The 56,863-nt window shown below is 64.2% G+C and carries 51 protein-coding genes and 1 riboswitch (2 of these 52 only partly in view); of the genes, 38 read left to right on the top strand and 13 right to left on the bottom strand.

Annotation, left to right across the window (positions count from 1 at the left end):
- The 9 genes from putP to LK03_RS03360 all read left to right on the top strand — a co-directional run.
- A protein-coding gene (gene putP, locus LK03_RS03400; RefSeq protein WP_038411070.1) for a sodium/proline symporter PutP crosses the window boundary here: on the top strand, window positions 1-897 show its 3' portion. It extends 582 nt beyond the left edge of the window; only the last 897 of its 1,479 coding nucleotides appear in the window; the start codon falls outside the window, past its left edge; it ends in the stop codon at window positions 895-897.
- A 111-nt stretch (window positions 898-1,008) separates the two neighbouring features.
- On the top strand, window positions 1,009-1,845 hold the full coding sequence (locus LK03_RS03395) for a 23S rRNA (adenine(2030)-N(6))-methyltransferase RlmJ (RefSeq protein WP_038411069.1): 837 nt from the start codon (window positions 1,009-1,011) through the stop codon (window positions 1,843-1,845).
- Window positions 1,846-1,985: 140 nt separating this feature from the next.
- A complete protein-coding gene (locus LK03_RS03390) occupies window positions 1,986-3,743 on the top strand; it encodes a carbamoyltransferase family protein (protein WP_038411068.1) in 1,758 nt (585 codons plus the stop codon).
- Window positions 3,727-4,857: a glycosyltransferase gene (locus LK03_RS03385; protein ID WP_038411067.1), complete on the top strand. Its 1,131-nt coding sequence runs from the start codon at window positions 3,727-3,729 to the stop codon at window positions 4,855-4,857. The genes LK03_RS03390 and LK03_RS03385 overlap by 17 nt, the downstream gene beginning before the upstream one ends.
- The gene (locus tag LK03_RS03380; RefSeq protein ID WP_038411066.1) at window positions 4,857-5,753 is read left to right on the top strand and encodes a GNAT family N-acetyltransferase; all 897 of its coding nucleotides are present in this window, start codon (window positions 4,857-4,859) and stop codon (window positions 5,751-5,753) included. The genes LK03_RS03385 and LK03_RS03380 overlap by 1 nt, the downstream gene beginning before the upstream one ends.
- Window positions 5,750-7,153, top strand: coding sequence for a PIG-L deacetylase family protein (locus LK03_RS03375; RefSeq protein ID WP_038414592.1), 1,404 nt, complete (start codon window positions 5,750-5,752; stop codon window positions 7,151-7,153). The genes LK03_RS03380 and LK03_RS03375 overlap by 4 nt, the downstream gene beginning before the upstream one ends.
- A 48-nt stretch (window positions 7,154-7,201) precedes the next feature.
- A complete protein-coding gene (locus tag LK03_RS03370; RefSeq protein WP_038411065.1) occupies window positions 7,202-8,158 on the top strand; it encodes a glycosyltransferase in 957 nt (318 codons plus the stop codon).
- Window positions 8,159-8,225: 67 nt separating this feature from the next.
- A complete protein-coding gene (locus tag LK03_RS03365; RefSeq protein ID WP_038411064.1) occupies window positions 8,226-8,999 on the top strand; it encodes a glycosyltransferase family 2 protein in 774 nt (257 codons plus the stop codon).
- Window positions 9,000-9,047: 48 nt separating this feature from the next.
- Window positions 9,048-10,136, top strand: a complete 1,089-nt coding sequence (locus LK03_RS03360; RefSeq protein ID WP_038411063.1) for a glycosyltransferase — start codon at window positions 9,048-9,050, stop codon at window positions 10,134-10,136.
- Window positions 10,137-10,143: 7 nt separating this feature from the next.
- Here LK03_RS03360 and LK03_RS03355 read toward each other — a convergent pair whose 3' ends face one another.
- Window positions 10,144-10,749 (bottom strand): toluene tolerance protein, encoded by a 606-nt coding sequence (locus LK03_RS03355; protein WP_038411062.1) that lies wholly within the window; start codon window positions 10,747-10,749, stop codon window positions 10,144-10,146.
- 99 nt (window positions 10,750-10,848) lie between these two features.
- On the opposite strand from LK03_RS03355, the gene LK03_RS03350 reads away from it, so the two are divergent.
- The 3 genes from LK03_RS03350 to hldE all read left to right on the top strand — a co-directional run bounded on the left by LK03_RS03350 (window position 10,849) and on the right by hldE (window position 15,399).
- A complete protein-coding gene (locus tag LK03_RS03350) occupies window positions 10,849-12,024 on the top strand; it encodes an O-antigen ligase family protein (RefSeq protein ID WP_038411061.1) in 1,176 nt (391 codons plus the stop codon).
- A gap of 15 nt (window positions 12,025-12,039) precedes the next feature.
- Complete coding sequence (msbA, locus tag LK03_RS03345) at window positions 12,040-13,848, top strand: lipid A export permease/ATP-binding protein MsbA (RefSeq protein WP_038414591.1); 1,809 nt, start codon at window positions 12,040-12,042, stop codon at window positions 13,846-13,848.
- Between the two features lie 129 nt (window positions 13,849-13,977).
- Complete coding sequence (gene hldE / locus LK03_RS03340) at window positions 13,978-15,399, top strand: bifunctional D-glycero-beta-D-manno-heptose-7-phosphate kinase/D-glycero-beta-D-manno-heptose 1-phosphate adenylyltransferase HldE (RefSeq protein WP_038411060.1); 1,422 nt, start codon at window positions 13,978-13,980, stop codon at window positions 15,397-15,399.
- A 5-nt stretch (window positions 15,400-15,404) separates the two neighbouring features.
- Here hldE and LK03_RS03335 read toward each other — a convergent pair whose 3' ends face one another.
- From LK03_RS03335 to LK03_RS03320, 4 genes are all read right to left on the bottom strand, one after another.
- Window positions 15,405-16,367 carry a hypothetical protein gene (locus LK03_RS03335; RefSeq protein WP_038411059.1) on the bottom strand — a complete coding sequence of 321 codons (963 nt, stop codon included), beginning with the start codon at window positions 16,365-16,367 and terminating at the stop codon, window positions 15,405-15,407.
- A gap of 36 nt (window positions 16,368-16,403) precedes the next feature.
- The gene (locus LK03_RS03330) at window positions 16,404-17,216 is read right to left on the bottom strand and encodes an aldo/keto reductase (protein ID WP_038411058.1); all 813 of its coding nucleotides are present in this window, start codon (window positions 17,214-17,216) and stop codon (window positions 16,404-16,406) included.
- Window positions 17,213-18,388 (bottom strand): NAD(P)/FAD-dependent oxidoreductase, encoded by a 1,176-nt coding sequence (locus tag LK03_RS03325; RefSeq protein WP_038411057.1) that lies wholly within the window; start codon window positions 18,386-18,388, stop codon window positions 17,213-17,215. Before LK03_RS03325 ends, LK03_RS03330 begins: the two co-directional genes overlap by 4 nt.
- An 85-nt stretch (window positions 18,389-18,473) precedes the next feature.
- Window positions 18,474-18,806 (bottom strand): DMT family transporter, encoded by a 333-nt coding sequence (locus tag LK03_RS03320; RefSeq protein ID WP_038411056.1) that lies wholly within the window; start codon window positions 18,804-18,806, stop codon window positions 18,474-18,476.
- A gap of 142 nt (window positions 18,807-18,948) precedes the next feature.
- On the opposite strand from LK03_RS03320, the gene waaA reads away from it, so the two are divergent.
- Window positions 18,949-20,220, top strand: coding sequence for a lipid IV(A) 3-deoxy-D-manno-octulosonic acid transferase (gene waaA, locus LK03_RS03315; RefSeq protein WP_038411055.1), 1,272 nt, complete (start codon window positions 18,949-18,951; stop codon window positions 20,218-20,220).
- Window positions 20,221-20,277: 57 nt separating this feature from the next.
- On the opposite strand, the gene LK03_RS03310 is transcribed toward waaA, so the two are convergent.
- Window positions 20,278-21,714, bottom strand: a complete 1,437-nt coding sequence (locus tag LK03_RS03310) for a TolC family outer membrane protein (protein ID WP_038411054.1) — start codon at window positions 21,712-21,714, stop codon at window positions 20,278-20,280.
- Between the two features lie 148 nt (window positions 21,715-21,862).
- A riboswitch (TPP riboswitch) is annotated at window positions 21,863-21,969 on the top strand.
- 149 nt (window positions 21,970-22,118) lie between these two features.
- Between LK03_RS03310 and thiC the strand changes: the two genes are divergently transcribed.
- Entirely contained in the window at window positions 22,119-24,005 is a 1,887-nt protein-coding gene (gene thiC / locus LK03_RS03305; protein WP_038411053.1) for a phosphomethylpyrimidine synthase ThiC, read from the top strand.
- A gap of 134 nt (window positions 24,006-24,139) precedes the next feature.
- Here the strand turns inward: thiC and LK03_RS03300 are convergent, their stop codons facing one another.
- Window positions 24,140-24,886 (bottom strand): RsiV family protein, encoded by a 747-nt coding sequence (locus LK03_RS03300; protein ID WP_038411052.1) that lies wholly within the window; start codon window positions 24,884-24,886, stop codon window positions 24,140-24,142.
- Between the two features lie 170 nt (window positions 24,887-25,056).
- Between LK03_RS03300 and LK03_RS03295 the strand changes: the two genes are divergently transcribed.
- From LK03_RS03295 to LK03_RS03255, 9 genes are all read left to right on the top strand, one after another.
- Window positions 25,057-25,674, top strand: a complete 618-nt coding sequence (locus tag LK03_RS03295) for an NUDIX domain-containing protein (protein WP_038411051.1) — start codon at window positions 25,057-25,059, stop codon at window positions 25,672-25,674.
- Window positions 25,665-26,117 carry a DUF1249 domain-containing protein gene (locus tag LK03_RS03290; RefSeq protein WP_038411050.1) on the top strand — a complete coding sequence of 151 codons (453 nt, stop codon included), beginning with the start codon at window positions 25,665-25,667 and terminating at the stop codon, window positions 26,115-26,117. Before LK03_RS03295 ends, LK03_RS03290 begins: the two co-directional genes overlap by 10 nt.
- A gap of 84 nt (window positions 26,118-26,201) precedes the next feature.
- Window positions 26,202-27,014 carry a 3',5'-cyclic-AMP phosphodiesterase gene (cpdA, locus tag LK03_RS03285; RefSeq protein ID WP_038411049.1) on the top strand — a complete coding sequence of 271 codons (813 nt, stop codon included), beginning with the start codon at window positions 26,202-26,204 and terminating at the stop codon, window positions 27,012-27,014.
- A gap of 129 nt (window positions 27,015-27,143) precedes the next feature.
- Entirely contained in the window at window positions 27,144-27,752 is a 609-nt protein-coding gene (locus LK03_RS03280; RefSeq protein ID WP_038411048.1) for a YqiA/YcfP family alpha/beta fold hydrolase, read from the top strand.
- Between the two features lie 33 nt (window positions 27,753-27,785).
- The gene (gene parE / locus LK03_RS03275) at window positions 27,786-29,690 is read left to right on the top strand and encodes a DNA topoisomerase IV subunit B (protein ID WP_038411047.1); all 1,905 of its coding nucleotides are present in this window, start codon (window positions 27,786-27,788) and stop codon (window positions 29,688-29,690) included.
- The gene (locus tag LK03_RS03270) at window positions 29,687-30,673 is read left to right on the top strand and encodes an esterase-like activity of phytase family protein (protein WP_038411046.1); all 987 of its coding nucleotides are present in this window, start codon (window positions 29,687-29,689) and stop codon (window positions 30,671-30,673) included. The genes parE and LK03_RS03270 overlap by 4 nt, the downstream gene beginning before the upstream one ends.
- Window positions 30,670-31,188 carry a retropepsin-like aspartic protease family protein gene (locus LK03_RS03265; protein ID WP_038411045.1) on the top strand — a complete coding sequence of 173 codons (519 nt, stop codon included), beginning with the start codon at window positions 30,670-30,672 and terminating at the stop codon, window positions 31,186-31,188. Before LK03_RS03270 ends, LK03_RS03265 begins: the two co-directional genes overlap by 4 nt.
- 10 nt (window positions 31,189-31,198) lie before the next feature.
- Window positions 31,199-33,454 carry a DNA topoisomerase IV subunit A gene (gene parC / locus LK03_RS03260; protein ID WP_038411044.1) on the top strand — a complete coding sequence of 752 codons (2,256 nt, stop codon included), beginning with the start codon at window positions 31,199-31,201 and terminating at the stop codon, window positions 33,452-33,454.
- Window positions 33,455-33,623: 169 nt separating this feature from the next.
- The gene (locus LK03_RS03255; protein ID WP_038411043.1) at window positions 33,624-34,337 is read left to right on the top strand and encodes a PqiC family protein; all 714 of its coding nucleotides are present in this window, start codon (window positions 33,624-33,626) and stop codon (window positions 34,335-34,337) included.
- Between the two features lie 57 nt (window positions 34,338-34,394).
- Here the strand turns inward: LK03_RS03255 and LK03_RS03250 are convergent, their stop codons facing one another.
- On the bottom strand, window positions 34,395-35,879 hold the full coding sequence (locus LK03_RS03250) for a histidine kinase (RefSeq protein ID WP_038411042.1): 1,485 nt from the start codon (window positions 35,877-35,879) through the stop codon (window positions 34,395-34,397).
- 135 nt (window positions 35,880-36,014) lie between these two features.
- Between LK03_RS03250 and serB the strand changes: the two genes are divergently transcribed.
- Window positions 36,015-37,229 (top strand): phosphoserine phosphatase SerB, encoded by a 1,215-nt coding sequence (gene serB, locus LK03_RS03245; protein ID WP_038411041.1) that lies wholly within the window; start codon window positions 36,015-36,017, stop codon window positions 37,227-37,229.
- Window positions 37,230-37,274: 45 nt separating this feature from the next.
- Here serB and asd read toward each other — a convergent pair whose 3' ends face one another.
- The 3 genes from asd to LK03_RS03230 are packed head-to-tail and all read right to left on the bottom strand — an operon-like array spanning window position 37,275 to window position 40,565.
- A complete protein-coding gene (gene asd / locus LK03_RS03240; RefSeq protein ID WP_038411040.1) occupies window positions 37,275-38,168 on the bottom strand; it encodes an archaetidylserine decarboxylase in 894 nt (297 codons plus the stop codon).
- A 9-nt stretch (window positions 38,169-38,177) separates the two neighbouring features.
- Window positions 38,178-38,987: a rhodanese-like domain-containing protein gene (locus LK03_RS03235; protein WP_038411039.1), complete on the bottom strand. Its 810-nt coding sequence runs from the start codon at window positions 38,985-38,987 to the stop codon at window positions 38,178-38,180.
- Window positions 38,988-39,029: 42 nt separating this feature from the next.
- On the bottom strand, window positions 39,030-40,565 hold the full coding sequence (locus LK03_RS03230; RefSeq protein WP_038411038.1) for an HDOD domain-containing protein: 1,536 nt from the start codon (window positions 40,563-40,565) through the stop codon (window positions 39,030-39,032).
- Between the two features lie 130 nt (window positions 40,566-40,695).
- Between LK03_RS03230 and motA the strand changes: the two genes are divergently transcribed.
- Window positions 40,696-41,547 (top strand): flagellar motor stator protein MotA, encoded by an 852-nt coding sequence (motA, locus tag LK03_RS03225; protein WP_028695008.1) that lies wholly within the window; start codon window positions 40,696-40,698, stop codon window positions 41,545-41,547.
- A gap of 3 nt (window positions 41,548-41,550) precedes the next feature.
- Complete coding sequence (gene motB / locus LK03_RS03220) at window positions 41,551-42,603, top strand: flagellar motor protein MotB (protein ID WP_038411037.1); 1,053 nt, start codon at window positions 41,551-41,553, stop codon at window positions 42,601-42,603.
- Between the two features lie 78 nt (window positions 42,604-42,681).
- Here motB and rsgA read toward each other — a convergent pair whose 3' ends face one another.
- Window positions 42,682-43,713 carry a small ribosomal subunit biogenesis GTPase RsgA gene (gene rsgA, locus LK03_RS03215; RefSeq protein WP_038411036.1) on the bottom strand — a complete coding sequence of 344 codons (1,032 nt, stop codon included), beginning with the start codon at window positions 43,711-43,713 and terminating at the stop codon, window positions 42,682-42,684.
- A 140-nt stretch (window positions 43,714-43,853) separates the two neighbouring features.
- Here rsgA and orn point away from each other — a divergent pair, with 140 nt between their 5' ends.
- Together orn and LK03_RS03205 are read left to right on the top strand one after the other, a co-directional pair.
- The gene (gene orn, locus LK03_RS03210; RefSeq protein ID WP_038411035.1) at window positions 43,854-44,396 is read left to right on the top strand and encodes an oligoribonuclease; all 543 of its coding nucleotides are present in this window, start codon (window positions 43,854-43,856) and stop codon (window positions 44,394-44,396) included.
- A gap of 90 nt (window positions 44,397-44,486) precedes the next feature.
- Window positions 44,487-45,098 carry a trimeric intracellular cation channel family protein gene (locus LK03_RS03205; RefSeq protein ID WP_038411034.1) on the top strand — a complete coding sequence of 204 codons (612 nt, stop codon included), beginning with the start codon at window positions 44,487-44,489 and terminating at the stop codon, window positions 45,096-45,098.
- 23 nt (window positions 45,099-45,121) lie between these two features.
- Here LK03_RS03205 and queG read toward each other — a convergent pair whose 3' ends face one another.
- Complete coding sequence (gene queG / locus LK03_RS03200; RefSeq protein ID WP_038411033.1) at window positions 45,122-46,216, bottom strand: tRNA epoxyqueuosine(34) reductase QueG; 1,095 nt, start codon at window positions 46,214-46,216, stop codon at window positions 45,122-45,124.
- 65 nt (window positions 46,217-46,281) lie between these two features.
- On the opposite strand from queG, the gene LK03_RS03195 reads away from it, so the two are divergent.
- From LK03_RS03195 to LK03_RS03150, 10 genes are all read left to right on the top strand, one after another.
- Window positions 46,282-47,142 carry an NAD(P)H-hydrate dehydratase gene (locus LK03_RS03195; RefSeq protein ID WP_038411032.1) on the top strand — a complete coding sequence of 287 codons (861 nt, stop codon included), beginning with the start codon at window positions 46,282-46,284 and terminating at the stop codon, window positions 47,140-47,142.
- The gene (gene tsaE, locus LK03_RS03190; protein ID WP_038411031.1) at window positions 47,130-47,612 is read left to right on the top strand and encodes a tRNA (adenosine(37)-N6)-threonylcarbamoyltransferase complex ATPase subunit type 1 TsaE; all 483 of its coding nucleotides are present in this window, start codon (window positions 47,130-47,132) and stop codon (window positions 47,610-47,612) included. The genes LK03_RS03195 and tsaE overlap by 13 nt, the downstream gene beginning before the upstream one ends.
- A 2-nt stretch (window positions 47,613-47,614) precedes the next feature.
- Window positions 47,615-49,057 carry an N-acetylmuramoyl-L-alanine amidase gene (locus LK03_RS03185; protein ID WP_038411030.1) on the top strand — a complete coding sequence of 481 codons (1,443 nt, stop codon included), beginning with the start codon at window positions 47,615-47,617 and terminating at the stop codon, window positions 49,055-49,057.
- Window positions 49,054-50,949 (top strand): DNA mismatch repair endonuclease MutL, encoded by a 1,896-nt coding sequence (mutL, locus tag LK03_RS03180; protein WP_038411029.1) that lies wholly within the window; start codon window positions 49,054-49,056, stop codon window positions 50,947-50,949. Before LK03_RS03185 ends, mutL begins: the two co-directional genes overlap by 4 nt.
- 1 nt (window position 50,950) lies before the next feature.
- Window positions 50,951-51,922 carry a tRNA (adenosine(37)-N6)-dimethylallyltransferase MiaA gene (miaA, locus tag LK03_RS03175; protein WP_038411028.1) on the top strand — a complete coding sequence of 324 codons (972 nt, stop codon included), beginning with the start codon at window positions 50,951-50,953 and terminating at the stop codon, window positions 51,920-51,922.
- Window positions 51,923-52,016: 94 nt separating this feature from the next.
- A complete protein-coding gene (gene hfq / locus LK03_RS03170; RefSeq protein ID WP_028695019.1) occupies window positions 52,017-52,277 on the top strand; it encodes an RNA chaperone Hfq in 261 nt (86 codons plus the stop codon).
- A 12-nt stretch (window positions 52,278-52,289) separates the two neighbouring features.
- Window positions 52,290-53,591 (top strand): ribosome rescue GTPase HflX, encoded by a 1,302-nt coding sequence (gene hflX / locus LK03_RS03165; protein WP_038411027.1) that lies wholly within the window; start codon window positions 52,290-52,292, stop codon window positions 53,589-53,591.
- Between the two features lie 96 nt (window positions 53,592-53,687).
- Window positions 53,688-54,872 (top strand): FtsH protease activity modulator HflK, encoded by a 1,185-nt coding sequence (hflK, locus tag LK03_RS03160; protein ID WP_038411026.1) that lies wholly within the window; start codon window positions 53,688-53,690, stop codon window positions 54,870-54,872.
- Complete coding sequence (hflC, locus tag LK03_RS03155; RefSeq protein ID WP_028695022.1) at window positions 54,872-55,741, top strand: protease modulator HflC; 870 nt, start codon at window positions 54,872-54,874, stop codon at window positions 55,739-55,741. The genes hflK and hflC overlap by 1 nt, the downstream gene beginning before the upstream one ends.
- Window positions 55,742-56,018: 277 nt before the next feature.
- On the top strand, window positions 56,019-56,863 hold the 5' portion of the coding sequence (locus tag LK03_RS03150; RefSeq protein WP_038411025.1) for an ATP phosphoribosyltransferase regulatory subunit. Its footprint extends 343 nt past the window's final position; the window shows 845 of its 1,188 coding nt (coding positions 1-845); it begins with the start codon at window positions 56,019-56,021; the stop codon falls past the right edge of the window.

Here is a 56,863-nt window from a genome sequence, read left to right as displayed (position 1 = left end):
GCGCTGATCCTCACGCCGATCTTCGTGGTGCTCGCCACTGGTGGTGTCGATACCGCATTCCTCGCTATCGAAGCGCAAAACCCTGCCAACTTCGACCTGTTCAAGGGCGCTACCTTCATCGGCATCATCTCGCTGATGGGCTGGGGTCTAGGCTACTTCGGCCAGCCGCACATCCTGGCACGCTTCATGGCCGCCGACTCGGTCAAGTCGATCGCCAGTGCCCGCCGCATCTCCATGACCTGGATGATCCTCTGCCTGGTCGGCACCTGCGCCGTGGGCTTCTTCGGCATCGCTTACTTCTCGGCCAACCCGGACGTCGCCGGCCCGGTCAACGAGAACCACGAGCGAGTGTTCATCGAACTGGCGAAGATCCTCTTCAACCCCTGGGTTGCCGGTGTGCTGCTGTCGGCCATTCTCGCCGCGGTGATGAGCACCCTGAGCTGTCAGTTGCTGGTGTGCTCCAGTGCGCTGACCGAAGACTTCTACAAAGCCTTCCTGCGCAAGAACGCCTCGCAGCGTGAGCTGGTGTGGGTCGGTCGCCTGATGGTGCTGGCCGTCGCCCTGGTTGCCATCGCCCTGGCTGCCAACCCGGACAACCGCGTTCTGGGCCTGGTCGCCTACGCCTGGGCTGGCTTCGGTGCTGCGTTCGGTCCGGTGGTGCTGCTGTCGGTGGTGTGGAAGGGCATGACCCGCAACGGTGCCCTGGCCGGCATCGTGGTCGGTGCGTTGACCGTCATTCTGTGGAAGCAGATCGATGTCTGGGGTCTGTACGAAATCATCCCTGGCTTCCTGCTGGGCACCCTGGCCATCGTGCTGGTGAGCAAGCTGGGCAGCCCGTCGCGCAGCATGGTTCAGCGTTTCGAAACGGCTGATGCCGCTTACCACGCCGACAAGTAACCGAGGTGCCTGGTCGCTGGGCCCGCCAACGCGGGTTCATCGGCCAGGCGCGTCTCGCACCTGACTGCAACGATCCGACAAGGTAAACTTCCCGCCCGCGCAGGAGTTGCCATGAATTATCGTCACGCCTTTCACGCCGGCAACCACGCCGACGTCCTCAAGCACATCGTGCTCACCCGCCTCATCGCCCTGATGTCGCGAAAAGAGCAACCATTTGCCTACCTCGACACCCACGCTGGCCTGGGTCTGTATGACTTGCACGGCGATCAGGCGAGCCGCACAGGTGAATACCTCGAAGGCATCGCCCGTCTGTGGGGGCGCGATGACCTGCCGGCGATCACCGCCGACTACCTGCGCGTGGTCAAGCGTCTGAACGCCGATGGCGAGCTGCGCTACTACCCGGGTTCCCCGGAGCTGGCCCGTCGCCTGATGCGTCAGCAGGATCGCGCCCAGTTCAACGAAAAGCACCCCGAAGATGGCCAGTTGCTCAAGGACAACATGAAGAAGGACCCGCGTGTGGCGGTCCATCTCGGTGAAGGCTGGCATGTGCCACGGGCGTTGCTGCCAGTGGCCGAGAAGCGCGCGATCATGCTCGTCGATCCGCCGTTCGAGCAGGCCGACGAGCTCAAGCGCTGCACCCTGGCCATGAAAGAGGCGATCGGCCGCATGCGCCAGACCGTGGTCGCGATCTGGTACCCGATCAAGGATCAGCGCGCACTGACGCGCTTCTACCAGGACCTCACCAGCACCGGTGCACCGAAGCTACTGCGCGCCGAATTGTACGTGCATCACCAGGACAGCCCGCAGGGCCTCAATGGCTCGGGCCTGGCCATCGCCAACCCGCCGTGGGGGCTGGAAGACGAGCTGCGCGAACTGTTGCCCTGGCTGGCCAAGGAGCTGGCGCAGACAGCCGGCAGCTACCGCCTCGACTGGCTCATCGCCGAGTGACACCGGGCCATCGCTGCGCCCCGGGCGGCTCGGCGGTGGTACATACGTACGTACTCACCTTGCGTTATAATCCCGCGCTTTAGCCGCCGTGCGCCCACCAGGCCTACGGCGCATCTTTACCGAATCAAGAGGCGAATCCCTTGGCATTGACGATTCTTGGCCTGTCCGGCGCCCTTAGCCATGACCCTTCCGCGGCTTTGTACATCGACGGCAAACTGATTGCCGCCGCCGAAGAAGAGCGCTTCGTGCGTGACAAACATGCGAAGAACCGCATGCCCTACGAGTCGGCGAAGTTCTGCCTGGAACAGGCCGGTATCACACCTTCCGACGTCGATGTGGTGGCCATTCCCTTCGCCCCCATCAGCCTGTTCGGCAAGGCGCGCTGGCACTACGCCAAGCGCTACTGGTACGCCCCTGATCGCGCGCTCGATGCCATCCTCATGGGCAACCGCCGCTACAAGCGCTACCGCAAGAAGATCGTCTGGTGCCTGGAGCAACTGGGCTTCGATGCGAAGAAGATCAAGATCGAACCGGTCGAGCACCACCTGGCCCACGCTTCCAGCGCCTACCATTGCTCGGGGTTCAAGGAAAAGACCGCGATCCTCGGCATCGACGGCAAGGGCGAGTACGCCACCACCTTCTTCGGCTATGGCGAGAACGGCAAGATCCACAAGATCAAAGAGTTCTTCGATCCCGATTCGCTGGGCGGGCTGTACGGCGCGATCACCGAGTTCCTCGGTTTCGAGATGCTCGACGGCGAATTCAAGGTCATGGGCATGGCGCCCTACGGCGATGCCAGCAAGTACGATTTCTCGCGCCTGGCCAGCTTTGAAAGCGGCGAGCTGGTGATCAACACCGAATACGCCAACGTTATTGGCTTGCGTCGCCATAAAGAGCAGGGCAAGGGCTTCTATTTCTCGCCCAAGCTGATCGAGTGGCTGGGCCCGAAACGCGAAGGCGACATCGCCGACGAGCCCTACATCCATTACGCTGCGAGCATGCAGGCGCTGTTCGAGAAGCTGGCGCTGCAGATGATCGACCATTACCTGGGCGATACCCTGCGCGAAACCGGCAAGCTGGCCTTCGCCGGCGGCTGCGCGCTGAACGTCAAGCTCAACCAGAAGATCATCGCCCGCTCCGACGTCAAGGAACTGTTCGTCCAGCCGGCGTCCGGTGATGCCGGTACTGCGGTGGGCGCTGCAGCCTACGTGTCCCATGCTCGCGGCGTGCCGGTCGAGAAGATGGAGCACGTCTACCTTGGCCCTGCGTACTCCAACGAAGACGTCATCGCCGCCTGTGCGCGCCATCCCAATCAGCCGGCCTGGCGCAAACTCGACGACATGCCGCGGCAGATCGCCCAGATCATGGTCGACGGCAACCCGGTGGCCTGGTTCCAGGGCCGTATGGAGTTCGGTCCGCGTGCGCTGGGCGGGCGTTCGATCATTGGTTGCCCGAGCGTGGCCGGGGTGGCTGATCGCATCAACCACCAGATCAAGTTCCGCGAGCGCTGGAGGCCTTTCTGCCCGTCGATGCTCGACACCGTGGCCCCGCAGATGATCAAGATCGATCACCCGGCGCCGTTCATGACCTTCACCTTCGAAGTGGCCGACGAGTGGAAGATCCGCGTGCCGGAAGTCGTTCACGAAGACGGCACTTCGCGTGCGCAGGTGCTCAAACGCGAATACAACCCGCGCTACTACGACATGATGAAGGCGCTGGAAGACCTCACCGGCAACGGCGTATCTCTGAACACCTCGCTCAACCGTCGCGGCGAGCCGATGATCTGCTCGCCGACCGACGCGCTGAACATGTTCTTCGGTTCCGACCTGCAGTACCTGATCATGGAAGACATCCTCGTGGTCAAGGACGGCGCTGCCGCGTATGACCAGCCACGCTGAGCGTCACGTCCTGCAGTTTTGCCACGGCTATGACGGGCCGTTCCTCGATTGCGCACGTCAGTACGCGAGTCTGTTCCAGGGGCGCGGCTACCGGGTCACCACGGTATTTCTCACCGGCCGTGCCGACCCGGCCGTGGCAGCCGGCTGCGCTTCGGACGAAGTGCTGTTTCTCGAGTTCAGCTCCAAGGCCGTGCGCGGCCTGAAGCTGGGCGCCATTGCGGCGCTGCGCAAGATCGCTGCGCAGCGCCGCTTCAGCTTCTGCATCGCCCACCGCTTCAAGCCGATCTACATCACCTTGCTGGCCACCCGCCTGCCGGTGATTGGCGTGCACCACGCCTTCGGTGACTACCAGCGCAAGGGCCGTCAGTTGTTCGCCAACCTGATGCGCAAGCGCCTGAGCCTGCTCGGTGTCTCCGATGCGGTGCGTGACGACATGCGCCGCTGCCTGCCGAGCTGGCCGGGCGAACGCATCCAGACGCTGTACAACCGCGTCGACGTCGAGGCGTTGCAGGGAGCATTGCTGCCGCAGGCTGCTGCCCGTCAGGCGTTGGGCCTCGATGCTCAGGCGTGGATTGTCGGCAACGTCGGCCGTCTGCATCCCGATAAGGACCAGGCCAATCTGCTGCGCGGCTTCGCCCAGGCATTGCCTGAACTGCCGACGGGTTCGCGCCTGGCAATTCTCGGCAAGGGCCGGTTGGAAGAACGACTCAAAGCCCTGGCCGCTGAGCTGGGTATCAGCGAGCGGGTGGATTTCCTCGGTCAGGTTGCAGATGCCCGGCGTTACTTCAAGGCCTTCGACGCCTTTGCCCTGAGCTCCGATCACGAGCCGTTCGGTATGGTTCTGCTGGAGGCGATGGTCGCCGGCGTGCCGGTGCTGGCCACCGCCTGTGGCGGCGCGCGCGAGGTGGTCGAAGGCGTGGGCATGCTGTTCCCGCTGGGTTATGCCGACCTGCTCGGCCAGGGTTTGGTGCAGGTGTCGAGGCTCGATGCCGCGCAGCGCCAGGCCTGTGCAGAGGCCATGCTGCAACGCCTGCATCAGCGCTTCTCTGATGCCGCAGTTGCGCAGGCCTTCTGGCAGTTGCCGCAGGTGCAGGCGCTGGAGGGGCAGCGCTGATGCTCAAGTACATACAAGCGTGGCGCGAGCGCGGCTGGACCTGCATCGACGCTGCCACCTATGCCGATGCCTGGCAGCGCTACGGCGGCAGCGTCGCCACCCACCCGCAGGTGGTGGCGCAACTGGCCGAGCTGGCGCAGATTCCGGTGCGCTACCTGGGCTGGTATCAGCATGGCGAGCTGAAGGCGGCGATTCCCACCTGGGGGCGTCACCTCGCGCTGTCCAAGGACGTGCTCAAGCGCCACGGCAAAAAAGGTCTGTTCGACCTGGGCAATGCCGAAATCATCCTGCCGGCGGCTGCCGATGCCGCCGCGCCGTTGCGTCATGCCGCACGCTATCTCTCGGAACTCAGTCACGGCCGTTTCATCGGCCTCAAGGCGCAGCCAGAGCAACTGGCCCTGGCGCGCGCCCACGAAGACCTATCCAAGAAATTCCGCTACAACCAGCGCCGGGAGCTGCGCTTGCTGGAAGAGGCGGGCGGTGAAGTGCGGGCGATTCAGGATTACAGCTCGGCGGACATCGCCGCCATCTACTGCGACCTGTTCCAGCGCCGCTGGGGTTTTGCCGCGACCGGTGCTGCGCACATGGGCGAGGTCATCGAGCGGCTGCGCCAATTGCTGATCGGTTCGGTACTGCTGCTCGAAGGCAAGCCAATCGCCATTCAGCTGGTGTACCGGGTCGAGGCGCCAGAGTGGATCAGCGTCGAGTACGTCAACGGCGGCGTCGACCCTGAAACCAAGGCCTTCAGCCCCGGCAGCGTGCTCAGTTTCCTCAACACCCAATCTGCCTGGGAAGACGCCAAGGCACAGGGCAAGACGCTGCGCTTCTCGTTTGGCCGCGCCGACCGCGAATACAAGGAGCGCTGGTGCACGCCAGTGCCGGTGCTGCAGGCATGAGCCGCAAGCAGGCGTTGCTCAGGCGGCACCGGCGCAACAAGCGCATCGGCGTGCTGGTGATGGTGCTGCTATTGCTGGTACTCGGCATTTTCACTTGGTGGTGGCTGCCGTTGTTGTTGCTGCCATTGGTATGGGCTGGGCATGAAGCGTGGTTCGCCGATCACCTGTTCTATACGCCCGATCAGGATTACGTCTATCAATTCGGTGAGCAGACCCATCGCCAGGCCCTCACCGTGCACGACGGTGTGCTGAGCGGCTGTAGTGACTGCGGTGAAGATGACACGCTGATTCTTCAGGTTCAGGTAAAGGCCAATTGGTTTGGGCGCTTTCTCGACCCTTGTGTGGAGCTGTGGAGCGATGCCCGGCTTGATCGACAAACGTTCGAGCGAGGCGTCGATGGCGTGCGCTTCCTCAACCTCAGCGGTCTCGCCGCGCCACTGCGTGAAGGCCGGCTGCGCCTCAGGGGCCGTCACTGCCGGGTGCTGGGCGAACCACAGCTGTGGCTGACCCCGGCGGTGGAACTGCGTCAGCGGCGGGTAATGGTCATTGCGCCCCATGCCGACGATGCCGAGCTGGCGGCCTTTGGCCTTTATCGTCAGGCAGAAGAGGCCTGGGTTGTCACGCTCACGGCCGGTGAAATCGAGGCCGAGCATTACCAGCAGATGGGTCTGGGTCAGGCCGAGGCGGCGCAGCTCAAGGGCCGTTTGCGCGCCTGGGACAGCATCGCCGTGCCGCGCTGGGCCGGGGTCGACGAGGCGCGTTGCGTGCAGCTGGGTTATTTCTGCCTGCAACTGCCCGCCATGCATGCCGACCCGACCCGCGCCGTGGGCTCGCGCGAAGCCGAGACGGACGACACCCGCCTGTTCCGCAGTTTCAATGGGTTCAGCCTGCCCGGCGATGTCGATGGCGTGCCCAGCTGGCAGAACCTGGTGGCCGACCTGCGTGTACTACTCGAAAAGGCCAGGCCGCAGGTGTTGGTCATGCCGCACCCGCAGCTCGACCCACACCCCGATCACCATTACGGCCAGTTGGCCGTGCTCGAAGCGCTGCAGGGACTCGCCTGGCAGCCGCAGACCTTGCTCTGCTATGCCAATCACCTGCACGACAACGACCGCTGGCCGATGGGCGACAGCGGTGATGGCGTTGCTCTGCCGCCGCAGTTGCACGCCGAACAGGCCTGGACGCCGTGCAGTCTGCAGCTCGACCTTGCAACCCAGCGCGACAAGGCCATGGCCTTGGGCATGATGCATGATCTGCAGCCGCCCGCGCCGTTCAAGCGGCGTCTGCGACGTGTGCTGCAACGCTGGCTGGCGGGTCGCCGTGGGTCGCCGTACGGCGAGAATGAATTCTTCCGCAAGGCGGTACGGCGGCATGAACTGTTTTGGCGTCGCGACCTGTGAGCGTGACGAATGTCTGATCGAGCGAATGCCGAACGGCCAAGGAATTCTATGAAAGTCCTGTTTCTGGTGCAGAAAGAGCAGCGGGCGATTCTCGACCGTCTCTATGACGGTGTCGCTGCCCATTGCGACTGCGACCTGCGCTGGTTGAGCAGCGATGAGCAACGCAACCTGCGTCGCTACTTCCGCCAGGAAGTAGACGCCAGCCGTTACGACCGCATCGTGTTGTTCCTGCGTTTCAAGCAGGAAATCCGTCAGGCCGGCTTCATCCGCACCCTGCCCAACCTGGTGATCCTCGAACACGATGCCTACCAGAACTACATCTCCTGCAAATACACCGGCAAATTCTCGGCGCATTATCGACAAATGCCATGGGCGCGGGTGATCAGTTCTGGCTTCATGGTCAGCCAGCGCCTGCGCGAAGAGGGCTTCGATGCGGTGTTCGTGCCCAAGGGTTACGACCAGCAGTTGCTGACTGACCAGGGGCAGGCACGGGACATCGAGCTGGCCTTCGTCGGCAGCACCCGCAGCGTCGCCTACAGCGGGCGCAAGGCGTTGCTCGACGAACTGGCCCAGGTCGAGCCAGTGGTGGTGACCAAGACCAATTCTGGTGCCGATTACTGCAATACCCTGAACCGCATTCGTTTCTTCGTCAGTGCCGATGTCGGCATGGGCGAATACATGATCAAGAACTTCGAGGCCATGGCCTGTGGTTGCGTGTTGCTGGCCTTCGATCAGGGCAGCGCAGAGAACCAGGCGCTGGGGCTCGAGGATATGCGCAACGTGGTGCTGTACGACAGTATCCCGGTGTTGCAGGAAAAGCTTCGCACGTTGCGTGCAGACCCGGCGCTTGCGGCCAGCATTGCCGAACAAGGCCAGCGGCTGGCGCTCGAGCATTTCAGTTTTGCCCAGGTCGGGCGTAGCATCGTCGACCACATGACACCCCCGCTGCGGCCGCGCCCGCCGCTCGGCGCCTGGCAACGGCTGCGCCTGAAGCTGGGGTTTTGAAACATTCCGTTTCCTGGCACAGGGATGGAGCCGAAACAGATGACCGCCGTACAACGGAGGAAGCCCAGTGCGCTTCTCGGACAACAGTGATATCACCCTGGTGGTGACCAGTTGCGGTCGCTTCGACCTGCTCAAAGACACCCTGGCGAGTTTCGACCGCTTCAATACCGCGCCCATTCGCGAGGTCTTCATCACCGAAGACTCCGGCGACGATGCCGTCCATCAGGCCGTGCCGGCGCACTGGAAAGGCCATTGCACGGTGTTCGTCAACCGACCCAAGCTGGGACAGTTGCCGTCCATCGACCTCGCTTACGGGCAGGTCAAGACGCCTTACATCTTTCATTGCGAGGATGACTGGCAATTCTATCGGCAAGGTTTTGTCGAAGATTCCCACAACATTCTTGAGGTCAAGAGGGATATCCTTCAGGTTTGGTTGCGCAGCCACGCGCATGACCTGGCGATTCACAGCCCCTACATTCATTTGGGCGATCGTCAGGTCATCAACGGCGTGCCTTGCTACCCGCTAATCTCCGACAAGCCCGAATGGCAAAGCTTTTCGCTCAATCCAGGGCTGCGTCGCCTCAGCGATTATCAGCGTTGTGCACCCTTTGCTGCATATGCGGGTGAAAAGGCGCTGTCCAGGCGCTACGCTGAATTGAACCTGACCGGTGTGACCCTCGAGGGGGACGCTGTACTGCATACCGGTTTCGGCAACCATGTAACCCTCCCGGAGGAAGTGCAGCGCAAGAGCCGCCGCCGTCAGCGCGACAGGCTAAAGCTTGTCGCGGTACTGCTGACGGGGCTCTTGATCGGTACGGGAATCGGATTACTTGTTCAATGAAAGCGCGGGACTGGCGGCCAGTCTGCTCATCAGGGGCCTATACACCCCATGAACATCGTCAACGTGATGTGGGCGGGCGGCTCCCCGTATACCTCGGTGCACAAGGTGCACCGGCAGATTCTTTCCCACGCCGAGCCTCAGGCCAGCGTGAGCAACTGGCTGCTGCTGGGGGCCGGAACCTGCTGCAGCGTCGGCACCATACGCGAGTGGCACATGCCCCCGCGGGCGCTCAAGGGGCGCCATCTATGGCAACTGATGCTGCCGGTGCTCCGCGCTCGGGTGCGCAGGGCGCTCCAGGCATCGGCGGCCGACGTGCTGCTGCTCGACGGCCTGGGCGTGGCACGTCTGGTCCTGCCGGTGCTGCGCGACCTGCACCAGGTGCACGCTTCGGTGCTTTTCCACGGTTCCACTCGGCTGCGTGACAGCGATATCCGCCTGTTGCGTTCGCTGCCCACAGAGCGACTGAATATCGTCGCCGTCTCCAACACCCTCGCCTTTACCCTCGAACAGACCCTCGGCCGTCCCGTGCACACCCTGCGCGTCGCGCTGGAGCCGCAAGGGTTCGTCGATCGACTGCTGTCCCGCGAGCAGGCGCGCCAGGAACTGGCGTTACAGGATGATCAGCGACCGGTCTTCGGTGCCGTGGGGCGGCTGGTGGAAAGCAAAGGCTTCGAAATGCTGATCGAGGCTTTCGGCAAAGTCCATGGGCGGGAAAAACGCGCTCGGCTGGTCATTCTCGGCGAGGGCAGTCATCGCGCTCGGCTCGAGACGCGGATCAAGGCACTGAACCTGACCGAGACGGTCGAGCTATGCGGCTACCGAGACGACCTCTCACGACTGTACCGGGCTTTCGACTGGCTGCTGGTGCCGTCGCGTTCGGAGGGGCTCGGGCTGGTGTTGCAAGAGGCGGTGATGGCCGGCGTGCCGGTGATCAGCAGTGACCTGCCAGTGTTTCGCGAGCAGCTCAAGGAGGCGGGGTGCTATTTGCCGGTGGGCAACGGCGAGGCCTGGGCCAAGGCCATCGAGGGCTGCGCGCTGCGCTCGGCGGCGGCGGTGGCGGCCGAGCAGTATCGAGTGCTCGCCCCTGAGCAGGCCTGGCGTGCCTTTCAGCAGCGTGCTCAGGGCCTGTTGCGTTGAACGATCTTCAGGCGTCTGCGAAGGCCGCCTGAAACGCTTGCAGGGGAAATTGCGCCGCCAGATTTTCTCGGGCGATGTAGCGTTCCATGTGTTGCAGATTGCGTCGCACCATTCGCGAGGGCAGTGGGGCGCGCAGGAAACGCATGTCGGCGACGTCGATCAGGCCCAGTTGGCCTTTAGGTGTTTCAACCACGTTGCCCAGATGCAACGAGCGGAAGTAGATGCCGGCCTGGTGCAGGCGGTTGATCAGCTCGACCAGGCGCGGCAGGTAGTCGGCCCAGTCGAAGCTCGATTCGCGCGACAGATCGAGCAGCGTCTCGCCTGGCAGGGGGCGGTACAGCACCGCGGTCTTGCCGGGTGCTTCGAGCTTGTGATGACTGATCACTTCCAGCGTTGGAATGCCCATTTGCGCCAAACGTCCGGCATTGTCGACGAAGCGCTGCGAGTACGGACGCAGCAGCGCAGATGAAATAAGCCGCTTGCGACGAAAAACCTTGAGGATGTTGCCACCCTCGAGCAGGTAGACTTTGGCGCCGTAACTGTCGGCCTCAAGAATCCTGGCGCCTTGGGTGAGCGCGTCGAAGTCGACCTGGGCGAGTCGTGAGCAGTGCATGAATGAGCCTTGTCTTCTGGCAAGCAAGTGACCGGCAATAATGCCGAAATTAATCCACGAGCACCATGTTGCCGTGGTCAGTTTCATTCCGGGGGATCGATGTCGTATAGCAAGCGCTGGGCTCAGGCCTGGTTGGGTCTGGGCTTTGTCTGGTTCCTCGCCGGCATTGCCCTGGCTCCGAGCAACAAGCTGTTTCAGCAGGGCATGATCCTCTTTCTCTGGCTGCCGACCTTGCTGCTGGCCTGGTCGGCACGTGGTCTCTACGCCGAAGGCTGGCGACAGCAACCGTTGCTGTGGGGCAGTATCCTGCTGCTGCTGGGCTGGGGCGCGCTGAGCCTGTTGTGGTCAACCTCGCCAGAGGGCGCGCGCGACGGCAAGCGCCTGCTCTACATTCTGGTGTTCCTCATGGCGTTCCCGCTGTTGGCCCAGGCCGGTCTTGCGCGCATCCGTCAGTTGTTGCTGGTGGCGGGGATGTTGCTGGGGCTGGGCGCGCTGCTGTCTCTGGTGCAGTTCTACGCGATCATGGGTCATCCATGGTTCGAGCGTCTGTACGGTATCGGCGAAATTTCCCACCCGATTCTTGGCGCGTATGTCATCGCAGCGGCCTTGCTGTGGCTGTTGTACAGCCCTCCGCGCCAGGCCGCGAGCACCCTGGCCTGGGCGCTGGTCCTGGCGTTTCTCGGGCTGTTCGTCATCGCCACGCAAAGTCGCGGCGCCGCACTGGGGCTGGTGCTGACAGTGATAGCGGCGCCGCTGTGGCAACGCAGCCGTGCCAGTTGCGTGCTGGCCGTGGGCGCGCTGTTCGCCTCGGGGCTGGCCTTCGCGCTTGTTTATGAACTGATCGTCAGTCGCGGCGCTTCCTACCGCCCGGAGATCTTCGCTGCGGCCACCGAACTGATCAGCCAGCATCCGCTGACCGGTCTCGGTCTGGGCGCACCGTACGACCTGCAGGCGCAGGGTTTGCGCTTCGACCACTCACACAACATGTTCACCCACATCGCCATCGAGCTGGGCCTGCCCGGGGCATTGCTGTGGTGCGCGGTGTGGCTCGCGACGTTGCTGCACATTCTGCGGGCGCGACACACGGCGTTCGGCAAGATGCTCCTGGGCCTGTGGCTGTTCGCCACCTTCGCCATGCAGTTCGATGCCGCCAGCCTCACCGATACGCCCCGTGCCGAGTGGTTCATCAGTTGGCTGCCGGTCGCCATGGCGCTGCTGCTGCCGTGGACGACTGCCGAAAACGATGGCTGTGGTAAAATTTCCCGTTCCACCTGAACAGCGAGCTTGATGATGGCCGAAACACCGCTCCCGGCGGAGCACGACTCCAGCCTGAAGATCTACTTCCGGCTGCTGAGCTACGTAAAGCCCTATATCGGGATTTTCCTGCTGAGTATCGTCGGCTTCGTGATCTTTGCCTCGACCCAGCCCATGCTGGCAGGCATCCTCAAGTACTTCGTGGATGGCTTGAGCAATCCTGAAGTCGTCCTTTTCCCCAATGTGCCCTACCTGCGTGACCTGCAACTGCTGCAGGCCGTACCGCTGCTGATCATCCTCATCGCCGCCTGGCAGGGACTCGGCTCTTTCCTCGGTAACTACTATCTGGCCAAAGTGTCACTGGGTCTGGTGCACGACCTGCGCGTGGAGTTGTTCAACAAGCTGCTGGTGCTGCCTAACCGCTACTTCGACAACCACAACTCCGGGCACCTGATCTCACGCATCACCTTCAACGTGACCATGGTCACCGGCGCCGCCACCGATGCCATCAAAGTGGTGATCCGCGAGGGCCTGACGGTGGTGTTCCTGTTCATCTACCTGATGTGGATGAACTGGCAACTGACCTTGGTGATGCTGGCGATTCTGCCGATCATCGCGGTAATGGTCAGCACGGCCAGCAAGAAATTTCGCAAGCAGAGCAAGAAAATCCAGGTGGCGATGGGCGATGTCACCCACGTGGCCTCCGAAACCATCCAGGGCTACCGCGTGGTGCGCAGCTTCGGGGGCGAGGTCTACGAGCAGCGCCGCTTCGAATCGGCCAGCCAGAGCAACACCGATAAACAGCTGCGCATGACCAAGACCGGCGCGCTGTATACGCCCATGCTGCAACTGGTGATCTACACCGCCATGGCGGTGCTGATGTTCCTGGTGCTCTATCTGCGTGGCGATTCCTCAGCCGGTGACCTGGTGGCCTATATCACTGCGGCCGGCCTGCTGCCCAAGCCGATCCGGCAGTTGTCGGAAGTCAGCTCGACCATCCAGAAGGGCCTGGCTGGCGCCGAGAGCATCTTCGAGCAGCTCGACGAGAAGCCTGAAGTCGACACCGGCACGGTCGAGAAGGAACGTGTGCTGGGTCGTCTGGAAGTGCGCAATCTCAGCTTCACCTACCCCGGCACTCAACGTCAGGTGCTCAGTGACATCAGCTTCACTGCCGAGCCTGGGCAGATGATCGCCCTGGTGGGGCGCTCCGGCAGTGGCAAGTCGACCCTGGCCGCGCTGATTCCGCGCTTCTACCACCACAGCCACGGGCAGATCCTGCTCGATGGCGTGGAGATCGAAGAGTACCGCCTGCGCAACCTGCGCCAGCATGTCTCGCAGGTCACCCAGCACGTCACCCTGTTCAACGACACCGTGGCCAACAATATCGCCTATGGCGACCTTGCCGGGGCACCGCGCGAAGACGTCGAAGTGGCTGCGGCCGATGCCTATGCCAAGGAATTCGTCGACCAGTTGCCGCAAGGCTTCGACACTGAAGTCGGCGAGAACGGCGTGTTGTTGTCCGGCGGTCAGCGCCAGCGTCTGGCGATTGCCCGGGCACTGCTGAAGAACGCGCCGTTGCTGATTCTCGACGAGGCCACCTCGGCGCTCGACACCGAATCTGAGCGGCACATCCAGGCGGCGCTGGACCACGTGATGCAAGGGCGCACCACGCTGGTCATCGCCCACCGTCTTTCGACCATCGAGAAGGCCGATCAGATTCTGGTCATGGACCAGGGCCGTCTGGTCGAGCGGGGCACCCATGCCGAACTGCTCGCGGCCAATGGTCACTATGCGCGTCTGCATGCCATGGGCCTGGACGAGTCGGCCCACGCCGACATCACCTGAGCCTCATCGGTCGGGGCCCCAGCGGCCCCGATTGTCACCAGGAAATGCCCACACTTGATGCGGCGTTAAAGCCGCTTCAGGCCCTGTGCTAATATCCTGCCCCGTTCATTTTTCACATATGGGTTGTCCATGAAGTTGTCCATGCCGCGTTTCGATCAAGCCCCGGTTCTGGTGGTCGGCGATGTCATGCTCGACCGCTACTGGCATGGCGGTACTTCGCGCATTTCCCCCGAGGCGCCGGTGCCGGTGGTGAAGGTCGATCAGATCGAAGACCGTCCCGGCGGCGCGGCCAACGTGGCCCTCAACATCGCAGCCCTGGGTGCACCGGCATCGCTGGTTGGCGTCACCGGTCAGGACGAAGCTGCCGACAGCCTGGCCAATAGCTTGCAAGCGGCCGGCGTGCGTTCGGTGTTCCAGCGCATTGCCCACCAGCCCACCATCGTCAAGCTGCGGGTCATGAGCCGACACCAGCAGTTGCTGCGCATTGATTTCGAGCAACCGTTCCAGACCGATCCACTGTCCCTTGGCGAAGAAGTCGACGCGTTGCTCGAGGGCATCAAGGTGCTGGTGCTGTCGGACTACGGCAAAGGCGCGCTGAAGAACCACCAGCACTTGATCCAGGTGGCGCGGGCCAAAGGCGTTCCGGTGCTCGCCGACCCCAAGGGCAGCGACTTCAGCATCTACCGTGGCGCCAGCCTGATCACCCCCAACCTCAGCGAGTTCGAAGGCATCGTCGGCCGCTGCGCCGATGAAGCCGAGCTGGTCGGCAAAGGCCTGCAACTGCTGCGTGACCTCGACCTCGGTGCACTGCTGGTGACCCGCGGCGAACATGGCATGACCCTGTTGCGCCTCGATCATCCCCCGCTGCACCTGCCGGCGCGGGCCCGGGAAGTCTTCGATGTCACCGGTGCCGGCGATACCGTCATTTCCACGCTGGCGGCTGCCATCGCCGCCGGCGAAGAGCTGCCTCAAGCCGTGGCACTGGCCAACCTCGCGGCCGGCATCGTGGTCGGCAAGCTCGGCACGGCGGCCATCAGCGCCCCAGAGCTGCGTCGCGCCATTCAGCGCGAAGAAGGTTCCGAGCGCGGCGTGCTCGGTCTTGAGCAACTGCTGGTCGCCATCGATGACGCCCGCGCCCACAACGAGACCATCGTCTTCACCAACGGCTGCTTCGACATCCTCCATGCCGGCCATGTCACCTACCTGGAGCAGGCCCGTGCCCAGGGCGATCGACTGATCGTCGCGGTCAATGACGATGCCTCGGTCAGCCGTCTGAAGGGTCCGGGTCGCCCGATCAACAGCGTCGACCGGCGCATGGCGGTGCTGGCCGGGCTGGGTGCGGTGGACTGGGTCATCAGTTTCTCCGAAGGTACGCCGGAAAATCTGCTGCGTCAGGTCAAGCCCGATGTGCTGGTCAAGGGCGGCGACTATGGCATCGAGCAAGTGGTGGGCGCCGATATCGTCAGTGCCTATGGCGGTACGGTGAAAGTGCTGGGCCTGGTCGAGAACAGCTCGACCACCGCCATCGTCGAGAAGATTCGCAAGCGCTGACGCCCCTAGGGGCGCAGCTTGGTCCGCGCCCGCTTGATCAACGCCTTGGCCTTGCCGGTCAGGCGTTGCAGCGGTGAGCGGGGCTTGTTCTCCACCAGTCCTTGCTGGCGCAGCCAGTCCTTCCAGCGAATCCGTTCCTGGCTCACCACCCAGCCGTCCTGCGCCGCGAAGCTTTCGGCCAGGTACAGGCCGCGGGTGCTGGCCGGAATCAGCCGATCCTTGTTCAGCGTGTACAGCTCGGCCAGCGGCTTGCCGTCGACCACCGGCATCAGGTACAGGTCGGGGCGCTTGCGGTTGAGCCGCGTGACCAGTTGATCACCCTCCAGGCGCTCATCGACGTGGAACAGGCTCAGCGACTTGGCCTCGCGCGGTACTTGCAGGCGCAGGTCGTAGATCAGCTGCAACGAGGCGGTGGGCAGGTGCACGTAGGCCCGCGGACGCTCCAGCAGGGTGAGGTTGGCGCTTTGCACGGGCAAGGCCGCACCCGAGGCCGGGGTGAGCAGGAAGGGCGCTGACTCTCGATATTGCAAGGCCGCTGCATAGGGTGTCGGCAGCCAGGTGTCGTTGAAGCGTCCGCCGAGCCAGCCCTCGGGGGTTTCCAGCAGGCATTCCTCGGCGACTTCCTGAATTGCCGTGTGCAGCGGCAGGTTCAGTTCGTGGGCCGGTACGTAGCCTGAAATCAGCTTGAGCACGACATCGCCGCGGTCCTGGCGACGCTGGCGTACCAGCACCCAGTACTCGCGGTTCTGCCACTGTAAGGTCAGTCGCACCGACACCCCGAGATTGGCCAGCTCCACGCTGAAGCGCTGGGTGTCGGGCAATTCGATGGGCTTGCGCCGTTGCAGGGTCTGGCTGAAATTCAGCGGCATGCCCAGGCTCTTGTAGGCCAGCCCCTCGGGACTGGCCTCGACCTGCAAGGGCAGGGTCTTGAAGTTGCTCGGGTTCTTGCGGATCAGCGTTCGCGCCACGTGCGCCTCCTTGCCTGGTGCGCCCGGGTGGGCAGGTCAGTGCGGGCCCAGGATACGGGCCACGGTGGCCACGTTGTGGGCCAGGTGCAGCGGGTTGATGGTACCGACGATTGCACTGCTGACGCCGGGGTGACTGAACAGCAGCTCGAAACTGGCACGCACCGGGTCCACACCCGGTGCCAGGCAGACATGCCCGCTGGCCAAGGCTTTCTTCACCAGAATCGCCTTGCCGTGGGTCGCGGCATAGTCGATGACCGGGCGCTCATCCTGTTCCTTCAGGTTATAAGTGACCATCGCGCAATCGCCCTGTTCCAACGCCTTGAGGCCGCCGGCGGCAGTTTTTCCGGAAAGCCCGAAGGCGAGAATCTTGCCCTCCTGCTTGAGCGCCGCGAGAGTCTGGTAAACCTCGCTGTGTTCCAGGATATCCAGGTCGTTGCCGTCGGAGTGCACCAGTACCAGTTCCAGCCGATCGGTGTGCAGGCGTTGCAGGCTGCGCTCCACCGAGCGCCGGGTGTGCGCGGCGCTGAAGTCGAAGCGCGACTGGCCGGCCTCGAACTCCTCGCCGACCTTGCTGACGATCACCCAGGCGTCGCGCTGGCCACGCAACAGCGGGCCGAGGCGTTCTTCGCTGCGGCCATACGCCGGCGCGGTGTCGATCAGGTTGATACCCAAGTCGCGCGCCTGCGCCAGCAGCAGCCGCGCCTCGTCATCGCCAGGAATGGTGAAGCCGGTGGGGTATTTCACCCCTTGGTCGCGGCCCAGCTTGACCGTGCCCAGCCCCAGCGGCGAGACCATCAGCCCGGTGTTGCCCAGGGCGCGATGATGGGTGTGCAGTGTTGGCAGGCTCATGGCAGCAGTTGCTCCCAGGCAGGCACGCCCAGGGCGGGGCGTGGCAGGTCGCTGAGGTCGGCCTGGGCGCCTGGACGGATGCCGTCGCGTTGCAGCGTGGCCAGTACGCGGTCGCTGAAGTCCGGGGCCAGGGCCAGTTTGGTCGGCCATCCCACCAGCAAGTGGTCTTGCTCGGCGAGGAAGGCGTTGTCGGGGCGCACCAACCCCGATTGCGCAGGCTCGGCGCGCTCGACGCGCAGGGTCGCCCAGCGCAATGGCGTTTGATCAACCCACGGCAGCAACTGGGCGATTTCCTTGCGCGCCGCCGCGATCTGCGCCTCTGGCGTACGGGCCACGCCGTCGGCCTCAGCGAGGTCGCCGCCCAGGTACCAGACCCACTGGCCATCCGCGCCGGGATGGCTGGTCACCGTCACCCGTGGCTTGGGCCCACCGCCCAGGCAATGGGCGTACAACGGCTTGAGGTTCGGGCCCTTGACCATGACCATGTGCAACGGCCGGCGCTGCATGGCCGGCTGGCTCAGGCCAAGGGCCTGGAGCAAGGCTTCGCTGCCGCCACCGGCGCTGAGGACGATGCGCTGCGCGCGGATCTGACGGCCATCGACCTCGAGCCCAACCAGGGTATCGCCGTCGCGCAGCGGGGTGATGCGCTCGCCGGCGAGCAGGCTGTCACCGGCCAGCTCTGCCAGGTTGGCGAGCAGGCTGGGCACGTCGACCACTAACTCGGCCAGGCGATAGACCTTGCCCTTGAAGGCACGGTCTTGCAGGGCCGGGGGCAGTTGCTCGCCCTTGACCTGATCGACCCGGCCGCGCACCGCCTTGCTGGCGAAGAAGCTGGTGAGGTTGCCGGCCAGGGTGCCGGGCGACCACAAGTAGTGGGCCTCGGACAGCAGGCGGGTGTGGTCGAGGTTCAGCTCGCCGTCGCCGGCCAGCGCTTCGCGCCAGCGCCGCGGCATGTCGGAGATGGCTTCCGAGGCGCCGGTCAGCGCGCCGTGCAGCGCGTACTTGGTGCCGCCGTGGATGATGCCCTGGGACTTGATGGTCTGCTCGCCGCCCAGACTGGCCCGCTCCACCAGCACGGTCGAGTAGCCCAGCCGACGCAGCCTGGCGTTCAACCAGAGACCGGCGACTCCGGCGCCGACGATGAGAATGTCGGTGGCAATGGCGGTTGGCATGCAAAGACCTCGGATTCAAGACAAGGCGGGCAGTATACAGGTCTGCCTGGCCGGGCCGAGTGTGCCGTCGCGCGGCGCGGACCGCTCAATGGCCTGTGGTCTTGGAGAACACCTGAATCACCACCACGCCGCCGACGATCATCGCCATGCCGATCATTGCTGGCAGGTCGAGCTTCTGCCCATAGATCACCAGCGCCGCGACGCTGATCAACACGATGCCCAACCCCGACCACACGGCATAGGCGATACCCACCGGCACCGTGCGCACCACCAGGGTGAGCATCCAGAAGGCAATACCGTAGCCGACCACCATCAACAGCAGCGGCAGCGGGGTGCTCAGGCCTTTGACGGCCTTCATCGAAGCGGTGGCGATGACTTCGGCGCAGATGGCGATGGCCAGGTAGGTGTAGGCGTTCAAGTGGGGTAGTCCTCTGTTAAGTGCGAGCATTCTTAGGCTTGCGCGGCGCAGCGTCCAGCCATGCGCTGGAGGTTTCCTGTGCGAACCTGTCGTTACGTTTGGCGGATGTCCACGGGCACGGTTCCTTGTAGACTCTGCTGCCATGAACAGAACCCTCTATACCCTGTTGTTTCACCTGGGCCTGCCGCTGGTCGCGCTGCGCCTGTTCCTGCGTGCGCGCAAGGCACCGGCGTACGGCCAGCGCATCGGCGAACGTTTCGCCTGGACGCTGCCCGAACTGCGCCCGGGCGGACTCTGGGTACACGCCGTGTCGGTCGGCGAAAGCATCGCCGCAGCGCCCATGGTACGTGCGCTGCTCGCGGCGTATCCGCAGTTGCCGGTGACCATCACCTGCATGACCCCGACCGGCTCCGAGCGCATTCGCGCGCTGTTCGCCGACGAGCCGCGGGTGCAGCACTGCTACCTGCCGTACGACCTGCCCTGGGCGGCGCGACGTTTCCTCGACCGCGTGCAGCCTCGGCTCGGGGTCATCATGGAAACCGAGCTGTGGCCGAACATCATCGATCAATGCGCACGCCGCAGCATTCCCGTGGTGCTGGCCAATGCGCGGTTGTCCGAGCGCTCGGCGCAAGGTTATGGGCGTTTCGCCGGGTTGACCCGGCCGATGCTGGCGCAGATGAGCCTGATCGCCGTGCAGACCGAAACCGAAGCCGAGCGCTTCCGTCAGCTCGGCGCGCGTGCCGAGGCGGTGCAGGTCACCGGTTCGATCAAGTTCGACCTCAAGCTCGACCCGCAACTGCAACCCCGCGCCCAGGCCCTGCGCGAGCAGTGGGCAGCGCACAATCGCCCGGTGTGGATCGCAGCGAGCACCCATGAGGGCGAAGATGCCCAAGTGCTGGCGGCGCACCGTCAACTGCTGGCTGTGCACAGCGATGCTTTGCTGATTCTGGTGCCGCGCCACCCCGAGCGATTCACCACCGTGTACGAGCAGTGCCGCGAGCAGTTCAACAGCGTGCGCCGCTCCACGGGTGAGGCGGTCGAGGCCAAAACTCAGGTGCTGGTTGGCGACACCATGGGCGAGTTGCTGTTCCTCTACGCCTTGGCCGACATCGCCTTCGTCGGCGGCAGCCTGGTGCCCCGTGGCGGGCACAATCCGCTGGAGCCTGCCGCCCTGGCCTTGCCGGTGCTGATGGGCCCGCACGTGTTCAACTTCCTGGAAATCAGCAGCCTGCTGCGCGAAGCCGGTGGCCTGCTGCAGGTCGACAACGCCGAGAGCCTGGGCAACGAGGTGCGGCGTCTGATCGAGCTGGCCCAGGACGCCAGGCGCATGGGCGAGGCGGGCAGGCAAGTGATGCAAGCCAACCAGGGCGCGCTCAAGCGCTTGCTCGACGGCATCGATGCGCTGATGCGCTGAGCCATTGGCAAGGCCACAGCCCGTCTGTCGTGTTCACGGCAGGCGGGCTGTTCGCATTCAGGGGCGGCGCTCGAAGTTCTTCGCGGCAGCAGCGGCCAGGTCCGGCGGCAGGAAGTCCTTGTCCGGGTTGTAGTCGGCTTTGAGGTAGCGACCCAGGTCCTGCAGGTCTTGCGGGCTGAGGGTGCCGGCGGCCTGCTTGAGGCGCAGGTTGTCGAGGATGTAGTCGTAGCGGCTGTTGTTGTAGTCGCGCACCGAGTTGTACAGCTGGCGTTCGGCATCGAGCACATCGACGATGTTGCGCGTACCGACCTGGTAGCCGATTTCCGTGGCCTGCAGGGCGCTCTGGCTGGAGATGATCGACTGCTTGCGCGCTTGTACCTGCTCGACATCGGTGTTCACCGCGCGGTGCAGGTTGCGGGTGTTTTCCACCACCTGACGGCGCAGGCTCTCGCGCTGCTGTTCGCTTTGGCTGAGGCGCTGATAGGCCTCGCGCACCTGCGAGCTGGTCAGCCCACCGCTGTACAGCGGGATGTTCAGTTGCAGGCCGATGGTGGTCTGCTCGACGTCGCCGCCGTAGCGCACGCCGGGCTGCGGCGCCGGGTTGCTGAAGCCGAGGCTGTCGTTGTCGCCCTTCTGATAACGCGCCACGGCATCGAGTGTCGGAGCGTGACCGGCCTTGCGCTGGCGCAGGGTTTCCTGGGCGGCATCGACGGCATGGTTGGTCGCCAGCAGGTTGAGGTTCTGCCGCGCGGCAGTATCGACCCAAGCCCTGGCATCGTTGGGGCTTGGCACCTGCACCGGCAGGCTGTGCACGACCCCTTGCAGCGCGCCGTATTCACGGTTGGTCAGTGTTACCAGGGCCTGGAAGGCGTCGTCCACCTGGCGCTGGGCGATGATCCGGTTGGCCCGTGCGGTGTCGTAGCCGGCCTGGGATTGCAGCACGTCGGTCTTGTCGGAAAGGCCGACGTCGAAGCGTTCGTTGGACTGATCGAGCTGGCGCTTGAACGCCGACTCTTCGGCCTTGGTCGAGGCCAGGTTGTCTTGGGCGCGGAGCACCGCGAAGTAGCTTTCCGCGCTTTGCAGGATCAGATTCTGCTCGGTGGCCGAAAGCTCCAGCGCCGCCTGCTCGTTGACCGCCTCGGCAGCCTGCAACTGGAACCAGCGGTCGGCGCGGAACAGCGGCTGCGACAAGGTCGCGCTCCACGAATTGCCGCTGCGCGTTGAGGTGATCGCTGGCTCGTCGAGCCTGGTGCGGGTGTTCATCGATTCGGCACCGGCGGAAAGGTTGGGCAGCAGGCCGGCACGGGCCTGGGGCACGATCTCGCGGCGAGCGCCGTAGTCGGCACGGGCCGCGGCCAGATCAGCATTGTTGCCCACCGCTTCCTGATAGACGCTGACCAGGTCGGTTTTCACCGTTGGCAGCGTCTCCACTGCGGCAACTGCGGCATGGGACGCACAGGACACGGCGAGTGCCAGCGATAGTTTGCGCAGCATGGAGTCGATCCTTGAATTTCTAAACTGTTGAGTATTGAAAGTATTGAGTGTACGGCTGGACGCGCTCGGCAACAATTCCCCCTGAAGCCTTTCGTCACACCGATACCGGCAGGCTTGGCTTTGCCGAGCGCTTGAGTCTAGACTGCACGCGTTCTTGTCGGGGTGCCTTGAATCGAAGGCTGAGATCGGATAGTTCCGGATCCCGTTGAACCTGATCAGGTTAGCGCCTGCGTAGGGAACAAGATTGCTCGCTTTCCCGGCGAGATCTTGTGTCAGATCCGGGATCGTCGCAGCTCAACTGCACCACACCCCGCATCCGACACCGTACTCGTCCATGAGTGCGTCCGCGTCTTTCAGGTTCTTCCCCGACATTCCGCCCGCAGGAAACCGTCTGGAGAGCCGTGATGAGCAAACAAGAAAAATCCATTCACCTGAGTGAGTCGGCCAAGGTCGATCAGCAATCGGTGCAGCCCTTCACCCGTTCGCGCAAGATCTATGTCGAAGGCTCGCGCCCGGACATCCGCGTGCCAATGCGCGAGATCAGCCTGGATGACACCCCCACCGACTTCGGCGGCGAGGCCAACGCACCGGTGCTGGTCTACGACACCTCCGGCCCCTACACCGACCCCAACGTGATCATTGACGTGCGCAGGGGGCTGGGCGATGTGCGCTCGGCCTGGATCGACGCCCGTGGCGATACCGAGCGTCTGGCCGGGTTGAGTTCGAATTTCGGCCAGGAACGCCTCAATGACCCCGAGCTGACCCGCCTGCGCTTCAGCCACGTGCGCAACCCGCGCCGGGCCAAGGCCGGCGCCAACGTCTCGCAGATGCACTATGCGCGGCAGGGCATCATCACTGCGGAAATGGAATACGTGGCGATCCGCGAGAACCTCAAGCTGCAAGAAGCCCGCGCCGCCGGGCTGCTCGACCAGCAACACGCCGGGCACAGTTTCGGTGCCAGCATCCCCAAGGAAATCACCGCCGAGTTCGTTCGCGAGGAAGTCGCCCGAGGCCGCGCGATCATTCCCGCCAACATCAACCACACCGAGCTCGAGCCGATGATCATCGGCCGTAACTTCCTGGTGAAGATCAACGGCAACATCGGCAACAGCGCGCTGGGCTCGTCCATCGAAGAAGAGGTCGCCAAGCTGACATGGGGCATCCGCTGGGGCTCGGACACGGTCATGGACCTGTCCACCGGCAAGCACATCCATGAGACCCGCGAGTGGATCATCCGCAACTCGCCGGTGCCGATCGGCACGGTGCCGATCTACCAGGCGTTGGAAAAGGTGGGCGGGGTGGCCGAAGACCTGACCTGGGAGCTGTTCCGCGACACCCTGATCGAGCAGGCCGAGCAGGGTGTCGACTACTTCACCATCCACGCCGGCGTGTTGCTGCGCTATGTGCCGCTGACCGCCAAGCGCGTCACCGGTATCGTCAGCCGCGGCGGCTCGATCATGGCCAAGTGGTGCCTGGCGCATCACCAAGAGAACTTCCTCTACACCCACTTCGAGGAAATCTGCGAAATCATGAAGGCCTACGACGTCAGCTTCTCGCTCGGCGATGGCCTGCGTCCGGGCTCGATCGCCGACGCCAACGACGCCGCGCAGTTCGGTGAGCTGGAAACCCTTGGCGAGCTGACCAAGATCGCCTGGAAGCACGACGTGCAGTGCATGATCGAAGGCCCCGGCCACGTGCCGATGCAGTTGATCAAAGAGAACATGGACAAGCAGCTCGAATGCTGCGACGAAGCGCCGTTCTACACCCTCGGCCCGCTGACCACCGACATCGCGCCGGGTTACGACCACATCACCTCCGGCATCGGTGCGGCGATGATCGGCTGGTTCGGCTGTGCCATGCTCTGCTACGTCACGCCCAAGGAGCACCTGGGGTTGCCGAACAAGGATGACGTCAAGACCGGCATCATCACCTACAAGATCGCTGCCCATGCCGCCGACCTCGCCAAGGGCCACCCGGGTGCGCAGATTCGTGACAACGCGCTGTCCAAGGCGCGCTTCGAATTCCGTTGGGAAGACCAGTTCAACCTTGGCCTCGACCCGGACACCGCGCGCGCTTTCCACGACGAGACCTTGCCCAAGGAATCGGCCAAGGTGGCGCACTTCTGCTCGATGTGCGGGCCGAAGTTCTGCTCGATGAAGATCACCCAGGAAGTGCGCGAGTACGCCGCCAACCTGCGCATCGATGCGGTCGAGGTGTCGGTGGAAGAGGGCATGCGTGAGCAGGCGGAGCGCTTCCGTCAGGAAGGGAGCCAGCTGTATCACAAGGTGTAAGGGGGCTCGGCGGCTTTGATCTTGGGGCCCTTCGCGGGTAAACCCGCTCCTACAGATCGTGTAGGAGCAGGCGGTCCGCCGCTGCGGTTTAGCCGTGAAGGGCCGTAAAGCCAAATAACTCGATTCCCCGGCCCTTACCCCCGCCCTGGGAACAGCTCAGGCTTGAGAATGCCGTTCAGGCGCGGGTAGGGGATCTTCAGTTCGACATGGCCCATGGAGTAAGGGGCGATGGCGTAGACCTCATATTTGACGATCATCGCGCCGTAGGTCAGGGCGATGTGCGGCGATTTGCGGAAGGGCCAGGTCTTGATGAACTCTGCGTCCTTGTCCATTTCCACGCTCATCAGCCAGGCGCGGTGGGATTCGGCGACGGTCTTCCAGAAGGTGTCTTCCTGGCCGGGCAGAAGCATGTCCTGCAAAGTCAGCACCTTGTCCTGCTGGCGTGAATAGTTGATCAGGTCACGCCCCGGCATGCCGTGGGCGCCGCCGGTGTCCAGATAACTCGACAACTCGACGATCACCAGTCCGTCATGCTGCTCGCGTACCTTGGCTTGCAGGTAGCTGCTGTTGCGCTTCTGCGCCGTGGCCAGGTACTGCTGTTCGTAGGCCTTGAGCGAGCTGGGCGGGGTGCTGCGTTCGTTGTCTTCGGTCAGTTGCAGCAGGCGACGCTCGACGATGCCGTCGAGTTTCGGCAGTGCCGGGAACGACACGGTGTCGATGTTCACCAACGGGCAGTCGCTTTCCGTGCAGCCGGGCTTGATGTGTTCCCAGGCGTCGCGCTTGACCTCCAGCGGTGTGCGGTAGTTGGGCGCGAACACGCTCTGGCAGGCTCCCAGGGCCAGGGCCAGTACGGCAACGGAGGTCAGTTTGACAAGTGTCATGTTGATCCTTGCAAGACAAGATGATCGGTCTTCGACCGTCGGCGAGAGGTTCGGTTCGCCGCTAAACTAACAGAGTCGCTACGGCCTGTGGTGGCTAGTTGAAAGGGATGAAACGCGGCGTTTCGCAGAGTAGGATGGCGCGATGTAGTCGTTGCTGTAGAGGAATTTCCATGGCCAACCCTTCGCATTCCGAGCCCCGGCTCGTCGAGACCGTCAAGCGTGAGCACTGCTTCAAGGGCTTCTACCGGCTCGACCGCGTGCACCTGCGCCACGAGCTGTTCGACGGCGGCATGAGCCGGGAAATCAGCCGCGAGCTGTTCGTGCGCCACGATGCCGTGTGCGTGCTGCCGTACGACCCACAGCGCGATGAAGTGGTGCTGATCGAGCAGTTTCGCGTCGGTGCCATGGACAAGGCGAGCAACCCCTGGCTGATCGAGCTGGTCGCCGGGCTGATCGACAAGGACGAACAACCCGAACAGGTCGCCCACCGTGAGGCCGAGGAAGAGGCTGGGCTGAGCTTCTCGGCACTGTGGCCGATGACCCGCTATTTCCCTTCGCCGGGCGGCAGTGACGAGTTCGTGCACCTGTTCCTCGGCCGTTGCAGCAGCGAAGGCGCCGGCGGCGTGCATGGCCTGGAAGAAGAAAGCGAAGACATCCGCGTGCAGGTCTGGTCGTTCGAAGACGCCCTGCAGGCGGTGCGCGACGGACGCATCTGCAATGCTGCCAGCATCATCGCCTTGCAATGGCTGGCGCTGAACCGCGCCGAAGTGCGGGGGATGTGGTCGTGAGCCCGGCTCGCGAACGCTACCGGGTCGACCTGGTCGGCCTGCAGGCTGCCTGCGAGGCCAACTATGCGCGGCTCATGCGCCTGTTGCCGGAGATGCGCAGCAGCCAAAGCGAGCGGCGTATCGGCATGACCCAGGGCGACCAGGCTCTGGGTGTGCTGGCCCTGGAGGTGCTGCAGGCCTGCCCGTACACCACCACCTTGCGCGTGCGCCAGGAGCACAGCCTGCTGTGGCTGCCGGTGCCGCAGATGGAGGTGCAGGTGTACCACGATGCACGCATGGCCGAGGTGGTCAGCGCCGAGCATGCGCGGCGTCTGCGCAGCATCTATCCCTACCCCAACGAAGCCATGCACCAGCCCGATGAAAAGGCCCAGCTCAACCTGTTTCTCGGCGAATGGCTCAGTCACTGCCTGGCCTGGGGCCATGAACTGGCGGCGGTTCGCTGAAATGTGAACCCGGTCGGCTTCTGCCGGTTGCGTCCAGCCCGGCGCTGACGATAATTGCGCCACACCCGCTCAAGGAGACGGCCGTTGTCAACGCCAGCCCCCTTCCGCTCTGCCTCCCCTGTCCATGTCGTGCAACTGACCGACCCGCACCTGTTCGCCGATCCGGCCGGCGGCCTGCTGGGCGTCAATACCCGTGACACCCTGCGCCACGTGGTGCAGCAGGTGCGCCGCGAGCAGGCGCAGATCGACCTGCTGCTGTGTACCGGCGATCTGTCCCAGGACGGCAGTGCGGCGTCTTATGCCGCGTTTGCCGAGCTGACCGACGGCCTGGCTCCCCTGAGTCGCTGGTTGCCGGGCAATCACGATGTGCCGCAGGTCATGGCCGCGGTCGGCCAGGACACGCTGATCCAGGCGGTCACCGATATCGGCGCATGGCGTGTGCTGATGCTCAACTCGGCCGTGGTAGGCGCCACCCATGGGCTGCTGGCCGAGGATCAGCTGACGCTGCTCGACCAGGCCCTGGGCGACGCTGGAGAGCGCCACTGCCTGGTCTGCCTGCATCACCAGCCGGTCGACATCGGTTGCGCGTGGATCGCGCCCATCGGCCTGCGCAACGCCGAGCAGCTGTTCGCAGTGCTGGCTCGCCACGCCCAAGTGCGCGCGCTGCTGTGGGGGCACATCCACCAACCCTGGGATGAACAGCGCAATGGCCTGCGCCTGCTGGCAACGCCCTCGACCTGCATCCAGTTCGCCGCCGGCAGCCAGGACTTCCAGGTCAGCGAAGAGTCCCCCGGCTACCGCTGGCTGCGCCTGCACGATGACGGCTCGATCGACACCGCCGTGGAGCGCGCTGAAGACTTCGTGGTGACCCTGGACTTCGACAGCCCGGGCTACTGAGCCGCTTCGCAGGCGCCGGGCAACACTTTGCGAAACCTGCGACTGCGCCAAACCCCGGCGAACGCGATACACTGCGCGTTTCCCCGCGCCCGGCTGACCGGGCGCCGCGTTGCAGATGCCGAGGCTACGATGTCGGGTTCGATCCTTTATATACACGGGCTCAACAGCTCGCCGCTGTCGCTCAAGGCCAGCCAACTGACCAAGGTCATGCAGCAGCTCGGGCTGTCCGAGCAACTGCGCGTACCGGCGCTGCATCACCATCCGCGCCAGGCCATCGCCCAGTTGCAGGCAACCATCGCCGAGCTCGACTCCCCCTTGCTGGTCGGCAGTTCGCTGGGCGGTTATTACGCCACCTGGCTGGCCGAGCAGCATGGCCTAAAGGCGCTGCTGATCAACCCTGCTGTGGCCCCGCACCGGCTGTTCGACGGCTACCTGGGCACCCAGCGCAACTACTACAGCGAGGAAACCTGGGAGCTGACCCACGATCACATCGCGGCCCTGGCCGAGCTGGAAGTGCCGTCGCCGCAAGACCGTAACCGCTTCCAGGTATGGTTGCAGACCGGCGATGAGACCCTCGACTACCGCCACGCCGAGCGCTACTACCAGCACTGCGACCTGCGTATCGAGCAAGGTGGCGACCACGGTTTCCAGCACTTCGCCGCGCATATCCCTGCGCTGCTCGGCTACGCCGGTGTCGATCCCGAGCGGGTCGCCGCTGTCGACCTTGCCACCCTTTGATCCCTGCATTCACCAGACTGACGACGAGACCCCATGGCCAATCCCAGCGCTAGCGCCTATAACGCAGACGCCATCGAAGTCCTCTCCGGCCTTGACCCGGTGCGCAAGCGCCCAGGCATGTACACCGACACCAGCCGGCCCAACCACCTGGCCCAGGAAGTCATCGACAACAGTGTCGACGAAGCCCTGGCTGGGCACGCACGCAGCATCCAGGTGGTGCTGCACGCCGATCACTCCCTGGAAGTCAGCGACGACGGTCGTGGCATGCCGGTGGATATCCACCCCGAAGAAGGCGTTTCCGGGGTCGAGCTGATCCTTACCAAGCTGCACGCCGGCGGCAAGTTCTCGAACAAGAACTACCAGTTCTCGGGCGGTCTGCACGGGGTTGGCATCTCGGTGGTCAACGCCCTGTCGAACCAGGTGCGGGTGCGCGTCAAGCGTGACGGCAACGAGTACCAGATGACCTTCACCGATGGTTTCAAGGCCACCGAGCTTGAGGTGGTCGGCAGCGTCGGCAAGCGCAACACCGGCACCAGCGTGTATTTCAGCCCCGATCCGAAGTACTTCGATTCCGCCAAGTTTTCCATCAGCCGCCTCAAGCACGTGCTCAAGGCCAAGGCGGTGCTGTGCCCGGGGCTGTCGATCAGCTTCGAAGACAAAGGCACCGGCGAGAAGGTCGAGTGGCATTACGAAGATGGCCTGCGCTCCTACCTGGTGGACTCGGTCAGCGAGTTCCCACGCTTGCCCGATGAACCGTTCTGCGGCTCGCTGGCCGGTAACAAGGAAGCGGTGGACTGGGCCCTGCTGTGGCTGCCCGAAGGCGGTGACAGCATCCAGGAAAGCTACGTCAACCTGATCCCCACCGCCCAGGGCGGCACCCACGTCAATGGCCTGCGCCAGGGCCTGCTCGATGCCATGCGCGAGTTCTGCGAGTTCCGCAACCTGCTGCCGCGCGGGGTCAAGCTGGCGCCGGAAGATGTCTGGGAGCGCATCGCCTTCGTGCTGTCGATGAAGATGCAGGACGCGCAGTTCTCCGGGCAGACCAAAGAGCGGCTGTCGTCGCGCGAGGCGGCCGCATTCGTCTCCGGGGTGGTCAAGGATGCCTTCAGCCTGTGGCTCAATGCGCACCCGGAACTGGGCCTGCAGTTGGCCGAACTGGCCATCAGCAACGCCGGCCGGCGGCTGAAGGCGAGCAAGAAGGTCGAGCGCAAACGCATCACCCAGGGCCCGGCACTGCCTGGCAAGCTGGCCGACTGCGCCGGGCAGGACCCAATGCGCGCCGAGCTGTTCCTGGTCGAGGGTGACTCGGCCGGTGGCTCGGCCAAGCAGGCGCGCGACAAGGAATTCCAGGCGATCCTGCCGCTGCGCGGCAAGATCCTCAACACCTGGGAAGTCGATGGCGGCGAGGTACTGGCCAGCCAGGAAGTGCACAACATCGCCGTGGCCATCGGCGTCGATCCAGGCGCCAGCGATCTGGCCCAGCTGCGCTACGGCAAGATCTGCATTCTCGCCGACGCCGACTCCGACGGCCTGCACATCGCCACCTTGCTCTGCGCGTTGTTCGTCCAGCATTTCCGTGCCTTGGTGCAGGCCGGGCATGTCTACGTGGCGATGCCGCCGTTGTACCGCATCGACCTGGGCAAGGAAATCTACTACGCCCTGGACGATGCCGAGCGCGACGGCATTCTCGACCGCCTGGTGGCCGAGAAGAAACGTGGCAAGCCACAGGTCACGCGCTTCAAGGGTCTGGGCGAAATGAACCCCCCGCAGTTGCGCGAAACCACCATGGACCCGAACACCCGGCGTCTGGTGCAACTGACCCTGGATGATGTCGAGACCACCTGCGAGCTGATGGACAAACTGCTGGCGAAAAAGCGCGCCGGCGACCGCAAGAGCTGGCTGGAGACCAAAGGTAACCTCGCTGAGGTCATGGTTTGAAGCGTCAGGTGCTGGCCGCGCTGCTTGGGCTGCTGTCGGCATCGGCGATGGCCAGCGACTGGCCTGAACTGCACATGCTCAGCGAGCACCCGATCGACGGCATGCGCGGCGGCAACCTGTCGGGCCTGGCGTACTGCCGCGGTGCGCTGTGGGGTGTGTCGGACCGCGACGACGACCGTATCTACCGCTTCGACCAGCAGGCGTCGGTGTGGCGCGCCGAGGCGGTACAGTTCACCCCGCCTCCGGTGCCGGAAAGCGGTCTGCCGTTCGGCCTGAAGGTGCGCAACTGGGCAGTGTCCTGGTTGCGTGGCGGCGAACTGGACTACGAAGGCGTCACCTGCGACGAGGCCGGTAACCTGTACCTGGTCAGCGAAGCCCACGCCGCGGTGCTGCAATTGCCGCCTGAGGGTGAGCCGCACTGGCTGAAGATCGATCAGGCGATGGTCCGTCAGGCACGCGCCAGCGGCATGCTGCTGCACTTCAACGCGCTGTTCGAAGGCGTGGCGATCAACCCCGCCGGCGACCGGCTGTGGCTGGCCGCCGAGCGTGAGCGGCGCGGTCTGGTGCTGGTTCAACGTCAGCAGTCGGTGTGGAACTGCGGGCACAGTTGCGTGCTGCTCAGCGAAGCCGGGGTCGAGATGCAGCCGGCGCAGATGCGCCGTCCACGGGAGCGGACACGGGATTTTTCCGACCTTGCCTACTATCAGGGCAAACTCTTCACCCTCGAGCGCAATGCCTATCGCATCTGCCGGCGCGACAGCGCCACCGGCGTGGTGGAACGCTGCTGGTCGTTCGCCGCCGATGCGCTGACCGAGCCACGCCGCTATGACCAGCCGTTCGGCCTGGCCGAGGCACTGGTGATCGACAAGAGCGGCGCCTGGATCGGCCTGGACAACAACGACGCTGACCGTGCCGATGGCGAACGCCGGCCGATCGTCTGGCGTTTCGCGGCCCCGGCCGGTGGCTGGAGTGCCAGGCCATGAGCCAGCCTGCTGGCAAACGTGCAGGCAAGGTGCTGATGATCATCGCCTGGGCCGCCGCGCTGTTTCTCGCCACGCGCTTTTTCGGTGAGTGGGAGGCGCGCCAGGACAACCCCAACAGCGAAGTGCACTCCGAGCACGGTGCCGGGTTCATCGAAGTGCGCCTGCTCGGCAATAGCCATGGGCATTTCGTCGCCGATGGCCTGATCAATGGCCAAGCGGCGCACTTCATGCTCGACACCGGCGCCACCGATGTGGCGATTCCCGAAAGCCTGGCCCGGCAGTGGGGCCTGGAACGCGGTGCGCAGGTAATGCTCAGCACCGCCAATGGCCGCACCGAAGGCTATCGCACCCGTCTCGATGAACTGCAACTGGGCGATATCCGCCTGCGCAATGTGCGCGCCGTGGTGGTGCCGGGACTCGATGACGAGCAGGTGCTGCTGGGCATGAGTGCCCTGAGACAACTTGAATTTACCCAACGTGGTGGCACCTTGCTGCTGCGCCAGAACCTGAAATGACGAGGCTCGCATGAGCGACTTAAAAGACAGTCTCGACGGCGTCGAGCGCCGCTCCCTGGCTGACTTCACCGAACAGGCCTACCTCAACTATTCCATGTACGTGATCATGGACCGCGCCTTGCCGCACATTGGCGATGGCCTCAAGCCAGTGCAGCGACGCATCGTTTACGCCATGAGCGAGCTGGGCCTGGATGCCGATTCCAAGCACAAGAAGTCGGCGCGTACCGTCGGCGACGTGCTGGGCAAGTTCCACCCCCACGGCGACTCGGCCTGTTACGAAGCCATGGTGCTGATGGCCCAGCCGTTCAGCTACCGCTATACCCTGGTCGACGGCCAGGGCAACTGGGGTGCGCCGGACGATCCCAAATCGTTCGCTGCCATGCGTTACACCGAGGCACGCCTGTCGCGATACTCCGAAGTGCTGCTCAGCGAAGTCGGCCAGGGTACCGTCGACTGGGTACCGAACTTCGACGGCACCTTGCAGGAACCGGCGGTGCTGCCGGCGCGCCTGCCGAACATCCTGCTCAACGGCACCACCGGCATCGCGGTCGGCATGGCCACCGATGTACCGCCGCACAACCTGCGTGAAGTCGCCAGCGCCTGTGTTCGGCTGCTCGACGAGCCCAAGGCCAGCGTCGAGCAGTTGTGCGAGCACATCCAAGGGCCGGACTATCCCACCGAAGCCGAGATCGTCACCCCACGCGCCGACATCCTCAAGATGTACGAAACCGGCAAGGGCTCGATTCGCATGCGTGCGGTGTACCGCGTCGAGGATGGCGACATCGTCGTCACCGCCTTGCCGCACCAGGTTTCCGGGGCCAAGGTGCTGGAGCAGATCGCCGCGCAGATGCAGGCCAAGAAACTGCCGATGGTCGCTGACCTGCGCGATGAGTCCGACCACGAAAACCCCTGCCGCATCGTCATCATCCCGCGCTCGAACCGCGTCGATGCCGCCGAACTGATGCAGCACCTGTTCGCCACCACCGATCTGGAGAGCAGCTACCGGGTCAACGTCAACATCATCGGCCTCGATGGTCGGCCGCAGTTGAAGAACCTGCGCACGCTGCTGGTCGAGTGGCTGCAGTACCGCACCGACACCGTGCGCAGACGCTTGCAGTTCCGCCTGGACAAGGTCGAAAAGCGTCTGCACTTGCTCGAAGGTCTGCTCACGGCGTTCCTGAATCTGGATGAAGTCATTCACATCATTCGCACCGAGGAGCACCCCAAGCAGGCGCTGATCGCGCGCTTCGACTTGAGTGAGATCCAGGCCGACTACATTCTCGAAACCCGTCTGCGCCAGCTGGCGCGTCTGGAAGAGATGAAAATTCGCGGCGAGCAGGACGAGCTGCTCAAGGAGCAGGCCAAACTGCAAGCCTTGCTCGGCAGCGAAGCCAAGCTGCGCAAGTTGGTGCGCAGCGAACTGCTCAAGGATGCCGAGACCTACGGCGATGCGCGGCGCTCGCCGATCGTCGAGCGTGCCGAAGCCAAGGCGCTGTCGGAAAACGAACTGATGCCGGCCGAGCCGGTGACCGTGGTGTTGTCCGAGAAGGGCTGGATTCGTTGTGCCAAGGGCCATGACATCGATGCCACGGGCCTGTCGTACAAGGCCGGTGACGGTTTCAAGGCCGCGGCGGCGGGGCGTTCGAATCAGTTCGCGGTGCTCATTGACTCCACCGGGCGCAGCTACTCCCTGGCGGCCCACAGCCTGCCCTCGGCGCGCGGCCAGGGCGAACCGCTGACCGGCCGCCTGACGCCGCCGCCAGGGGCAAGTTTCGACTGCGTGCTGCTGCCCGACGACGAAGCACTGTACGTCGTGGCCTCCGATGCCGGCTATGGTTTCGTGGTCAAGGGTGAAGACCTGCAAGCCAAGAACAAGGCTGGCAAGGGCTTGATCAGCCTGCCCAATGGCTCGAAAGTCATGGCGCCACGCCCTGTGGTCGACCGTGCCAACGACTGGCTGGCTGCGGTGACCACCGAAGGCCGCCTGCTGGTGTTCCGTATCGCTGACCTGCCGCAGTTGGGCAAGGGCAAGGGCAACAAGATCATCGGCGTGCCCGGTGAGCGGGTCGCCAGCCGCGAAGAGTACGTCACCGACATTGCCGTGCTTGGTGCTGGCTCGACCCTGGTGTTGCACGCGGGCAAGCGTACCTTGTCGCTCAAGGCGGATGATTTGGAGCACTACAAGGGCGAGCGCGGACGCCGTGGCAGCAAATTGCCACGTGGCTTCCAGCGGGTCGATGCACTGAAGGTGGATGTGCCGGGGTAATTTCCCGGTGCTATGTGGCTATTTCCTGATTGACGCCGCTTTAAAAGCTGGAGTCGGGCGCCCATTTCGCGGATGATAGTGCCCCCGCGGCGCCAGCCTGGCTGTACGCCCGAGCGACTTTACCGAGTATCACTGCGGCCTGCCTGGTGCAGCCGCCTGGATGGGATGAATGAGATTTCCACGCCTTCCATTGACGTTGTTGATGACTGGCTTGTTGGCCCTGAGCGGATGCAGCACGCACCAGCCGGTCGCCCTGTATCAGCTGGACAGTGGTCAGCCTGGCCAGCCGTCACAGGCTGCGGGCATGGCGGTGGTGGTGGGCCCGGTGTCGGTGGCCGATTACCTGCAACGTGAAACCTTTCTTCAGCGTCAGCCCGATGGCAGCCTGAGCGCCGCCACCGATGGCCGTTGGGCCGGTAGCCTGTCGTCCGACATCGATCAGTTGCTGGTGCGCCAGCTGGCCTGGCGCCTGGACAGCCAGCGCGTGGTGCTGGCCCCGGCCGGGGCCGGCTTCAGCCCAGACGTCCAGGTGCTGCTGTCGATCACCCGTCTGGATTCGGGCACCAAGCAACCCGCCATTCTCGATGCGCAGTGGCGGGTGCTGGATCGTCGTGGTCAGGTGCGTGACAACCGCATCGTCCACCTCGAGCAACCCCACGAAGGCAGCGAAAGCGCTCAGGTGCAGGCCCAGGGTCAACTGTTGCAGAAACTCGCCGAACAGCTCAGCACCGCCATCAAGCCCCTCGCCAACCAGCCCGCACTGGCCCAGGAACCCGCGACGAAGAAGTCCTCGACGCCGGTTCAGGTCAGAAAGGAGCGTGAGAAATCACGAATCCCCATGGCGGCACCGATCCGCACCGACATGGAAGTCTATCGCTTCTGAGTCAACGCCCATGAAAAAGCCCGCAGCGATGCGGGCTTTTTCATGGCTGGCGTTTGCTCAACTGCGGCGTTCGTGCATGCGTGCCAATTGACGTTCGAGCATCGACGGGTAGGGCTCGAGCAGGCGTTCGACGCAGCAGGCACCTTCGGGGCTTGCAATCGGGCGAATGCGCGCGCGCTGGCGGATCAGGTCGTCGTCACCGATTACGCGTTCGACCAGCAGCAGGTTGCGGCTGTGCTGCGACAGGGCCAATGCGTCCTGGGCCTTTTCGGCCATCAGCAGATCGACCTGATCCAGGCCATACAGGTCGTCATCCACGGTCAGGCCCAGTTGCAGTTGCAGGGTAATACCGCTGTCGGCCACCTCGATCTGCAAGGCATGGCCCAGGGCGCGCAGCAATTCGCCGCAGCAGATGGCGTTGGTCAGGTAATCGTCGCCGCACTGGCGGCTGTGGAACAGCAGCAGGGCGCTGCCGTCATTGAGCGAATGCAGCTCGCCTTCATACAGCGACACGGCCTGGTTCAGGCATTCGCGGTAGCGGTCGAGCAACTCGCTGAGGCGGGTGCGCGGCAGGCGGCGCAGTTGCTCCTGGGAGCCCAGTTGCACGGCAAGTACCGCACTGAATTGCGGCTCGCCGGACTCTTCGACTTCCACTGGCTGCGGTTCGTCGTCAAGCAGGCCGGCGAAGGCGGCGTCATCGTCTTCCTCGCCTGTTGCTGCGGCTTTGCTGCGCTGGCTGGCTTCAGGAATCGCGGCGCGCTCGCGCAGGGTCAGCGGAGCCTCGCCTGCTTCGGCGAAGTCTTCGTCGTCGTAGTCGGCCTCTGGCTCGGGTTCCGGTTCTGGCGGTGGCGGCGGGGCCAGGCGGGCATGCAGTTGGCGCGCCAGGTCGCCGATTTCATCCTGGCGGTCGGTGCCGGGGGTGAGGTGATGCGGGTCACGCAGCCACACCCGCAGTTGCAGCAAAGGGGTGGTGATGTAGCGGCCCAGGCGCAGGCTCAGCGTGAGTGCCAGGGCCAGCAGGATGGCGGCCATGATGCCCATGCTTTGCAGGCTGATGAGCATCGGTTGCTGGAATTGGCCCATGTCCAGGCTGATGCGCAGTTGCCCTGCGGTTACATCCTGGAAGGTGATCTTGCTCTGGTAAAGGCCTTCGGCCTCGCCCAGCAAAGTGTTCTTCGGCCGCTGACCGGCTTCGGCGAGGATGCGGTTATCGACGCTGTAGATCGCGGCATGGGCCACCAGCGGGTTCTTCACCAGATTGCCCAGCAGCACATTGAGGCTGAGGATGTCGTTGGCGACCAGCAGCTCGGTGGCCGAGCTTGCCGTCTGCAGGGTCAGGCTCTGGCCAACGGCATCGGCCTGGTCGTGCATGGCCTGCTTGAACTGCAGACCCATCACGCAGGCGTAGATCACCAGCGCCAAGGCCACCATGAACACGGTGTGGCTGGCGATGCGCAGAACGAGGGGGACGCGACGTTGGCGCAGGGCGCGGAAGAGCATCACGAAGAAGTTGTCGGGTTTAACAGGCGTGGGCCGGATCACAGAGCGCGGCTCTTTATGGCAAAAAGTGTGCGGGGGAGTATAGCGACAGGTGTTTTGCCGGCAAAGTAGGCGATGTGCCCGGTGGTCATGGAAAATCGGTAGAATGCGCATTTTTCATCATTTCGGAGCCAGGTCTTGCGCGAAATCGTCCTGATCAACATCACCGGTGAAGACCGCCCAGGCCTCACCGCTGCCCTTACCGGCGTCCTGCTCCAGGGCGGTGTGAACATTCTCGACATCGGCCTTGCGGTGATGCACGGCACCTTGTCGTTCGGCATCCTCGTCGATATTCCCGATAACGAAGTCGCCACGCAGCTGCTGCAAAGCGTGCAGAGCAAAGCCCACGAGCTGAATTTGCAGGCCCGATACACCCCGATTTCCGAGGCTGACTACCAACACTGGGCCGAGGGCCATGGCGACCAGCGCCACGTGGTCACGCTGCTCAGCCGGCAGATCACCCCCGAGCAACTGCAGCGCGCCAGTGCGGTGATTTCCCAGTACGGCATGACCATCGAGCGCATCGAACGTCTCTCGGCACGGGTGACTCTCGATGCACCGGTAGACAAAAGCCGCGCTGCGGTAGAAATCTCCGTGCGCGGTGAGCCGAGCGACGTGCAGGCGCTACGCGCCGATTTCTTCGCCCTGTCGAGCGAGCTGAGCGTCGACATTGCTTTCCAGAAAGACGACCTGTACCGCCGCAACCGGCGCCTGGCGGTGTTCGACATGGACTCCACACTGATCGAGGCCGAGGTCATCGATGAGCTGGCTAAGGCCGCCGGAGTCGGCGAGCAGGTGGCGGCGATCACCGAGCGGGCCATGCGCGGCGAACTGGATTTTCGCGCCAGCTTCACCGAGCGCATGGCGTTGCTCAAAGGCCTGGACGTCAGCGTGCTGGAAGAGATCGGCGCCTCGCTGCGCTTGACCGAAGGCGCCGAGAACCTGTTCGCCGAGCTCAAGCGCCTGGGCTATAAAACCGCCATTCTGTCGGGCGGCTTCAGCTACTTCGCCAAGCAGGTCCAGGCACGTCTGGGCATCGACTACGTGTTCGCCAACGAGCTGCAGGCGGTCGACGGCAAGCTCACCGGCGTTGCCGTCGAGCCGATCGTCGATGCCCAGCGCAAGGCCGAGCTGTTGCAGGAGTTGGCGATCAAGGAAGGCTTGCAGCTGGAGCAGACCATCGCCGTCGGCGACGGTGCCAACGACCTGCCGATGCTGGCCCTGGCCGGGTTGGGCGTGGCATTCCGCGCCAAGCCGCTGGTGCGCCAGTCGGCCAAGCAGGCCATCTCTACCCTTGGGCTGGATGGCGTGCTGTACCTGCTGGGCCTGCGCGACCGTCAGGCTCGCGCCTGATCGGCACTGCGCCATGAAAAAGCCCCGCAGCCGCGGGGCTTTTCATCATGCGGGAACGTCGTGCGCAGCAGCAGGCGCGGCGGCCTGGGCAGGCATGGCCAGCAACTGGCCCATGCGCACGGCCGAGCCGGCGCCGACGTCGCCCCATTTCATCTGGTCGGGGCCGAACAGCACCACCACCGTCGAACCCAGCTTGAAGCGACCCATTTCGGCGCCTTTTTCCAGGTGGATCGGCGCGCGGCTGGCTTCGTCGTAGCGCACGCTCTTGAGTTCGCGCTTGGGCGGGGTAACCAGGCCGGCCCACACGGTTTCCACCGAGGCGACGATCATCGCGCCCACCAGCACCATGGCCATCGGCCCGCGCTCGGTGTCGAAGATGCACACCACGCGCTCGTTGCGGGCGAACAGTTCCGGTACGTTTTCCGCAGTGGTCTGGTTGACCGAGAACAGCTGACCGGGCACGTAGACCATCTCCCGCAGGGTACCGGCCAGCGGCATGTGCACGCGGTGGTAGTCCTTCGGCGAGAGGTACACGGTGGCGAACTCGCCCCCCATGAACGGTGCCGCCAGGGCCGGGTCGCCGCCCAGCAGTTCCTGGGCGCTGAAACTGTGGCCCTTGGCCTGGAAGATACGGCCGTGCTCGATCTGGCCGACCTGGCTCACGGCACCATCGGCCGGGCAGAGAATGGCGTCTGCCGTGGTGTCGAGCGGACGTGCGTCGGCTTTCAGGGCACGGGTGAAGAAGGCGTTGAAGTGCTCGTAGGCGGTAAGGTCTTCGACCAACGCCTCGGACATGTTCACCTGATAGCGCTTGGCGAACCAGGCAGTGAAGGCATTCTTGAACCAGCGCACCCGGCACTCGGCCACGCAGCCGGCCAGGCGCGAGAGCAGGTGGTGGGGCAGCAGGTACTGGCTGAGGATGAACAAGCGGGATTTCATTGGGTTTCCTTAAACGTCTACAGGCGTGTCCGGGTGATTGCCCCATTCGCCCCACGAACCGGCATAGGCCTTGACCCGTGGATAACCGAGGGACTTGGCCACCAGGTAAGTGAAGCCGGAACGGCGATGACTCTGGCAGTGGGTGATCACTTCCTTGTCAGGGGTGATGCCCAGGCCCTGCAACACCTCGGCGATATCGGCGCGAATACGCAACTGATCATTGCTGTCGATGCCGGCGATCCATTCCAGATTGATTGCACCGGGGATGTGTCCGCCGCGGGCGGCGAGCACCTTGCTGCCGTTGAATTCCTCGGGCGCGCGGGCGTCCCAGATCGCCAGGTCGTCGGCGCCCAGGCGGCTTTGCAGGTATTCGCGGGTGGCGGTGGGTTCAGTGTGCAACTGCAAGGTCACCGGGGTGTTGGCGCTGGCCGGCACCTCGGTGCTGAGGGTATCGGCAGGCCAGGCCTGGATGCCGCCGTTGAGATAGTGATAGTGGCGATGACCGATGACGTCGAGCAGCCAGATGAAACGCCCCGACCAGGCGCCGCCTTCGTCGTCGTAGACCACGTAGACCGCATCGTCACGGTGACCGAGCTCACTGAACAGTCGCTGCAGGTCGGACATGGCTGGCAGCAGGCCCGGCGCAGGCGGCTGGCCGAGTTGGGTGCGTTTGCCGTCGATCCAGCGTGCGCCGGGAATATGCCCGCTGGCGTACCGATTGGCGCTGGTCAGGTCGACCAGGATCAACTGCGGGCAATCGAGGCGCGGCAGCAGGTCCGCGGCCTCGATGACCAGCGGCAAGCCGGAAAAGTCAGTCATCTACGGTCTCCGGAAAAAATAGCGGCCAGTGTAGCGCAAGCATCAGGCGCTGCGGTTACCGAACGTGGCCAGAGCGCGTTCGATGCATTGCGCCGTTTTGCCGAACGCCTGGACACTCAGATCGGCCAGCGGGCGCGCGTTCTGGTCGGCCAGCAGCACCATCAGCACCTGATTGTTCACTGCCAGCGAGCGGATCAGCAAATGCTCGCTGCGCAGCATGGCGCGCAGCGGTACAGGCATCAGCGCGCTGAACTGGCGATGGTTGTCGGGCGTCAGGCGCAATTGCGCGGCCTGATTGAGCAGGCGCTCGAACAACCGATTGCCGACGGTGGGCAGACTCAGCGCCATGGCCTCCCTGGGCAGCCCGGCAGTCTGCTGCACGCGCAGGCATTCGTTGACGCGGTCGACCGAGAGCAGCATCACACGGGTAAAACCGCAGGCGGTGAGGGCCTCGCGGGCCTGGGTCGAGAGGTGCACGGCATTGCTGAAGCGGCTTGGTTGCGCCAGCAGGTCGCCACACAGTTCACGCCAGCGTTCCAGCTCGTCAGCAGCCGGTGGGGAAGGCGCCTGCATATCGGGATGCTGACGGCGGTGCTGCCAAGGCCAGAGTAACGCTTCGGCCGGGTGGAACAGGCCGGCGCGGGCATGGCGCCGGGCGCTTTGCGCGGCCTGTTGGTGAACCTGATTCTGCACGTCTTCCAGCGAGGTTTGCAGATACAACGCCGTGAGTAACTGCCAGCGCAACAGGTGCGGGTTGTCCCAGCCGACCTGTGCCGCGAGGGCCAGATTGTTGGCCAGCAATACGGTATTGGCCGGCTGATTGAACCAGCGCCGCAATCCAGCCTCGGCGTCCAGGCGGTGCTGTTGCTCCAGCGGGTCCTGGGCGCGGGCGATGGTCAGCACCTGCGCCAGCAGATCGCGTTCTTCGAGCAGCAGGCGATAGCCTTGGGTCACCCACTCCGGGAGGCGCCAGTGCTCGGCCACGGCGCGGCACAGCTCCAGAATGCGCACGCCGAACAGCTCGTGCTCGACCTCGGCGGCCACCTCGCCCTTGTGAATCACTCGCAGCTCCCAGGCATCGAGCAGCGCCGGATAGACCAGCGCCAAAGGCCACAAAGGGGAAAGGAACAACAGGCTGCCCCAGTGGATTTCCTGCCACAGACGCGCCAGGCGGCTGGCGAACAGACCGCTGGCCTGCTGGCTGGCGTGCTGGCTGATCTGCACGAACTGGTTGAGCACCGGCGGCATGTCATCCCTGGGTAGCGCGGGCAGGCGCCCGAGCAATTGCGCGCAGCGACCCAGGCCCAGGCGGTTGAGCGCCACCTCCAGGCTTTCAGCCGGCTCGGCCTGGCTGGCATTGGCCGAATGGTTGGCCTCACGCATCACCGACAGCACCAGGGCGGGGCTGCCTTGCATCAGTTCGGCGATGTCACGCATCGAGCGGCGGCTGTCGTTGATGGCCGACAACACGCGGTCGTGACTGTCCTTGGGCACCGGGACGCGGACGCCATCGAGCAGCTTGACCCAGGCCTCTAGCGTCGAGGGAATCTGAGCGGGCACCTTGGTTTCACTTGGCATTTTGACATCAGTCCGAACTGGCTTTTCGCTAGGAGTGCCTATAGTCTGGCGCAGTTCTGCCGATAAGTAGAAGAAGAGTTTCAGAGCACCCCTCCCGGTCCTTGATCACATCCGCTAATGCGTTGAACTTATGGCTAAAATTATCGGCATCATCATCGTATTCGCCAGCGTGCTCGGCGGTTACGTGCTCTCCCATGGCAAGATCGCGGCACTGATTCAGCCATTCGAAGTGCTCATTATCGGTGGCGCTGCGCTGGGCGCATTCATTCAGGCCAACCCCGGCCACATGACCATGCATGTGTTCAAGAAGTCGCTGAAGATGTTCGGCTCGCGCTTCAACCACGCCTTCTATCTTGAAGTGCTCGGCCTGGTCTACGAGATCCTCAACAAGAGCCGTCGCGAGGGCATGATGGCCATCGAGGCCGACATCGAAGACCCCGCCGCCAGCCCGATCTTCAGCAAATACCCGACCATCGTCGGCGACGCCGCGATGACCGCGTTCATCTGCGACTACCTGCGCATCATGTCCACCGGCAACATGGCGCCCCATGAGCTGGAGGGGCTGTTCGACATGGAGCTGTTGAACATGAAGGAAGAACTCGAACACCCATCCCACGCCGTGACCGGCATTGCCGACGGCATGCCGGGCTTCGGTATCGTCGCGGCGGTACTGGGTATCGTGGTGACCATGGCCTCGCTGGGCGATGGCGACCAGGCGGCCATCGGCATGCACGTCGGTGCGGCGCTGGTGGGCACCTTCTTCGGTATTCTCGCCGCCTATGGCTTCTTCGGGCCGTTGGCCAACTGCCTCAAGCACGACGCCAAGGAAGAGCTCAACGTGTACGAGGCGATCAAGGCCTCGCTGGTGGCCTCGGCCTCCGGCATGCCGCCGTCGCTGGCGGTGGAGTTCGGCCGCAAGGTGCTTTATCCGGGCCACCGGCCAAGCTTCGCCGAGCTGGAACAAGCGGTGCGCGGTCGCTGAGTCATGGAGAACAACCAGCCCATCATCGTCAAGCGCGTCAAGCGCTTCGGCGACGGCCACCACGGCGGCGCCTGGAAGATCGCCTTCGCCGACTTCGCCACGGCGATGATGGCGTTCTTTCTGGTGTTGTGGCTGTTGTCCACCGCGACCCCGGAACAGAAGATCGCCATCGCCGGCTATTTCCAGGACCCTATCGGCTTCGCTGAAAGCGGCACGCCCTACGTCATCGACCTGGGCGGGACGCCGCAGATGGCCCCGGACAAGACCATCAATCCGGAAGAGAAATTCGAGACCACGCCGCAGGTCACCCCTGAGGTGAGCAAGGACCAGGTCGAGAGCATGGCCGAGCAGGTCGAGCGCGAGCGCCTGGAGTTGCTGTTGCAGGAACTGCAGAACAAGGTCAACGAGAACCCTGAACTGCAGAAGTTCAAGGACCAGATTCTGTTCGAGATCACTCAGGATGGCCTGCGCATCCAGATCATGGATGCCGAGAACCGGCCCATGTTCGATCTGGGCAGCGCGCGTTTGCAGCCGTACTTCGAAGACATCCTGCTGGCCATGGCCGACACCATCAAGGCGGTGCCGAACAAGATCAGCGTCAGCGGCCACACCGACGCCAAGCCGTTCGCCGGCAGCGGCGGTTTCGGCAACTGGGAACTGTCTGCCAACCGCGCCAACGCCGCGCGGCGGGCGCTGGTGGCCGGTGGCTACCCGGACGACCAGGTGGCGCGTGTGGTGGGCTACGCTTCATCCTCGTTGTTCGACCGTAAAGACCCGCTCAACCCGGTCAACCGGCGTATCGACATCGTCGTGCTGACCAAAAAAGCTCAGCGCGACATCGAAGGCGAGCAGGGCAGCCAGCACAACCCTGCGGCGCCGGCCGACCAGCCGCCGTCCAGTGCCACCCCGCAGGGTGCAACACCGGCCAGCGGCACCGCACCCAGCGGTGCGACGCCGGGGCCGGTCGAGCAAGTGCCGATGCAGCATCGCGAGCTGCGCCAGAAGCTGAACATCTTCGAGGACGGCACCCTGCGCATGGAAGACACCCAGGAATAGCCCGCAACGTGCGCAACGAAAAACGCCCATGAATCACTCATGGGCGTTTTTGTATGCGTGCTGCAGGCAGCGCACGGATCAGTAGCTGTCTTCCGGCAGGCTGGCGATGATCGACCGGTAGCTGTGCATGCGCTGTGGCTTGATGCGGCCGTCTTCAAGGGCCATGAGCAGGGCGCAACCCGGTTCGCGGTCGTGCTTGCAGTCGCGGAAGCGGCAGGTGCCGAACAGGTCGCGGAACTCGATGAAGCCCTCTTCGACGTCATGGCGACTGACGTGGACCAGGCCAAACTCGCGAATTCCGGGGGAGTCGATCAGGTTGCCGCCGTTGGGGAAGTGGTACAGCCGCGCGGTGGTGGTGGTGTGGGTGCCTTGCCCGGACCACTCGGAGAGGTCACCGACACGGGTCTGCGCCTGTGGCAGCAGGCTGTTGACCAGCGACGACTTGCCCACCCCGGACTGGCCGACGAACACGCTGATGTGTCCGGCGAGCATCGCCTGCAAACGCTGCATGCCGTCGCCGTGGTGCGCCGAGACTTCCAGCAGCGGGTAGCCGAGGTCACGGTAGACCTCGAGCAGGGCGTTCAGCGCCGGGCCGTTGTCTTCGTCGATCAGGTCGGCCTTGTTCAGCAGCAGCAGGGGACGAATGCCGGCATGCTCGGCTGCCACCAGGTAGCGGTCGATGAGGTTGGGATGCGGCTCGGGCGCCGGGGCGAAGACGATGACGATGAGGTCGACGTTGGCAGCCACCGGTTTGAGTTGACCGTGGTTGTTCGGCCGGCGCAGCTCGGTGCTGCGCGGCATCTGCGCGACGATCACGCCGATGCCCTGGTTGCCTGCGCGCCATACGACACGGTCGCCTGTGACCAGCGCCGGCAGGTTGGCCCGCAGGTGGCAGCGGAACACTTGCCCGGCGCTGTCGCCGTCCTGGGCTTCGACTTCCACTTGCACACCGAAGTGGGCGATCACCAGGCCCAGTTGCTCCGGGCCCAGGTCGCCGCCTTCCAGTTCCTTGAGGGTCTGCTGCTCGCGCTTGGCGGCACGAGCGGCGCGCTCGCCCTGGATTTTTTCGATGCGCCAGTTCTGGCGGCGATTGAGTTGGCGTTTGGCCATGAACTTCCCGTGGAGGTGGCTGCTGGAAAACAGCCGGCAGTCTAGCACGGCCCGCCTGCTACGGCCCGTCAGGCACGGGCTGGCGAGCTTTGGCGGTACGGGCGGCTAGGCTACTATGACGCATCATTCAAGGAGCGCTTATGTCCAACCCACAGAACCTGATCTGGATCGACCTGGAAATGACCGGTCTCGATCCAGACACCGACGTCATCATCGAGATGGCCACCATCGTCACCGACAGCGAGCTCAATACCCTGGAGGAAGGCCCGGTGATCGCCATTCATCACAGCGATGAAGTGCTGGCGCGCATGGACGAGTGGAACACCCGTACCCACGGCAATTCCGGGCTGACCCAGCGCGTGCGCGACAGCCGCGTCAGCATGGCCGAGGCCGAGGCGCAGACCTTGGCCTTCCTCGAGCAATGGGTGCCGCGCGGCAAGTCGCCGATCTGTGGCAACAGCATCTGCCAGGATCGACGTTTCCTGTATCGCCATATGAAAACGCTGGAAAGCTACTTTCACTACCGCAACCTCGACGTGTCCACCCTCAAGGAGCTGGCCGCGCGCTGGGCACCGCATGTGCGCGACAGTTTCCAGAAAGGTGGCACGCACCTGGCGCTGGATGACATCCGCGAGTCGATCGCAGAACTGCGTCATTATCGCAAGCATTTCATCAAGTTCTGAGGCCCGGCGGCCGCGATTGTCAGGCTGCCCCCTTCTGGTGCGCAGGCAGACTGGGTAGACTGCGCGCCTTTCGCGCCCGGACCTGCCGCCATGCTGCTCATGCTCTACCTGATCGCCATCACCGCCGAAGCCATGACCGGGGCATTGTCGGCGGGTCGCCGCGGCATGGACTGGTTTGGTGTGGTGCTGATTGCCTGCGTGACCGCGCTCGGTGGCGGCTCGGTACGCGACGTGTTGCTCGGGCATTACCCGCTGACCTGGGTCAAGCACCCGGAATACCTGGTGCTGACCAGCCTGGCGGCGATCGTCACCATCCTCATCGCACCATTGATGCGCCGCTTGCGCTCACTGTTTCTGGTACTCGACGCCCTCGGCCTGGTGGCCTTCACCCTGATCGGCTGCATGACCGCACTGGAAATGGGGCACGGCATGCTGGTGGCGTCGATCAGTGGGGTGATCACCGGTGTGTTCGGCGGCATTCTGCGCGACATCTTCTGCAACGACATCCCGCTGGTGTTTCGCCGCGAGCTATACGCCAGCGTGTCCTTCGCCGCGGCCTGGTTCTACCTGGGCTGTGTGTACTTCAAGTTGCCCGCCGAGCAAGGCATGCTGCTGACCCTGTTCGGCGGCTTTCTGCTGCGTTTGCTGGCGATTCGGTTCCATTGGGAAATGCCCAAGTTTCACTACAACGATCAGCAGTGAAGCGAGCTGCAAGTCGCTAGCGCCTAGCTGCAAGTACCTGGCGACTCGCCGCCAGAGCGGCGCTGATGTTCGGCAAGCGCCCATTCGACGTGTTCCCTTACCAGTTCCGAAGGATGCTCGCGGCGTGCCTTGAGGGCTTCCAGGACGGGGATGGTCGAGGGCGCATTGCCCAGGCCCACCGCCAGGTTGCGCAGCCAGCGCTCGTAGCCGGCGCGGCGCAGTGGCGAGCCTTCGCTGAGGCTGAGAAAGCGCGCCTCATCCCACAGGAACAGCTCGGCCAGCTCGGCGTTGTCCAGGCCGTGGCGCGGCATGAAGTCGGCTTCCTCGGTCGGCTTGGCGAAGCGGTTCCACGGGCAGACGATCTGACAGTCGTCGCAGCCGAACACCCGATTGCCGATCAGCCCGCGCAATTCCACGGGGATGGCGTTCTTCAGCTCGATGGTGAGGTAGGAAATGCAGCGCCGCGCGTCCATCAGGTAGGGCCCGACGAAGGCTTGCGTCGGACACACATCAAGGCAGGCCTGGCAGCGGCCGCAGTGTTCGCTGGCCTGGGCCTCGTCGACCGGCAGCGGCAAGTCGACGAACAGCTCGGCGAGGAAGAAATAGCTGCCGGCTTTGCGGTTGAGCAGCAGGGTGTTCTTGCCGATCCAGCCCAGGCCGGCCTGTTGCGCGATGGCCTTTTCCAGCACCGGCGCACTGTCGACGAAGGCCCGGTAGCCGAACGGGCCGATGGCCTGCTGAATGCGTTCGGCCAGGTGCTGCACGCGTTTGCGCACCAGCTTGTGGTAGTCGCGGCCCAGGGCATAGCGCGAGATGTAGGCTTTTTCCGGTTGGGCCAGGCGTTTGGCCATCTGCGTGTCGCCGGGCAGGTAGTCCATGCGCAGCGAGATCACCCGCAAGGTGCCGGGAATCAGCTCGGCCGGGCGCGAGCGCTTGCTGCCGTGGGCGGCCATGTACTCCAGCTCACCGTGATACCCGGCGTCGAGCCAGCGCTGCAGGTGCTGTTCGTGTTCGCCCAGCTCGATGCCGGCGATGCCGACGTGGGCAAAGCCGAGTTCACGGCCCCAGTCCTTGATCGACTGGGTCAGTGTGGGCAGGTCGGGGAGGCAAGCGGACATGGACGGATAAGGCAATACGGGCTCAGGTGCGTATAATTCTGCCAGACATCGGAGCCCTTGACCCCATGCCCCAGACCAAACGTCCTACAAACCCTGCGCACCCCCTCGTTGCGCGTGACCTCCCAGGCCTGGCTGCACGCAAACCGAGTGCCCACAAAGGCGACTTCGGCCATGCGCTGGTGGTCGGTGGCGACTTGGGCACCGGCGGCTCAGTATTGCTCAGCGCCGAGGCGGCGTTGCGCTGCGGCACCGGCCTGGTCAGCGTGGCGACGCGCCCTGAGCACGTGGTGGCCGGCCTTGCGCGTTTGCCGGAAGTCATGTGCCTGGGCGTGAGTTCGGCCAATCAGCTGGTCGGTGTGCTCGAGCGCGCCAGCGTCGTGGTGGTCGGCCCGGGCCTTGGCCAGGCGGCCTGGGGACGCAGTCTGCTGTCGGTGGTCGCGCGCAGCCCACAGGCACAGGTGTGGGATGCCGATGCGCTGAACCTGCTCGACGGCGAGCCGCTGGCCTTGCCGGCCGGCAGTATTCTCACGCCACACCCTGGGGAAGCTGCGCGGCTGCTGGGCATTTCCACCGAAGCGGTGCAGGCCGATCGACCTTGGGCGGCGCGCAAGCTGGCCCGGCGACATGCCAGTGTCTGCGTGCTCAAAGGCGCTGGAACGCTGATCGCAGGGCCGGAGGGGGAACTGGCGCTGTGCAACCGTGGTCATTCAGCGATGGCTGGCGCAGGCTTCGGTGATGTTCTCACTGGTGTGCTGGCGGCGCTGCTGGCGCAGGGGCTGGACGCCTGGCAGGCGGCTCAATTGGGCGTGTGGCTGCATGCCTGCGCCGGGGAGCGCCTGGGCGTGCAGGGCCGAGGCCTGGCTGCCAGTGATCTGATTCCCGTCATTCGCAAGTTGTTGGAGGAACATTCAGCGTGTCAGGCATAACCCTTTTTCTTGCCGACGAAGCGGCTACCGTAGCCTTCGGCGCGCGCCTGGCGGCGGTCACCGGTGGACATGGCGTGATCTTTCTCGAAGGGGACCTGGGCGCGGGCAAGACCACCCTGTCCCGCGGCCTGATCCGTGGCCTGGGGCACGCCGGTGCGGTGAAGAGTCCGACCTTTACCGTCGTCGAACCCTACGAAATCGGTGCCCTGCGCGCCTATCACTTCGACCTCTACCGCCTGGTCGATCCGGAAGAGCTGGAGTTCATGGGCATTCGTGACTATTTCGAGGAAGACGCCCTGTGTCTGTTCGAGTGGCCAGAAAAGGGTGCGGGCGTTTTGCCAAAGCCTGACCTGACCATTACCATGAGCCCGCAGGCGGGCGGACGCTCCCTGGTCCTGTCGCCGCAGGGTTCTCGCGGCGAAGCATGGTGTGCCGCTCTGGCCGCCAACAATAATCAGCAAGTGGGGTAGGTATGCGCAGACGCGCACTGGTCGCCGTTGTCGGGCTGCTGCTCAGCGCGGTGACCCTGCAAGCGTGGGCTGTCACGCAGGTCAAGAGCATGCGCCTGTGGCGCGCGCCGGACAATACACGCCTGGTCTTCGACCTTTCCGGCCCTGTTCAGCACAGCGTCTTCACCTTGAGCGCGCCCGATCGTCTGGTCATCGACATCAATGGCGCCACCCTGGGCGGTTCGCTGAATGCTTCGACCTCCAACACGCCGATCACCAGCGTCCGTTCGGCCCAGCGCACGCCCACTGACCTTCGGGTGGTCATCGATCTGAAGAAATCGGTCACGCCCAAGAGCTTCACCCTGGCGCCCAACGCCCAATATGGCAATCGCCTGGTGGTCGATCTATACGACCAGGAGGCCGATGCCGTGGCGGCCAGCACGCCGACGCCGACGGTCGCGCCAACCCCGCCGGTAGTGCCACCGGTGACCACCCCTGCAGTGCCGGTCACGCCGGCTCAGCCACAGATCAAGCTGCCGCCGGTACCCAGTGGCAAGCGCGACATCGTGGTGGCCATCGACGCCGGACATGGCGGCGAAGACCCTGGGGCTTCCGGCGGACGCGGCCAGCACGAAAAAGACATCGTGCTGCAGATCGCCAAGGAACTGCAGCGCCAGATCAATACCGAGAAGGGCTTCCGCGCCGAGCTGACCCGTACAGGCGACTATTTCATCCCGCTGCGCAAGCGCACCGAGATCGCCCGCAAGAAGGGCGCTGACCTGTTCGTGTCGATCCACGCCGACGCCGCGCCGTCCAAGGCCGCGTTCGGGGCCTCGGTGTTCGCCTTGTCCGACCGCGGCGCCACCTCTGAAACCGCGCGCTGGTTGGCCGACACGGAAAACCGCTCCGACCTGATCGGTGGTGCCGGCAACGTCAGCCTCGACGACAAGGACCGCATGCTCGCAGGCGTGCTGCTCGACCTGTCGATGACTGCCACGCTCAGCTCCAGCCTCAACGTCGGGCAGAAAGTACTGGGCAACATGGGCCGCATCACCTCGCTGCACAAACAACGCGTCGAGCAGGCCGGATTCATGGTGCTGAAGTCGCCGGACATTCCCTCGATTCTGGTCGAGACCGGCTTCATCTCCAACGCCAACGAGGCGGCCAAGCTGGCCACCCGCAGTCACCAGCAGGCCCTGGCGCGCTCGATTCATACCGGCGTGCGGCAGTTCTTCCAGCAGAACCCACCGCCGGGCACCTACATTGCCTGGCTGCGCGACAGCGGCAAGATCGCCCAGGGCCCGCGGGATCACACCGTACGCCCCGGTGAAACCCTGGCAATGATCGCCGTGCGTTACCAGGTCAGCGTGGTGAGCCTGCGCAGCACCAATGGCCTTAGAAGCGATGAGCTCAAGGTCGGTCAGCACCTGAACATTCCGGCGACCACGCTGGCGTCGCAACAATGAGTGGCGGTTCGCGTATCGAGCTGCTCAGCCCGCGGCTCGCCAACCAGATTGCTGCCGGTGAGGTGGTCGAGCGGCCAGCATCGGTGGCCAAGGAATTGCTGGAAAACAGCCTCGACTCCGGTGCCCGGCGCATCGATATCGAAGTCGAGCAAGGCGGGGTCAAGCTGCTGCGGGTGCGCGACGACGGTGTTGGAATCTCCGCCGACGACCTGCCACTGGCCCTGGCCCGTCACGCCACCAGCAAGATTCGTGAACTCGAAGACCTTGAAGGGGTGCTGAGCCTGGGCTTTCGCGGCGAGGCACTGGCGTCGATCAGTTCGGTGTCGCGCCTGACCCTCACCTCGCGTACCGTCGAGGCCAGTGAGGCCTGGCAGGTCGAAACCGAAGGTCGCGACATGGCGCCGCGGGTCCAACCTGCGGCGCACCCGGTCGGTACCTCGGTCGAAGTGCGCGACCTGTTTTTCAACACCCCGGCGCGGCGCAAGTTTCTCAAGACGGAAAAGACCGAATTCGACCACCTTCAGGAAGTCATACGGCGCCTGGCCCTTGCGCGTTTCGATGTCGGTTTCCACGTGCGCCACAACGGCAAGACCGTGCTCAGCTTGCACGAAGCGCCGGACGACACCAGCCGCGCGCGCCGCGTCGGCAGCATCTGCGGGCCGGGTTTTCTCGAGCAGGCCTTGCCGGTGGATGTCGAGCGCAATGGCGTGCGTCTATGGGGCTGGGTTGGACTGCCGACGTTCTCGCGCAGCCAGGCCGACCTGCAGTACTTCTTCGTCAACGGCCGTGCGGTACGCGACAAACTGGTCGCCCACGCCGTACGCCAGGCCTACCGGGATGTGCTGTTCAACGGCCGCCACCCGACCTTCGTGCTGTTCCTTGAACTGGAACCGAGCGGGGTGGACGTCAACGTTCACCCGACCAAGCATGAGGTGCGCTTCCGCGAGGGGCGCATGGTTCACGACTTTCTCTACAGCACCTTGCACCGCGCCCTCGCCGATGTTCGCCCGGACGATCAGCTCGCCGCCCCCGCCGCCGCCCCCGAGGTGCCCAGGCCCAGCGGCACCCAGGCCGGCGAGTTTGGCGGACAGGGCGAAATGCGCCTGTCGGCATCACTGCTGGAACCGATGCAGGCCGCGCCTTCGCAGGCGGCGCCTGGCAGTGGCAGCGGTGCGGGCTATCAGTACAACTACTCGCCACGCCCCTCGCAGCCCGTGCCAGCCGCCGAGGCGCAGGCGGTCTATCGCGAGTATTTCGCGCCGTTAGGCAGTGGCGCGGCCCCTGGCCTGCCCGAATCACAGGGTGATATCCCACCACTCGGCTATGCCCTGGCGCAGCTCAAGGGCATTTATATCCTCTCGGAAAACGCGGTCGGGCTGGTGCTGGTGGACATGCATGCGGCCCACGAACGCATCATGTACGAGCGACTGAAGATCGCCATGGCCAGCGAGGGCTTGAGTGGCCAGCCGTTGCTGGTGCCCGAGTCTCTGGCGCTGAGCCAGCGCGAAGCCGATTGCGCCGAAGAACACGCACAATGGTTCCAGCGTCTGGGCTTCGAGTTGCAGCGCCTGGGTCCGGAAACCCTGGCGATCCGGCAGATTCCGGCGTTGCTCAAGCAGGCCGAAGCCAATCGTCTGGTGCAGGATGTGCTCGCTGACCTCATGGAGTACGGCACCAGCGACCGTATCCAGGCGCACCTCAACGAGCTGCTCGGCACCATGGCCTGCCACGGCGCGGTACGCGCCAACCGGCGTCTGGCGCTGGCCGAAATGAACGCTTTGCTGCGCGATATGGAAAACACCGAGCGCAGCGGCCAGTGCAACCACGGCCGTCCAACCTGGACGCAGATGGGCCTGGACGATCTGGATAAACTGTTCCTGCGCGGTCGATGACATGAGTGGCAAGCCCCCGGCAATATTCCTGATGGGCCCGACTGCGGCGGGCAAGACCGATCTGGCCATCGAGCTGACGAAACACCTGCCTTGCGAACTGATCAGCGTCGATTCGGCGCTGATCTACCGCGGCATGGACATCGGCACCGCCAAACCCTCCAGGGAGGTGCTGGCCGCCCACCCGCACCGGCTGATCGACATCCTCGATCCCGCGCAGAGCTATTCGGCCGCAGAGTTTCGTCATGATGCCCTGCAGGCCATGGCCGAGATCACCGCGCGCGGCAACATTCCGCTGCTGGTCGGCGGCACCATGCTCTATTACAAGGCGTTGCTCGAAGGCCTGGCCGACATGCCGGCGGCCGATCCGCAGGTGCGCGCCGAGCTCGAAGCCATCGCCGCCGAGCAGGGGCTGGGTGAGCTGCACCGCCTGCTGGAGGCGGTCGATCCGGTCTCGGCCGCACGCATCCATCGCAACGATCCTCAGCGGTTGATTCGCGCGCTGGAGGTGCAGCGGGTCAGCGGCTTGAGCATGACCGAACATCGCCAGCGTCAATTGGCTGAAAGTCGCGATCCAGACACAGGCGCGTCGGGCCATTTGCCCTATACTGTGGCGAGTTTGGCGATCGCTCCTACAGATCGTCACATTTTGCATCAGCGAATTGCGTTACGATTTTCCCAGATGCTGGAACAGGGCTTCGTCGACGAGGTCCGAACGTTGCGAGCCAGGGCCGATCTGCATGCAGGTCTGCCGTCCATACGGGCGGTGGGTTACCGGCAGGTGTGGGAGTACCTCGATGGCCAACTGGACGAGGCGCAGATGCGCGAACGCGGCATCATCGCAACCCGGCAACTGGCCAAGCGGCAGTTCACCTGGTTGCGCGGGTGGTCTGACGTTCAGTGGCTCGACAGCCTGGCTTGCGACAATCTGTCTCGCACCTTGAAATACCTGGGAAGCGTCTCCATATTGAGCTGAGTCCCTGCCAATTGCCGTCTATTCTTGCGAAAGGTCGGCGGAATTCGTTGTTTTTTCTGATTTTCTATTATTGATCCTTACAGGAGTGCGGCATATGTCAAAAGGGCATTCGCTACAAGACCCTTACTTGAACACCTTGAGAAAAGAAAAGGTCCCGGTATCCATCTACCTCGTCAACGGGATCAAACTGCAGGGCTCAATCGAATCCTTCGACCAGTTCGTCGTGCTGCTGAAGAACACCGTCAGCCAGATGGTCTACAAGCACGCGATCTCCACCGTGGTTCCTGCCCGTCCGGTGCGTCTGCCCAGCCCATCCGACGCCGATCACGGTGACAGCGAACCAGGCAACGCCTGATAGGAGTCCGTATTGTTCTTTGAGCGCCACGGTGGTGGTGAACGGGCCCTGCTCGTTCACTTGGAAGGACAGAACCCTGAGGCGCGCGAAGACCCGCAGGAGTTTCAGGAGTTGGCCCTCTCGGCCGGGGCAGAGATCGTGCAACTGGCGACGGTCTCGCGCCATCAGCCCACGGCCAAGTTCCTGATCGGCAGCGGCAAGGTCGAAGAGTTGCGCGACCTGGTCAAGACCGAACACGTCGATCTGGTGATTTTCAATCACACCCTCACCCCCAGTCAGGAGCGTAACCTCGAACGCGTGTTCGAGTGCCGGGTGCTCGACCGCACCGGGCTGATCCTCGACATCTTCGCGCAACGCGCACGTACCCATGAAGGCAAACTGCAGGTCGAGCTGGCTCAGCTCGAGCACATGAGCACGCGCCTGGTACGTGGCTGGACCCACCTTGAGCGGCAAAAGGGCGGGATCGGCATGCGCGGGCCGGGGGAGACCCAGCTGGAAACCGACCGGCGTCTGCTGCGGGTGCGCCTGCGGCAGATCAAGTCGCGTCTGGAGAAGGTCCGCAGCCAGCGCGAGCAGGCTCGCCGTGGCCGACGCCGTGCCGACATCCCCTCGGTGTCCCTGGTGGGCTATACCAACGCCGGCAAGTCGACGCTGTTCAATGCCCTGACCCAGTCAGAGGTGTTCGCCGCCGACCAACTGTTCGCCACCCTCGACCCGACCTTGCGCCGGCTCGAGCTGGCCGACCTCGGTCCGATCGTGCTGGCCGACACCGTGGGCTTCATCCGCCACCTGCCACACAAGCTGGTCGAGGCGTTTCGCGCCACGCTCGAGGAGTCGAGCAACTCCGACCTGCTGCTGCACGTGATCGACGCCCATGAGCCCGAGCGCATGGAGCAGATCGAGCAGGTGCTGGCCGTGCTGGGCGAGATTGGCGCGCAAGGCTTGCCGATCCTGGAGGTCTATAACAAACTCGACCTGCTTGAAGAAGTCGAGCCACAGATCCAGCGCGATGCCGATGGCAAGCCGCAGCGGGTCTGGGTCTCGGCGCGTGACGGGCGCGGCCTGGAGCTGGTGGGCCAGGCGATTGCCGAGTTGTTGGGGGATGACCTGTTCGTCGGTACGCTGCGCCTCGAGCAGCAGTACGCGCGCTTGCGCGCGCAGTTCTTCTCGCTTGGCGCGGTACGCAGTGAGGCCCATGACGAACAGGGCAGCAGTCTGCTGGACGTGCGTTTGCCCCGGGTCGAACTCAATCGCCTGGTCAGCCGGGAAGGCCTGGAGCCTCAGGTGTTCATCGAACAACACACTTTGCAATAAATGCCCATCGAGGTCGCCGGGCAGCGGTGACAGGCATTCTGTAGCATTGGCCGGCGCGCCGTGGGCGCGTCTTTGCTTTATCAGATGGAGAGCGCTATGGCTTGGAATGAGCCGGGTGGCAACTCGAACAATCAAGATCCCTGGGGCGGTCGGCGCGGTGGCGGCGGCGGTGGTGGCGACAAGAAGGGGCCACCGGATCTCGACGAGGCCTTCCGCAAGCTGCAGGACAGCCTGAACGGCATGTTCGGTGGTGGCAAGAAACGCGGTGGCGGTGGTGACCGCAACATCGGCAAGGGCGGCGGCCTGGGCCTGCTCGGCATCGGCCTGGCCGTGCTGGCGGCCATCTGGCTGTACAGCGCCGTGTATGTGGTCGACGAGCAAGAGCAGGCCGTGGTTCTGCGCTTCGGCAAGTACTATGAAACGGTCGGGCCGGGCCTGAACATCTACTTCCCGCCGATCGATCGCAAGTACATGGAAAACGTCACGCGCGAGCGTGCCTACACCAAGCAGGGGCAGATGCTCACCGAAGACGAAAACATCGTCGAAGTGCCGCTGACCGTGCAGTACAAGATCACCAACCTGCAAGACTTCGTGCTCAACGTCGACCAGCCGGAAATCAGCCTGCAACATGCCACCGACAGCGCTCTGCGCCACGTGGTCGGTTCCACATCGATGGACCAGGTGCTGACCGAAGGCCGTGAACAGATGGCCGTGGACATCCGCGAACGTCTGCAGCGTTTCCTCGACACTTACCGTACCGGCATCACCGTCACCCAGGTGAACGTGCAAAGCGCGGCAGCCCCGCGTGAAGTGCAGGAAGCCTTCGACGACGTGATCCGTGCCCGTGAAGACGAGCAGCGCGCCCGCAACCAGGCCGAGTCCTACGCCAATGGCGTGGTGCCGGAAGCCCGTGGTCAGGCGCAGCGCATCATCGAAGATGCCAACGGTTACCGCGACGAAGTCATCGCCCGCTCCAAGGGTGAGGCCGACCGCTTCACCAAGCTGGTGGCCGAGTACCGCAAGGCCCCTGACGTGACCCGTCAGCGTCTGTATCTGGAGACCATGCAAGAGGTCTACAGCAACACCAGCAAAGTCATGGTGGCGACCAAGGATGGGCAGAACAACCTGCTCTACCTGCCGCTGGACAAGATGGTCGAAGGCAGCCGCAACGCACCGTCCTCGTCGAATAACGCCTCGCCGTCGGTCAACGACGCCGCCGCGCGCACGACCCAGGACTCGCAATCGCAACAACAGGCGCCGCGTACCAGGGAGAGCCGCTGATGAGCAATAAATCGCTGTTCGTCCTGATCGCTGCGGTGGTCATCGCCGTGGTTGGCTGGAACTGCTTCTATATCGTCGCGCAAACCGAGCGTGCGGTCCTGCTGCAATTCGGTCGCGTGGTTCAGGCCGACGTCCAGCCTGGCCTGCATGTGAAGGTTCCCTACGTCAACCAGGTGCGCAAGTTCGATGCACGCCTGATGACCCTCGACGCGCCCACTCAACGCTTCCTGACCCTCGAGAAGAAAGCGGTGATGGTCGATGCCTACGCCAAATGGCGGGTCAAGGACGCCGAGCGTTACTACACCGCCACCTCCGGCATGAAGCAGATCGCCGACGAGCGTCTGTCCCGTCGTCTGGAAAGTGGTCTGCGTGACCAGTTCGGTAAGCGCACCCTGCACGAAGTGGTGTCGGGTGAGCGTGACGCGCTGATGGCCGACATCACCGCTTCGCTGAACCGCATGGCCAACAAGGAACTGGGCATCGAGGTGATCGATGTGCGGGTCAAGGCCATCGACCTGCCCAAGGAAGTCAACCGCAGCGTCTTCGACCGCATGAGCACCGAGCGTGAACGTGAGGCTCGCGAGCACCGTGCCAAGGGTAACGAGCTGGCCGAAGGTATTCGCGCCGACGCCGACCGTCAGCGCCGTGTGCTGCTGGCCGAAGCGTATCGTGAGGCCGAGGAAACCCGCGGTGATGGTGATGCGCAGTCTGCTGCCATCTACGCCAAGGCCTACGGTCAGGATGCGGACTTCTACGCCTTCTACCGCAGCCTGCAGGCGTATCGCGAGAGCTTCTCCAGCAAGAGCGACGTGCTGGTCCTGGATCCGAAGAACGAGTTCTTCCGCTACCTGGACAAGAGCAAGCCGTGATGTGAGTCATCCCGCCGGGCGCCTAAAATGCTCGGCGGGGTGCATCCCGAATCAAAAGCGGTGTATGATCGGGCAGCCGGGAAATTCCCGGCTTTTTTGCGTCTGCAAGGTCCGTTTGCTGCTAACGGAGCCCTGCATGTTCACGACGTCACGTATTCACAGGGTGTTGGCACGGTGGTAGCGCTGGGATCGGTGCTGCCCGTCATTGTGCGCCAACACCTGCTTCACTCAAGGCTGCCCGCGGGCAGTCCGCCCGGACCAGAGGGGAAATGGCGTAATGGCAACGGTAGACCGCTGGCTTCTGCCAGATGGCATCGAGGAAGTACTGCCACCTGAAGCGGCGCGCATCGAGATTGCGCGGCGTCAGGTGTTGGACCTGTTCCAGAGTTGGGGCTACGAGCTGGTCGTCACCCCGCATATCGAGTACCTGGAATCGCTGCTCACCGGTGCCGGCCAAGACCTGGATCAACGCACCTTCAAGGTGGTCGATCCACAGTCTGGTCGCCTGATGGGTTTCCGTGCCGACTTCACGCCCCAGGTCGCGCGCATCGACGCGCATACCTTGCGCCGCGAAGGCCCGAGCCGTCTGTGCTACGCCGGTAGCGTGCTGCACGCCCAGCCGCGGGCCCTGTCGACCTCGCGCAGTCCGATCCAGCTCGGCGCCGAGCTGTACGGCGACGCCAGCCCCACCAGCGACGTGGAAGTCATCAGCCTGATGCTGGCGACCCTGCAACTGACCGACGTCGCCGATGTACACATGGACCTTGGCCATGTCGGTATCTACCGCGGCCTGGCTCGCGCCGCCGGCCTGTCCGGGGCGATCGAGCAACAGCTGTTCGATGCCCTGCAGCGCAAAGCCGTCGATGAAGTGCATGTGCTGACCACTGGCCTGCCACCTGACCTGTCCGCCATGCTGCGCTCGCTCACCGAACTGTGCGGCAGCCGCGAAGTGCTCAACGAAGCCCGCGTGCGCCTGGGCCGTGCTCCTGCCAGCGTGCTGGCGGCACTCGATGACCTGCTGGCGATCGCCGACCGTCTGGCGGCGCGCTATCCGCAGTTGCCGCTCTATTTCGACCTAGGCGAGCTGCGTGGCTACAACTATCACACCGGTGTGGTGTTCGC

The organism is Pseudomonas cremoricolorata (assembly GCF_000759535.1).
In the GTDB taxonomy this organism is placed as follows: Bacteria; Pseudomonadota; Gammaproteobacteria; order Pseudomonadales; family Pseudomonadaceae; genus Aquipseudomonas; species Aquipseudomonas cremoricolorata_A.
The sequence above is the reverse complement of the archived record's forward strand: the minus strand, read 5'-3'. Positions and strand labels throughout refer to the sequence as shown.

What these genes read in the sequence shown, in the direction of transcription:
- LK03_RS03205 (WP_038411034.1), top strand. Translation starts at nt 44,487, where the DNA reads ATGCTGCTCATGCTCTACCTGATCGCCATCACCGCCGAAGCCATGACC.
- hflC (WP_028695022.1), top strand. Translation starts at nt 54,872, where the DNA reads ATGAGCAATAAATCGCTGTTCGTCCTGATCGCTGCGGTGGTCATCGCC.
- parC (WP_038411044.1), top strand. Translation starts at nt 31,199, where the DNA reads ATGAGCGACTTAAAAGACAGTCTCGACGGCGTCGAGCGCCGCTCCCTG.
- LK03_RS03360 (WP_038411063.1), top strand. Translation starts at nt 9,048, where the DNA reads ATGAACATCGTCAACGTGATGTGGGCGGGCGGCTCCCCGTATACCTCG.
- LK03_RS03230 (WP_038411038.1), bottom strand. Translation starts at nt 40,565, where the DNA reads ATGCCAAGTGAAACCAAGGTGCCCGCTCAGATTCCCTCGACGCTAGAG.
- LK03_RS03370 (WP_038411065.1), top strand. Translation starts at nt 7,202, where the DNA reads ATGAAAGTCCTGTTTCTGGTGCAGAAAGAGCAGCGGGCGATTCTCGAC.
- motA (WP_028695008.1), top strand. Translation starts at nt 40,696, where the DNA reads ATGGCTAAAATTATCGGCATCATCATCGTATTCGCCAGCGTGCTCGGC.
- LK03_RS03265 (WP_038411045.1), top strand. Translation starts at nt 30,670, where the DNA reads ATGAGCCAGCCTGCTGGCAAACGTGCAGGCAAGGTGCTGATGATCATC.
- LK03_RS03350 (WP_038411061.1), top strand. Translation starts at nt 10,849, where the DNA reads ATGTCGTATAGCAAGCGCTGGGCTCAGGCCTGGTTGGGTCTGGGCTTT.
- LK03_RS03325 (WP_038411057.1), bottom strand. Translation starts at nt 18,388, where the DNA reads ATGCCAACCGCCATTGCCACCGACATTCTCATCGTCGGCGCCGGAGTC.
- asd (WP_038411040.1), bottom strand. Translation starts at nt 38,168, where the DNA reads ATGAAATCCCGCTTGTTCATCCTCAGCCAGTACCTGCTGCCCCACCAC.
- LK03_RS03375 (WP_038414592.1), top strand. Translation starts at nt 5,750, where the DNA reads ATGAGCCGCAAGCAGGCGTTGCTCAGGCGGCACCGGCGCAACAAGCGC.
- LK03_RS03310 (WP_038411054.1), bottom strand. Translation starts at nt 21,714, where the DNA reads ATGCTGCGCAAACTATCGCTGGCACTCGCCGTGTCCTGTGCGTCCCAT.
- waaA (WP_038411055.1), top strand. Translation starts at nt 18,949, where the DNA reads ATGAACAGAACCCTCTATACCCTGTTGTTTCACCTGGGCCTGCCGCTG.
- LK03_RS03330 (WP_038411058.1), bottom strand. Translation starts at nt 17,216, where the DNA reads ATGAGCCTGCCAACACTGCACACCCATCATCGCGCCCTGGGCAACACC.
- LK03_RS03300 (WP_038411052.1), bottom strand. Translation starts at nt 24,886, where the DNA reads ATGACACTTGTCAAACTGACCTCCGTTGCCGTACTGGCCCTGGCCCTG.
- motB (WP_038411037.1), top strand. Translation starts at nt 41,551, where the DNA reads ATGGAGAACAACCAGCCCATCATCGTCAAGCGCGTCAAGCGCTTCGGC.
- LK03_RS03280 (WP_038411048.1), top strand. Translation starts at nt 27,144, where the DNA reads ATGTCGGGTTCGATCCTTTATATACACGGGCTCAACAGCTCGCCGCTG.
- LK03_RS03380 (WP_038411066.1), top strand. Translation starts at nt 4,857, where the DNA reads ATGCTCAAGTACATACAAGCGTGGCGCGAGCGCGGCTGGACCTGCATC.
- LK03_RS03385 (WP_038411067.1), top strand. Translation starts at nt 3,727, where the DNA reads ATGACCAGCCACGCTGAGCGTCACGTCCTGCAGTTTTGCCACGGCTAT.
- LK03_RS03255 (WP_038411043.1), top strand. Translation starts at nt 33,624, where the DNA reads ATGAGATTTCCACGCCTTCCATTGACGTTGTTGATGACTGGCTTGTTG.
- thiC (WP_038411053.1), top strand. Translation starts at nt 22,119, where the DNA reads ATGAGCAAACAAGAAAAATCCATTCACCTGAGTGAGTCGGCCAAGGTC.
- LK03_RS03395 (WP_038411069.1), top strand. Translation starts at nt 1,009, where the DNA reads ATGAATTATCGTCACGCCTTTCACGCCGGCAACCACGCCGACGTCCTC.
- hfq (WP_028695019.1), top strand. Translation starts at nt 52,017, where the DNA reads ATGTCAAAAGGGCATTCGCTACAAGACCCTTACTTGAACACCTTGAGA.
- hflK (WP_038411026.1), top strand. Translation starts at nt 53,688, where the DNA reads ATGGCTTGGAATGAGCCGGGTGGCAACTCGAACAATCAAGATCCCTGG.
- miaA (WP_038411028.1), top strand. Translation starts at nt 50,951, where the DNA reads ATGAGTGGCAAGCCCCCGGCAATATTCCTGATGGGCCCGACTGCGGCG.
- LK03_RS03185 (WP_038411030.1), top strand. Translation starts at nt 47,615, where the DNA reads ATGCGCAGACGCGCACTGGTCGCCGTTGTCGGGCTGCTGCTCAGCGCG.
- rsgA (WP_038411036.1), bottom strand. Translation starts at nt 43,713, where the DNA reads ATGGCCAAACGCCAACTCAATCGCCGCCAGAACTGGCGCATCGAAAAA.
- orn (WP_038411035.1), top strand. Translation starts at nt 43,854, where the DNA reads ATGTCCAACCCACAGAACCTGATCTGGATCGACCTGGAAATGACCGGT.
- LK03_RS03235 (WP_038411039.1), bottom strand. Translation starts at nt 38,987, where the DNA reads ATGACTGACTTTTCCGGCTTGCCGCTGGTCATCGAGGCCGCGGACCTG.
- LK03_RS03295 (WP_038411051.1), top strand. Translation starts at nt 25,057, where the DNA reads ATGGCCAACCCTTCGCATTCCGAGCCCCGGCTCGTCGAGACCGTCAAG.
- mutL (WP_038411029.1), top strand. Translation starts at nt 49,054, where the DNA reads ATGAGTGGCGGTTCGCGTATCGAGCTGCTCAGCCCGCGGCTCGCCAAC.
- hldE (WP_038411060.1), top strand. Translation starts at nt 13,978, where the DNA reads ATGAAGTTGTCCATGCCGCGTTTCGATCAAGCCCCGGTTCTGGTGGTC.
- parE (WP_038411047.1), top strand. Translation starts at nt 27,786, where the DNA reads ATGGCCAATCCCAGCGCTAGCGCCTATAACGCAGACGCCATCGAAGTC.
- queG (WP_038411033.1), bottom strand. Translation starts at nt 46,216, where the DNA reads ATGTCCGCTTGCCTCCCCGACCTGCCCACACTGACCCAGTCGATCAAG.
- LK03_RS03195 (WP_038411032.1), top strand. Translation starts at nt 46,282, where the DNA reads ATGCCCCAGACCAAACGTCCTACAAACCCTGCGCACCCCCTCGTTGCG.
- LK03_RS03355 (WP_038411062.1), bottom strand. Translation starts at nt 10,749, where the DNA reads ATGCACTGCTCACGACTCGCCCAGGTCGACTTCGACGCGCTCACCCAA.
- msbA (WP_038414591.1), top strand. Translation starts at nt 12,040, where the DNA reads ATGGCCGAAACACCGCTCCCGGCGGAGCACGACTCCAGCCTGAAGATC.